The following is a 57,671-nucleotide window of genomic DNA, read 5'->3' on the forward strand; positions in this document are numbered from 1 at the left end:
GCACGGTTCTGCCCGATCTCGACACGCGCGGCACCTATCAGAAGCTGACGAACAATTCGCGCTTCCAGTGGTTGCGCCGTCAGTTGACACCGAAGCAGCAAAGCCAGATCCTGGCGCTTGGCATTCCCGGCATCGGTTTCCGTCCTGAAAAGCGCCGCTTCTATCCGGGTGGCCCTACGGCTGCCCACGTTGTCGGTCACGTGAACATCGACAACCGCGGCGTTGCCGGCATGGAGCGCTATCTCGACAGCCAGGGGCTGGCCGATCTGACAGCGCTTGGCATGACCTCCGACCAGCCGCTTGAGCCGGTGAAGCTTTCCATCGATCTGCGCGTCCAGGCAATTGTGCGCGAAGTGGTGGTCAACGCCATTCAAAAGTTCCAGGCGATTGGCGCAGGCGCCGTTGTCATCAACGTGCATACGGGCGAAATCCTCGCCATGGCGTCGCTGCCGGATTACGATCCGAACAACCCGGCGGAAGGCGCCAAGGAAGGCTGGCTGAACCGCATGTCGAACGGCACGTTCGAGATGGGCTCGACCTTCAAGTCCTTCACCATCGCCATGGGTCTGGACGAAGGCGGCATCTCGCTCGGCTCCACCTTCGATGCGCGCTTCCCGATCCGCATCGGTGGCTTCACCATCAAGGACTTCCACGGCAAGGGACGCATCTTGTCGGTACCGGAGATCTTCCAGTACTCGTCCAACATCGGTACGGCGAAAATTGCCGATACGGTTGGGACCGAGGGGCATAAGGAGTTTCTGACGCGTCTTGGCCTGCTGTCCCGGATGCAGACGGAATTGCCGGAAGTGGCGATGCCGACACAGCCGCGCCAGTGGAAGAAGATCAACTCCATTACGATCTCCTTCGGTCACGGTGTATCGACCACGCCACTGCAGACAGCGATTGCCGGTGCGGCCCTCGTCAATGGCGGCAAGCTGATCGAGCCGACCTTCCTGCCGCGCACCGTCGAACAGGCCGACCTTGTGGCCAAGCAAGTGATCAAGCCGACCACCAGCCGCGACATGCGCTTCCTGTTCGAATGGAACGGCGTCAATGGCTCCGGCCGCAACGCCCGCGTCGAAGGCTTCAACGTTGGCGGAAAGACCGGAACGGCCGACAAGGTGGTCAATGGCCGCTATGTCCACGACAAGAACTTCAACGCTTTCCTATCGGCCTTCCCGATGGATAAGCCCGAATATGTGGTTCTCTCCTTCATCGACGAACCGAAGACGGACAAGGGCAATGGTGCAGCACTTGCAGGCACGTCCGCTGCCCCGATGGTGCATGACATCATCACCCGCTCGGCTGCGATCCTCGGCGTCAAGCCGAAGTTCGGCAAGGATGGCTCGGCCTTGCTCGTGTCTTATTGATTGGTACAGCTTATGATGGACCGGCGATTCGCGTCGGGGGGACATGACGGACACATCAATGAATTTGCGAGATCTATCGGGACAGTCGTTTCCGGAACTGAATGAATTGCTTCGCGCGGATGCCGGAGCGCTGACCATCACCTCGATCACGGCGGACAGCCGCAAGGTCGAGCCGGGCGCGCTCTTTATCGCCGTTTCCGGCAACAAGGCGGATGGCGCGACCTTCGTGCAGGACGCGGTTGCCAAGGGTGCTGCCGCAATCGTTTCGGGCCAGCCCGTTTCCGCAGATGTGCCGGTTCTCGTCGTTTCCGATCCAAGATTGTATCTCGCGCTTGCCGCTGCCCGCTTCTATGGGAAGCAGCCTGAGACGATGGTTGCCGTCACCGGCACGGCCGGCAAGACGTCGGTTGCGTCCTTCACCCGACAGATCTGGGCTTTCGCCGGTCATCCAGCCGCGCAGATCGGCACGACCGGCGTGATTGCGCCCGGCCGCGAAGAATATGGTTCGCTGACGACGCCCGACCCGGTTTCGCTGCACGCGCTTCTGGCTGAGTTGGCATCGGAAGGTGTGACCCATGCGGCAATGGAAGCATCCAGCCACGGTCTTGATCAGCGTCGTCTGGATGGCGTGAAACTCTCTGCTGCCGGCTTTACCAATCTCGGTCGCGACCATATGGATTACCATCCGACGGTCGAGGACTATATGGCCGCCAAGATGCGGCTGTTCGATACGCTGCTGCCAAAGGGCTCACCCGTCGTGATCTTTGCCGACGATCCATGGTCGGCTCAGGCGATAGAGGTGGCGACGGAGGCCGGTCACGATGTGCGCACGGTTGGCCGCAAGGGCGATTATCTGGCGTTGAAGCGTGTCGAGCACTTCCGCCACAAGCAGATGATCGAGGTGCATCACGAAGGCGCAATCCACGAGGTGGATATCCCGCTTGCGGGCGATTTCCAGGTTGCCAATGCGCTGGTCGCGGCGGGTCTTGCCATGTCGACCGGCGTGTCCGCATCGGTGGCGATGAAGGCGCTGGAAAAGCTGATCGGTGCTGCCGGTCGTCTCGAACTCGTCGGACAGACGAAGAATGGCGCGCTGGCTTATGTGGATTATGCCCATAAGCCCGACGCGCTGGAAAATGTTCTGAGCTCGGTGCGTCCCTTCACCTCGGGCCGCATCATCACCGTGTTTGGCTGCGGCGGTGATCGCGACAAGGGCAAGCGTCCGATCATGGGCGAGGTGGCAACACGGCTTTCGGATGTGGTGATCGTCACGGACGACAATCCACGCTCCGAGGAGCCTGCCACCATTCGATCCGAAATCATGGCGGCGGCGCCCGGTGCAGTGGAAATCGCAGATCGCGCAGAGGCGATCCGCCATGCCGTGTCGATGCTGGGGAATGGAGACACATTGATCGTTGCGGGCAAGGGGCACGAGGAAGGTCAGATCATTGGCGGCGTGACGCTGCCGTTTTCGGACCATGAACAGGTGCGTTCGGCGCTGGAAGGATTGAAGATTTGAACTGGTTATGGACAGTTGCGGACATGATTGCCGTTACGTCGGGACGTCCGGTCGGCAATCTGCCGCAAGGTATCACGGGCATTTCCATCGACAGCCGGACGGTGCAGCAGGGCGAAGCCTTCTTCGCCATCAAGGGCGACCGTGTCGACGGCCATGATTATGCAAGTTTTGCCGTTGCCAATGGCGCGAGCCTGATGGTTGTCGCCGAGGCCAAGCTGCCGGCGCTTGGACGGCTGACGGTGCCGATGATCGTCGTCGATGACGTTCTGTCCGCCCTCGTCAAGCTTGGTATTGCTGCGCGTGAAAGGACCTCGGCACGCATCATTGCGGTTACCGGCTCGGTGGGCAAGACGACGACCAAGGAAATGCTGCGGCAGGTGCTGGCCCCATCGGGCAAGGTGCATGCGGCGGTCTCGTCCTTCAACAATCACTGGGGCGTACCGCTGACGCTGGCACGCATGCCCGCCGATACCGAATTCGGCATTTTCGAAGTGGGCATGAACCATCCGAACGAAATCCGTCCGCTGGTAAAGCAGGTGAAGCCGCATGTGGCCATCATCACCACCATCGCGGCGGCGCATCTCGGCAACTTCAACAGTCTCGAAGAAATTGCCGACGCAAAGGCCGAAATTTTCGAGGGCGTCTTGCCCGGCGGTGCGGTGATCCTCAACCGCGACAATGCGCAGTTCGAGCGGCTGGAAGCAGCAGCACTTCATGTCGGCATCGACCATATTCTGACATTCGGCCAACACGCCAAGGCCGACTTCCGTCTGGCGGATTTCGAAAGCACGCCGAACGGCTCGACCATCTGGGCGATCATCAATGGCGAGACCAGCGAGCTGAATATCGGCGCGCCGGGTCGCCATGTCGCAGAAAATGCCATGGCTGCTCTTGGCGTCGTCGCTGTGACCGGTGCCAACCTCGATCGCGCTTTCCATGCGCTCGGCGATCTTCGAGCCGTCAAGGGCAGGGGAGAGCGCCACCGCCTGTCGGTTGGCGATGGGTCGTTCCTTTTGATCGACGAGAGCTATAACGCCAATCCGGCCTCCATGCGCGCGGCGATTGCGCTTCTGGCGCAGGCGGAAGTGCGCGGCAACGGACGGCGCATTGCGGTTCTCGGCGACATGCTCGAGATGGGCGAGTTTGCCGCAGAGGTGCATGAAGAGCTATCCGGTCCGATCCTTTCTGCCGGCATCGAACATGTGTGGCTTGCCGGAGAATCGATGGCGCATCTTCGCGATGCGCTTCCCGAAAGCGTCAATGTGTCCTGGTTCCCGACGACCGCTGAGCTGGCTGACTTCGTGTTGAAATGGGTGCAGCCGGGCGATGTGGTGATGATAAAATCGTCACTTGGCATCGGTTTTGGCAAGATTGTCTCGGCTCTTCTTGACAAGTATCCGGCATTCCCCGAGACGGAGCGCCAGAATTAGGTAGCCAGAAAGCCCGAAATCTTCGGCTTTCTGCGCTCGATACGGAAACAAGGACCTTGAAGCGGCGCTGGCCTTACCTCCCGCCCGCCGCTTCGACCGCCTTTCGAAAGGGCAAACATGCTGATCTGGCTCGTTGAACTGTCGGACAAAATTCAAATCTTCAACCTGTTCAGGTACATCACGTTCCGGGCGGGTGCAGCGCTCTTCACCTCCGCTCTCATCGTCTTCCTGTTTGGACCGGCCATCATCAATTCGCTGCGCATTCGCCAGGGCAAGGGTCAGCCGATCCGTGCCGATGGCCCGCAGACCCACTTCAAGAAGGCCGGTACGCCGACCATGGGCGGCTTGATGATCCTTGCAGGCATCCTCGGGGGCTCGCTGCTCTGGGGCGATCTGTCGAATGTCTATGTGGTTGCGGTTCTTCTCGTAACGCTCGGCTTTGGCGCCATCGGCTTTTATGACGACTACCTGAAGGTGACCAAGCAGAGCGACAAGGGTTTTTCCGGCAAGGCGCGTCTCGGCATCGAATTCGTTATCGCAGCTATTGCCACCTTCTTCATGATGAAGATTGCGCTTGCGACGGCACCGCATGGCGGAACGCTTGGAAGCTCGGTCGCCTTTCCCTTCTTCAAGGAATTCGTGATCAATCTCGGCTACTTCTTCGTTCTCTTCGGCGCTTTCGTCATCGTTGCGGCCGGTAACGCGGTCAACCTGACCGATGGTCTCGATGGTCTTGCCATCGTGCCGGTGATGATTGCGGCGGCGACCTTCGGCGTGATTTCCTATCTCGTCGGTAACGCCATCTTTGCGAACTACCTTCAGATCAATTTCGTGCCCGGAACCGGTGAACTCGCGGTGATCGTCGGTGCCGTAATCGGTGCCGGTCTCGGCTTCCTCTGGTTCAATGCGCCGCCTGCGGCCATCTTCATGGGCGACACTGGTTCTTTGGCGCTTGGCGGCCTGATCGGCTCCATCGCCGTGGCGGTCAAGCATGAGATCGTGATGGTGATCGTCGGCGGTCTCTTCGTCATGGAGACGCTCTCCGTCATTATCCAGGTCTTCTGGTTCAAGCGCACCGGACGGCGCGTGTTTCTGATGGCGCCGATCCATCACCATTTTGAAAAGAAGGGCTGGACGGAAAGCCAGGTGGTCATCCGCTTCTGGATCATCTCCGTCGGTCTCGCCATGCTCGGCCTCGCCACGCTGAAGCTGAGGTAAGCGATGATCCCCGTTACCTCACTTGCGGATAAGAAGGTTGCTCTCTTTGGTCTTGGTGGCTCCGGCCTCGTGACCGCCAAGGCGCTGGTCGCCGGCGGCGCCGATGTCATTGCCTTTGATGACAATCCCGACAGCGTTGCGAAGGCGCAAAGCGAGGGTATCCCGACTGCTGACCTGCGCACGCTGGACTGGTCGAAGCTGGCCGTCTTCGTGCTGGCGCCGGGCGTTCCGTTGACGCATCCGAAGCCGCACTGGTCTGTCGATCTTGCCAAGGCGGCGGGCGTTGAGGTGATTGGCGATATCGAGCTTTTCGTTCGCGAGCGGCGGGCTCATGCGCCGAATTGCCCATTCATCGCCATCACCGGCACCAATGGCAAATCCACCACGACGGCATTGATTGCGCATATTCTGAAATCGGCAGGCCGCGATACACAGCTTGGCGGCAATATCGGCACGGCCGTTCTCAGCCTCGACCCGCCGAAGGCTGAACGCTTCTATGTCGTCGAGTGCTCGTCCTATCAGATCGATCTCGCTCCGACATTGAACCCGACCGCCGGTATCCTGCTCAACCTGACGCCGGATCATCTCGATCGCCACGGCACGATGCAGCATTATGCCGATGTGAAGGAGCGTCTGGTTGCAGGAAGCGATACCGCCATCGTCGGCGTCGATGATAGCTTCTGCACGCTGATTGCCGATCGCATAGAACGTGCTGGCGTGAACGTCACCCGAATCTCCAAGCGCAATGTCGTGGCGGACGGGCTTTATGCCGAAGGCAGCCGGATCATGAAGGCCGCAGGTGGCACGTCGTCGCTGCTCGTCGATCTTGACGGCATCCAGACGCTGCGCGGCAGCCACAATGCCCAGAACGCGGCCGCTGCGATTGCGGCGTGCCTTGCGGTCGGCATCTCCGAAGATGAGGTGAGGGCAGGGCTGACATCATTCCCGGGCCTGAAGCATCGCATGCAGCCCGTCGGGCGGCGTGGCAATGTCACCTTCATCAATGACAGCAAGGCAACCAATGCAGACGCTTCGGCACCGGCGCTTTCGAGCTACGACCGGATTTACTGGATTGCTGGCGGCTTGCCCAAGGCCGGCGGCATCACCAGCCTGTCACCGCTCTTTCCCCGCATCGCCAAGGCCTATCTGATCGGCGAGGCGGCGGCGGAATTTGCCGCAACGCTGGGTGAGGCGGTGCCTTACGAAATCTCCGGTACGCTGGACAAGGCGGTACAGCATGCCGCGGCCGATGCCCTTGCCGATGGTGCGAGCGGCAATGTCGTGATGCTCTCCCCGGCTTGCGCAAGTTTCGATCAATATAAGAATTTCGAAATACGTGGTGATTCGTTCGTTTCCCACGTCGCTGCACTCGACGGTGTGACGATGCTGGTGGAAGTGCAAAAGGAGCACTGAAGACATGGTAAGCCGTACTGACCGCGGTCCAGTCGCGGAGTGGTTCTGGACAATCGACCGCTTCTTCCTGGCGGCCTTCATTGCTCTCATCGGCATTGGCCTGATGTTGTCCTTTGCTGCGTCCCCCGCAGTTGCCGAGCGCATTGGTCTCAATAGCTTCTTCTTCGTCGAGCGCCAGGCGATGTTCATCGTCCCGTCGCTGGCGATCATGATCGGTCTGTCGTTTCTGTCGCCGCGCCAGGTGCGGCGCGTCGCCATCGTGCTGTTGATCGCCTCACTGCTGATGATGATCTTCGCGCTGTTCTTCGGCATCGAGGTCAAGGGTGCTCGCCGCTGGATTTCGATCGGCAGCTTTTCCATCCAGCCATCCGAATTCATGAAGCCGGCCTTCGTCATTGTCTGCGCCTGGCTTTTTGCCGAGCGCGCTCGTCATCCGGAAATTCCCGGCAATCTTTTCGCCATCATCACCTTCGGCATTGTTGCAGCTCTCCTGATTGCACAGCCGGACTTCGGGCAGACGATTCTGACATCCGTCGTTTGGGGCGGCATGTTCTTCATGGCCGGTGTGCCGTGGTTCTGGATCATCATGCTCGGCGGTCTTGGCGTCGGCGGCATCGTCACCGCCTATCTGATGCTGCCGCACGTTGCGGGTCGTATCGACCGTTTCTGGACGGGTGAGGGCGACACGTTCCAGGTGGACACGGCGCGTGAAGCGATCATTCGCGGCGACTGGTTCGGCCAGGGACCGGGTGAAGGCATCGTCAAGCGCATCATTCCCGATAGCCATACCGACTTCATCTTCTCCGTTGCTGCGGAAGAGTTCGGTATTGTCTTCTGCATGGCCCTGGTTGCGATCTTCGCCTTCATCGTGCTGCGCGGCTTAAGCCACGCCTTCAAGGAAAAGGACGATTTCGTCCGCTTTGCCGTGGCAGGTCTGGTTCTTCAGATCGGTATCCAGTCGATGATCAATATTGGCGTTAATCTCGAACTCATGCCGGCCAAGGGCATGACGCTGCCGCTGATTTCCTATGGCGGTTCTTCGATGATGGCGATATGCGTGACCGCTGGCTTCCTGCTGGCGCTGACACGACACAGGCCCGAGAAGCGCGCACAGGAGCGCAGCTTCTTCCGCGTCGGCGCGGGTCTTCCTGCGGAGTAAAAGAGTGATGAGCAAGGGTATCGTTTTGCTTGCCGCCGGTGGAACCGGCGGCCATGTTTTTCCGGCGGAGGCACTTGCCTATGAGTTGAAGGCGCGCGGTTACTCCGTGCATCTGGTGACCGATAGCCGTGCCGAGCGCTATGCGGGCAAATTTCCCGCAGACGAAATTCACGTCGTGCCGTCTGCAACGATCGGCTCGAAGAACCCGATCCGCGTCATCAAGGCGCTTGCCACGCTCTGGACCGGCCTTCGCTCTGCGCGCAAGCTGATGACGCGCTTGAAGCCGGTTGCCGTCATTGGCTTCGGCGGCTATCCGACAGTGCCGCCGCTTCTCGCCTCGACCGGCATGGGTGTTCCTTCGCTGCTGCATGAACAGAATGCTGTCATGGGTCGCGCCAACAAGGCGCTGGCGAAGCGGGTTAAGGCGATCGCCGGGGGCTTCCTGCCGGAGAACCAGGGCGAGTTCGGTGACAAGATCGTCATGACGGGCAACCCTGTTCGCCCTGCGGTGCTGTCTGCTGCCGAGATTGCCTATACGCCATCTCAGGCGGGTGAAGATTTCAACCTCGTGGTGTTTGGCGGAAGCCAGGGCGCGCAGTTTTTCTCGGCAGCCGTTCCGGCGGCGATCTGCCTTTTGCCCAACGATCTGCGCAACCGCATCAAACTGACCCAGCAGGCGCGCGTCGAGGACAAGGACAGCGTTGTCGAATCCTATAAGAAGCTTGGCGTGAAGGCGGATATCTCGCCCTTCTTTGGCGATATGGCCGAACGGATTGCGCAAGCCGATCTGGTGATCAGCCGATCCGGCGCTTCGACCGTCTCTGAGCTTTCCGTGATCGGACGGCCTTCGGTGCTCGTTCCCTATCCGCACGCTCTCGATCACGATCAGGCGGCCAATGCGGCGGCTCTTTCTGCCGCAGGCGGTGCCAGCGTCATCAAGCAGCCCGAGCTTTCGCCAAAAGCACTTTCTGCTCTGCTGGCGGATGCGATGAACGACCCGGCGCGACTGGAGAAGACTGCCGCTGCCGCCAAGGCAACCGGCAAGCCGGATGCCGCCAAGCGCCTTGCCGATCTTGTCGAGGCGATTGCCGCAGGGACAAGCGTTCAGCAATTCAAATCGAAGAATGAAGGAGTGCATCCATGAAGATGCCGAAAGCCATCGGTCTTGTCCATTTCATCGGAATTGGCGGCATCGGCATGAGCGGCATTGCCGAGGTGCTGCACAATCTCGGCCATCGCGTCCAAGGGTCCGATCAGGCGGACAGCGCCAATGTGCAGCGTCTGCGTGACAAGGGTATCGAGGTTTTCGTCGGTCACAAGGCCGAGAACCTGGGTGATGCGGAAGTGGTCGTCGTGTCGACCGCCATCAAGAAGAACAATCCGGAACTGGTTGCGGCGCGCGAAAAGCACCTGCCGATCGTTCGCCGGGCCGAAATGCTGGCCGAACTGATGCGCTTTCGCAATGCGATCGCCATTGGCGGGACGCATGGCAAGACCACGACGACCTCCATGGTGGCGACGCTCTTGGAAGCCGGCAATCTCGATCCGACCGTCATCAATGGCGGCATCATCAACGCCTATGGCACCAATGCCCGCATGGGCGAGGGTGAGTGGATGGTGGTGGAGGCCGATGAGTCCGATGGCACCTTCCTGAAGCTTCCCGCCGATGTGGCGGTCGTGACCAATATCGACCCGGAGCATCTCGACCATTACGGCAATTTCGAAGCCGTGCGCGAAGCCTTCCGCCAATTCGTGGAAAACGTGCCATTCTATGGCTTCGGCGTCATGTGCCTCGACCATCCAGAAGTACAGACTCTGGTCGGCAAGATCGAGGACCGCAAGGTCATCACCTATGGTGAGAACCCGCAGGCCGATGTGCGCTTCTCCAATGTCCGCATCGACGGGACAAAGTCCATCTTCGACGTGGAGATCCGCCGCCGCCGCACGGGCAAGGTGTTTTCCTTCAAGGATCTCGTCCTTCCGATGCCAGGCCGTCACAATATCTCGAACGCCACGGCGGCGATCGCCGTTGCCAACCGCCTTGGCATTTCAGAGGCCGACATCAAGAAGGGGCTAGGCTCTTTTGGTGGGGTCAAGCGTCGCTTCACGTTGACGGGGGAATCCAACGGCGTTCAGGTCTTCGACGATTACGGTCATCATCCGGTGGAAATCAAGGCGGTGTTGAAGGCCGCACGTGAGGCCTGCCAGGGCCGTATCATCGCCGTGCATCAGCCTCACCGCTTTACGCGCCTGTCGAGCCTTTTCGAGGATTTCGCCCATTGCTTCAACGATGCGGACACGATTCTTCTTGCTCCGGTTTATGCTGCGGGTGAAGATGCCATCGAGGGCGTGAACTCCGAGACGCTGGTTTCCGCAACCAGAGCTGCGGGACATCGCGATGCCCGATACCTCGCCTCGCGGGACGATCTGGCAAAGACGGTCGCAGCCATTGCGAATCCGGGTGATTTCGTGGTTCTCTTGGGGGCTGGTAATATTACACAGTGGGCGGCAGCGCTGCCCTCGGAATTGGATAGCATTTCAGGAAAGTCTGCATGAGACAGGTGGATGGGGTAAAGTTGCTGGGAAGGCTCGGCGACGGAGTGAAGGAACTCAGAGGACGTGTGACGCCGGACTCGCCGATGGACCGCGTGACGTGGTTCAGGGCCGGTGGTCTTGCGGAACTGATGTTCCAGCCCCACGATACGGATGATCTCATCACCTTCCTCAAGCTTCTGCCGGACGATGTTCCGCTGACAGTCGTTGGCGTTGGTTCCAACTTGCTCGTGCGTGATGGCGGCATTCCAGGCGTGGTTGTGCGTCTATCGGCCAAGGGTTTCGGTCAGGTCGAGCTTGCAGGCGAGAACCGCATCAAGGCCGGTGCCATCTGCCCGGACAAGCATATCGCTGCCATGGCAATGGACAACAGCATTGGCGGCTTCCATTTCTACTACGGCATTCCAGGCTCCATCGGCGGTGCGCTGCGCATGAATGCCGGCGCCAATGGTGGCGAGACCCGCGATCGCGTTGTCGAAGTCTATGCGTTGGATCGCAAGGGCAACAGCCATGTGCTCTCCAATGCCGATATGCAGTATAGCTACCGCCACTCTGGTGCGGACAAGGATCTGATCTTCACCGGTGCGCTGTTTGAGGGTTATCCGGAAGACCGTGCGAAGATCCGCGCCGACATGGACGCTGTGCGTCATCACCGCGAGACGGTTCAGCCGATCCGCGAACAGACGGGCGGTTCGACCTTCAAGAACCCGGAGGGCCACTCCGCCTGGGAACTGATCGACGAGGCGGGTGGTCGCGGCATGGTGATCGGCGGCGCACAAATGTCGTCGCTGCATTGCAACTTCATGATCAATACCGGCCACGCGACGGGCTACGATCTCGAATATCTCGGTGAGGCCGTGCGCAAGCGGGTCTTTGAAAATTCCGGCATTCGTCTGGAATGGGAAATCAAGCGCCTTGGGCTCTTCATGCCGGGCCGGGAAGTCGAGCCGTTTCTCGGCGCATAAGCGCCGTCATTAGCAGTCAAAGAAAAGCCCGCGAAGTCAGAAGCTTCGCGGGCTTTTTTGTGAGCTTGATTCAGGCTTCAAGCGGCGCACTATCGATGATGATGCGTCGCCCTTATCCGGATCGCTTATACTTCGTCCTTGCCGGAGGCGAGGATGCAGATCAGCGTGATGACGGCAGCAAGGCCGAGATAGTAGCCGACGGCTGCCATGCCGTAAGTCGTCTGCAGCCACGTCGCGATGTAGGGAGCGAGCGAGGCGCCGACGATGCCTGCGAAGTTGAAGGTCAGCGACGCGCCGGTGTAGCGCACACTGGTGGGGAAGGGTGCCGCGAGTGCTGCACCGATCAGGGCGTAGGTCATGCCCATCAGCGCCATCGCAGAAGCCGCGAAGATCGCAACGCCTGCTTCACCGCCGCCCAGCAGAACCGGAAGCAGGAAGGAGAAGGCGGCAATCAGGACCGTGATGACGATCAGCGACAGGCGACGACCGACCTTGTCACCGACGATGCCGGTCAGCGGAATGAAGATGCCGAAGACGACGGCGCTGAGGATCTGGATTTCCAGCGCGTCGAGGAAGGGGATCTTCAAGACCTTGACGTTGTAGGACAGCAGCCACGCGGTTGCGATATAGAACAGCACGAAGGTGACAAGCGCTACGAAGGTGCCGAGGAACAGGCTGCGCTTGTACTTGGTGAAGATTTCCTTGGCAGGAACCGCAACGCGCTCATGCTTGTCGATGGCCTTCTGGAAGGCAGGCGTTTCCGAGATGGAGAAACGGACCCACAGACCAACGGCGATCAGCAGCGTCGACGCGATGAAAGGAATACGCCAGCCCCAGGAAATTAGCGCTTCATTCGACATGACATGCAGAAGCAGCCAGAAGATGCCGGAGGACAGGAAGAGGCCGACCGGTGCGCCAAGCTGCGGGAACATGGCATACCAGTTGCGTTTTCCGGGAGGCGCGTTTTCCGTTGCCAGAAGAACGGCACCGCCCCATTCACCGCCAAGACCAAAGCCCTGACCGAAACGGCATAGTGCCAGCAGCAGCGGAGCGAGAACGCCGGCTGTCTCATAGGACGGCAGAAGACCGATCACGACGGTGGAAATGCCCATTGTCAGGAGAGCCGCAACGAGCGTCGTCTTGCGGCCAACGCGGTCACCGTAGTGGCCGAACACCAGCGCGCCGAGCGGACGGGCAAAGAAGGCGATCGAGAAGGTAGCGAAGGATGCAAGAAGCGCCGTCATCGGATCGCTGTTGGGGAAGAACAGCGTCGGAAACACGAGCACGGCTGCGGTCGCATAAACGTAGAAATCGAAGAATTCGATGGTCGTGCCGACCAGGCTGGCAGTGAGAACTCGTGCAGGCGAATTTGTCTTTACATCGTTCGGCTTGTCAGCTGTCGGCGATACAGGCGATATCGCGTCAGTCATTATATTCGTTCCATTGTTAAGTAGGACTTATGACCTTCAAGAGGCTGCGGTTGCGTTAACGCAATTTTCGATCCTTTGAAACGCTTAAAGCGCAATAAGCAGCAAAAAATACGAGGGAAGGCAGGGTGTTTCCGTTCGTGGCGACTTCAACCGGCTTGTCGTTTGCCCGTGATCGGCGTGACGAACGGTGTCGCGAGGCGGTGTCAAAAACCCTGGGGACAAGCTGGCGATCTTAACGAATCGATCTTGCTTTCGATGCCGATGCTCAAACTCCGCGCAACGGTTTTATTTGATCCGGTTGAAATTCTGAATCTTGCATCGACCGCAACACTCTGATTCCAAGGAAGGAATCCGTGCCTCATGTGATTCTTTAACAAAAATCGTATCGCGGGCCGTTTCGGTTAAGGAAAGTAAACGCTTCGTTAACCTTAATGACGTTTAAGTGTCTCGTACGGGTCGGGCGAGAGAATCGCGAACCATTCCGGTTCCGGTGCCTCGTCTGAAATTTCAGGTGTTAGAGGTTTTTATGAGCGGCAAGCACGTAGCTGTTCTTATGGGTGGGTTTTCTTCGGAGCGGCCGGTCAGCCTCTCGTCGGGAGAGGCTTGCGCGTCCGCGCTGGAAGGCGAGGGCTATAAGGTCACGCGTGTGGATGTCGATCGTAATATCGCTGCCGTTCTTGCGGATATGCGGCCCGATGTCGCTTTCAATGCGCTGCATGGCCCGTTCGGTGAAGACGGCACGATCCAGGGTATTCTTGAATATCTCGAAATTCCCTATACGCATTCCGGTGTTGCGGCGTCTTCTCTGGCGATGAACAAGTCGCAGTCCAAGAAGATTGCCGCTGCTGCTGGCATTCCTGTTGCTGCTGAAAAGCTGATGAACCGTTTCGATATCGGTTCAGAGCATCCGATGGCGACGCCTTACGTCGTCAAGCCGGTCCGTGAAGGCTCGAGCTTCGGTGTCGTCATCGTCAAGGAAGATCAATCCCATCCTCCGCAAGTGCTTGGCTCGACCGAATGGCGCTATGGTGATTCGGTCATGGTCGAGCGCTATGTTCATGGCCGTGAAATGACCTGCGGCGTGATGAATGGCGAGGCTCTCGGTGTTACGGAAGTGGTGCCGCTCGGCCATAATTTTTACGATTACGACGCGAAATACGCCAAGGGTGGCTCAAAGCATGTCATCCCGGCGGAAATTTCACCGAATATTTACCAAAAAATCCAATCATTGGCAGTCATGGCGCATCAGGTGATTGGCTGCCGTGGCGTGAGCCGTTCGGATTTTCGCTACGACGACCGTTTCTCAGAAGATGGCGAACTTATCTGGCTGGAAATCAATACCCAGCCGGGCATGACGCCAACCTCCCTCGTGCCCGAAATGGCGGCTCATCAGGGCCGTTCCTTTGGTGAGCTTGTCCGGTGGATGGTGGAGGACGCGTCGTGCTTGCGGTAAACGGCAAAAGATCGACAGCTAAAAAGCGTGCGAACAACGCATCGGTGGGTGCGGACGATCGCCTCGTCCTTCCGCGTCCGCTGCGTCGTGTGTTCCGTTTTTGCGCCAGCCTTGCGACGGGGCGCATTCACATTCCGGCTCATACCGGTACGGCTTCGACACTGGTATTCTTCTCCGCCGTTGGTCTCTATGGCATGTCGCTTGGTGGCCACACGGAGCTGGTCGCTCAGGCGACGACCTCTGCCGCCGGGTTTGCCGTCGAAGACGTGAAAGTCTCCGGCAATCTGCAGACCTCGGAAATCGAAGTCTTTCAGCTTCTCGGTCTCGATGGCGCGACGTCGCTGATCGCGCTTAACGTCAATGCAGCGCGCAAGAAGCTGACCGAGCTTCCCTGGGTCGAAGATGTCGAAGTGCGCAAGGTCTATCCGAAGACGATCGAAGTTCGTCTGAAGGAGCGCCAGGCTTTCGGCATCTGGCAGCACGGTTCGGAACTCTCGCTGATCGAAAAGAGCGGCAGCGTGATCGCGCCGTTGCGGGACAATAAATATGCCGGCTTGCCGCTGTTCGTCGGTCGTGACGCCGAAACGGGTGCCGCAGGTTTCGTCGACGAGTTGGCCGACTGGCCGGAAATCCGCAACCGCGTTCGCGCTTATGTGCGCGTCGCCGGTCGCCGGTGGGATTTGCATCTCGACAACGGGATCGTCGTCAAGTTGCCGGAAGAAAATGTGCCGAAGGCGCTGCAGCTTCTTGCTCGCCTCGACATGGAGCAAAAAATCCTCTCGCGCGATGTCGCAGCAGTTGACCTGCGCCTTTCCGACCGCACCACGGTGCAGTTGACGGAAGGTGCGGCAGAGCGTCGCCAGACTGCCGTTGACGCCCGCAGCAAAGCCCTCAAGAAAGCGGAGAAGAGCACATGAGCTTATTCGGTTCTTCTCAGTTCGGTCTTCCGCGCCTGAAGCCCTTGTCGTCGAAGCGCAACCATGTAGTTTCCGTTCTCGATATCGGCTCCACCAAGGTGGTCTGCATGATCGGCCGCCTGACGCCGCGCCAGGAGAGCGAAGTTCTTCCCGGTCGCACCCACAAGGTCGATGTGATCGGCATTGGTCATCAGCGCTCGCGTGGCGTGAAATCCGGTGTGATCGCCGATCTCGATGCGCTGGAAGGCGTCATTCGTCTGGCCGTCGATGCGGCCGAGCGCATGGCGGGTCTCACGGTTGACAGCCTGATCGTCAATGTTTCGGCTGGCCGTCTGGCAAGCGACATCTACACCGCCTCCATCGATCTCGGCGGCCAGGAAGTGGAAGCTGGCGATCTTCGCAAGGTCCTGATTGCCGCAAGCCAGCAGTCGCTGCGTCAGGACCGTGCAATTCTCCACTCGCTTCCGACTGGCTATTCGCTGGATGGCGAGCGCGGCATTCGCGATCCGCTTTCCATGTATGGCGACCTGCTGGGCGTGGACATGCATGTGGTCACCGCTGAGCGCACGGCGCTGAAGAACCTCGAGCTCTGCATCAACCGCGCGCATCTGTCGGTCGAAGGCATTGTTGCCACCCCCTATGCCAGCGGTCTTGCGGCACTTGTGGATGACGAAGTCGAACTCGGATGTGCTGCCATTGACATGGGCGGCGGCACGACGACGATCTCGGTTTTCGCCGAAGGTCGCCTGGTTCACACCGATGCTATCGGTCTTGGCGGTCATCATGTCACCACCGACCTCGCACGTGGTCTTTCCACGCGTATCGAGGACGCCGAGCGTCTGAAGGTCGTTCACGGTTCCTCGCTTGCCAATGGTGGCGTGGACGATCGCGAGATGATCGCCGTTCCGCCGATTGGCGAGGATGATCGCGACCAGCCATCGCAGGTTTCGAAGGCACTGGTCAGTCGCATCATTCGTGCTCGTATCGAAGAGACGCTCGAACTGATCCGCGACCGTATCCAGAAGTCCGGTTTCAGCCCGATCGTGGGCAAGCGCGTGGTGCTGACGGGTGGCGCAAGCCAGCTCACCGGTCTGCCGGAAACGGCGCGTCGCATTCTGGCTCGCAATGTGCGCATCGGTCGTCCGATGGGCGTGGCGGGCCTGCCGGTTGCGGCCAAGGGCCCGGCCTTTTCCACGGCTTGCGGATTGATGATCTATCCGCAAATCGCGGACATTGAAATTCACGCGGCGCAGAGCGGAATGTTCTCGCCGTTTGGAATGGGCAGCGGGCGGATAGCCCGTGTGGGGCAGTGGCTGAAAGAAAGTTTCTGATCCTTTTCCTGCGTATCACGGAAGAGGAATGAGTGAAGTTCAAAGAAATTGGCCAGCGGGGCGTTGCCGGCCATCAAAAGAAGGAATGGTAAAATGACGATACAGCTGCAAAAGCCGGATATCACCGAGCTGAAGCCACGCATCACCGTTTTCGGTGTTGGCGGCGGTGGCGGTAACGCTGTCAATAACATGATCACGGCAGGTCTGCAGGGCGTCGATTTCGTCGTCGCCAACACTGACGCGCAGGCCCTGACGATGACGAAGGCCGACCGGGTGATCCAGCTCGGCGTCAACGTCACCGAAGGTCTCGGTGCCGGTTCTCAGCCGGAAGTCGGTCGCGCTGCTGCCGAAGAGTGCATCGATGAAATCATCGACCACCTGAACGGCACTCACATGTGCTTCGTCACCGCCGGCATGGGCGGCGGCACGGGCACGGGTGCGGCTCCGGTCGTTGCACAGGCTGCCCGCAACAAGGGCATCCTGACGGTCGGCGTTGTTACCAAGCCGTTCCATTTCGAAGGTGGACGCCGCATGCGTCTGGCCGAACAGGGCATCGAAGAGCTGCAGAAGTCTGTCGATACGCTGATCGTCATTCCGAACCAGAACCTCTTCCGCATTGCTAACGACAAGACGACCTTTGCCGATGCCTTCGCAATGGCCGACCAGGTTCTCTATTCCGGCGTTGCCTGCATCACCGACCTGATGGTGAAGGAAGGTCTTATCAACCTCGACTTCGCTGACGTTCGCTCGGTCATGCGCGAAATGGGCCGCGCAATGATGGGTACGGGTGAAGCGTCCGGCGAAGGCCGCGCAATGCAGGCTGCGGAAGCGGCTATTGCCAACCCGCTGCTCGACGAAACCTCGATGAAGGGCGCACAGGGCCTCCTGATCTCCATCACCGGCGGTCGCGACCTGACCCTCTTCGAAGTTGACGAAGCTGCAACGCGTATTCGCGAAGAAGTCGATCCGGATGCCAACATCATCCTCGGCGCGACTTTCGACGAAGCGCTCGAAGGCCTCATCCGCGTTTCCGTCGTTGCCACCGGCATCGACCGTGTACCGGGCCAGATGGAAAAGAACATCGCCGAGATGCGTGCAGCCGCCGCTGCAGCAGCAAAGCCCGTTATCCGTCCCTCCGCGGCCGTTGCATCCGCTCCGGCCGCAGTTCAGCCTGCCCCAGTTATGCAGGCACCAAAGTCCGTAGATCCGATTGCTCAGACCATCCGCGCTGCGGAAGTCGATATGGAGCGCGAACTCGCTCTGGCCGCTGCTGAACAGCAGTTGCGCCAGGCACAGGCAGAAGCCGAGTTCCGCCCACAGAGCAAGCTGTTCGCATCTGCTCCGGCCGAATCGCCGGTCGTTGCTCGCCCCGCAGCACCGGTTCAGGCTGCTCCGGCACCTGTATACCACGCTCCGGAGCAGGTCGCAGCGCCGGCTCCGCGCATGGCACAGCCACAGGCTCAGGTTTATCATGAACCAGCTCCTGTCGCGCGCCAGCCGGAGCCGGTTCGCATGCCAAAGGTCGAGGACTTTCCGCCAGTGGTGAAGGCTGAAATGGATCACCGTGCACAGGTTGCTCACGCAGCACCTGAAGAGCGCGGTCCCATGGGACTGCTGAAGCGAATCACAAATTCGCTCGGCCGTCGCGATGAAGAAGAAACTGTTCCTTCCGACATGATGGATGCTCCGAGCCTCGCTCCGCAGCAGCGCCGTCCGATGTCTCCGGAAGCGAGCATGTATGCACCGCGTCGCGGCAACCTGGATGACCATGGTCGCCAGTCGCCGGCTTCTGCCAGCCATCACGAAGACGATCAGCTCGAAATTCCGGCCTTCCTGCGCCGTCAATCAAACTGATCGGATAGCCGGTCGGTGAACCGATCAGGCGATTCTGCGTTAAGCGAATACCCGGGTCTGAAAGGCCCGGGTATTCGTGTTTCACTGCCTCGGTGCGAGGGTGCTTCTCTCAATTCTTTCAAATGCTTGGGTCTGTAACAAAGCGAAATCAACAGTGATTTGTGATGGCGCTGCAGTGTGCGTATGTAAGAACATGGGAATGGGAAATAACGTCTCCGTGAGCACTTCATTTCCCCTCTTTTGACTTCGGACCAAGCCGGCATTTCTGGCGGGGTCACATGAAAAGGCTTGATACGCATGACCATCGGATTGCTCGGTTTTCAGACAACTATCGCCAACCCTGTTCAACTCAAGGGTATCGGCGTGCATTCGGGCAACCCGGCTTCCATGACGTTTCAGCCGGCGGAAGCCGGAACGGGTATCGTCTTCAGCCGCACGCTGGAGAATGGTACCGTGGTGGAAGTGAAGGCGGTTTCTGCCAATGTCGGCAACACCGATCTTTGCACCGTGATCGGCCGTTCGCCCGCACAGTCCGTTGCAACCGTCGAGCATGTCATGGCCGGCATCTACGCCATGGGCATCGACAACCTGATCGTTGAAGTCGACGGTCCAGAAGTGCCGATCATGGATGGCAGTTCCGCACCGTTCATCGAAGCGATCGAATCGGTTGGCATCGTCAATCTCGGCGTGAAGCGCCGCTACATCCGCGTCATCAAGCCGGTTCGTATCGATGCTGGCGCATCCTGGGCGGAGTTCCGCCCGTATGATGGTACGCGCTTCGAAGTCGAAATCGATTTCGATACGCCGCTGATCGGTCGCCAGACCTGGAAGGGCGACCTGACGGCTGAGACGTTCAAGAACGAGCTTTCGCGTGCTCGCACCTTCGGCTTCATGCGTGATGTGGAGCGCCTGTGGGCTGCCGGTTACGCGCTTGGCTCCTCGCTGGAAAATTCGGTTGTCATCTCCGACGACCATACGGTCATCAATATGGAAGGCCTGCGCTACGAGAAGGAAGAGTTCGTTCGTCACAAGACGCTCGACGCCGTTGGCGATCTGGCGCTCGCCGGCGCACAATTCATCGGCTGCTACCGCTCCTATCGCGGCGGTCACAAGGTCAATGCGAACGCGCTGAAGGCGCTTTTGAGCGACCCGACCGCCTATGAGATCGTCGAGGCGCCTGCAGCGCGTCAGCCGGTCGTTCGTGCGCGTGAATTCGTGGCGATCAACCAGCCGGAATTTGCGCCCTGGTCCGCATAAGATCATAATTCTATTCGACTTTTCATAAAGGCTGTCCCTCCAGGCAGCCTTTTTTCTTTTGTCCGTGCTCAGGCGTGATCGAGTGCTGCGAAGGGCGGTGGCGTTGCCAGCTGGAAGGCTGGCAAAAGCGATGATAATCGTCAGAGAGTTTCTTGGGGTGAGGGTGGTTTGACGTGGAATTGTTTGCCGTAGCAACGGTGATCGGCTTTTCTGTACCCGTGGGTACGCTCTTAGGTAGTCACCTTCGGCGCAATGGAAATCTGCTCCCGCAGAACGCTTCCATTTAAAAAGGAAACGCTCTAATAGGAGTTGCAAGGGTGGAGGCCGGGATTATCGCGTTTCATGCGTGAGCCTGCCATAAAAATGCGTTAATGCGTCATCATTGCGTTGCCCTGCTGGTGCTTTTGCGGCTAGAACCGCCTGCGAAAGCCTAAGCTCTGTAGTGACGCGGGAAGTGGGAACTGTCGAATGAAGCGTGTTGGGTCTGGTGCAATGAATGGAACGGTGCGGGTTGGGCTCGTATCGCTGATGCTGCTTGGCGCCGGAACGCTGGTCACTGCCTGCCAGTCCGATCCCGATATCGACATTACAAAGCTCGGCGTTGAAACCGATCCGCCGGATGTGCTTTACCGCCAGGCGCTTGCCAATATGAACAAGGGCAACATGACCGAAGCCGGTCGCAAGTTCACCGCGATCGACAAGCAGTACCCGTTCACCGAGTGGGGCCAGAAGGCTCTGGTGATGAATACCTTCATCGCCACGCGTCAGAACAAAAACGAAGCAGCGATCACATCCGGTCAGCGCTTCCTCAAGCAATATCCGCGCGCGAAAGACGCAGCTTACGTTCAGTACATGATCGGTCTTGCTTACTCCAAGCAGATCGCCGACGTGACGCAGGACCAGCGCGCCGCGCAGCGTACCATCGAAGCGATGAGCAAGGTGGTCAACGACTATCCGAATTCGGAATATGTCGCCGATGCGCAGGCGAAGATCCGCTTTGCACGCGATCAGCTTGCTGGTCGCGAAATGCAGGTCGGTCGCTATTACCTAGAGCGCAAGGAATATCTGGCTGCCGTGTCCCGCTTCCGCATCGTCGTGGAGCAGTACCAGAACACCAACCAGATCGAAGAGGCGCTCGCACGTCTCACAGAAGCCTATTACGCCATGGGACTGGTGGATGAAGCCCAGACGGCAGCTGCCGTTCTCGGCAACAACTACCCGGACAGCCAATGGTATGCCGATTCCTACAAGCTCTTGAAGGGCCAGGGTCTGGAGCCGCGTGAAAACCGCGAATCCTGGATTTCCCGCGCCGGCAAGAAGCTGATCGGAGCGTAAGGCAAAGGCGTTCCCATGCTGGTCCAGCTTTCGATCCGCGACATCGTTCTGATCGAACGGCTCGACCTTGGGTTCGAGGCCGGTCTCTCGGTGCTGACCGGCGAAACCGGCGCCGGCAAATCCATTCTTCTCGATAGCCTGTCGCTCGCCCTTGGTGGGCGTGGCGATGGCGGTCTCGTGCGCCATGGCGAAGATAAGGGGCAGGTGACGGCCACTTTCGAAGTTGGCATGGATCATCCTGCGCGCCTGCTGCTGCGCGAAAACGGTCTGGATGATGATGGCGATCTGATCTTTCGCCGCGTGCAGTCGGCCGATGGGCGCACCAAGGCCTATGTAAACGATCAGGCCGTATCGGTGCAGATGATGCGCCAGCTTGGTCAGCATCTGGTGGAAATTCACGGACAGCATGACGATCGGGCGCTGGTGGACACCAATGCGCACCGCGCGCTTCTCGATGCCTTTGCCGGCCTCAGCGATGAGGTTGTCTCCGTTCAGGGGCTCTACCGCACCTGGAAGGACGCCGAGCGCGGCTTGAAGGTGCACCGCGCCAAGGTGGAGGCGGCGGCCCGCGAGGCGGATTATCTGCGCTCGTCCGTGGAAGAGTTGGAAGCGCTTTCTCCTCGCGATGGCGAGGAGGAGGAACTGGCGGAACGCCGGGCAGTGATGCAGAAATCCGAACGCATTGCCGGTGATATTGCCGAGGCCAGCGAATTCCTGAACGGCAATGCCTCGCCTGTGCCGATCATCGCCTCGATGATGCGGCGGCTGGAACGCAAGAGCCATGAGGCTCCGGGTCTGCTTGAAGATACCGTGCAACTGCTCGACGCAGCACTCGACAATCTTTCCAATGCGCAGATGGAAGTGGAAGCGGCGCTTCGCCGGACGGAGTTCGACCCGCGCGAGTTGGAGCGCGTGGAAGAGCGTCTCTTTGCGCTTCGCGCTGCAGGCCGCAAATATTCCGTTCCCGTAAGCGATCTTCCAGCGCTGGCCGAGCGCATGGTGACGGATCTTGCCGATCTGGATGCGGGCGAAGAAAAGCTGGCGAAGCTCGAAGCGCAGCTCGGCGTGGTGAAGGCCGATTTCGATCGAGCGGCAATGTCGCTCTCCGAAAAGCGTCGCAATGCGGCCGCCGCACTGTCCGAGGCGGTGATGGCGGAGCTTCCGGCCCTGAAGCTGGAGCGGGCGCGTTTCACCGTGGAGGTCACAAGCGATGCGTCGTCGGCGACGGCAGACGGTATCGATGTGGTGGAATTCCACGTTCAGACCAACCCGGGCACCCGACCTGGCCCGATCATGAAGGTGGCGTCCGGCGGCGAGCTTTCACGCTTCCTGCTGGCGTTGAAAGTGGCTCTTGCCGATCGCGGCTCGGCCCCGACACTGGTCTTCGATGAAATCGATACGGGCGTAGGTGGTGCGGTGGCGGATGCCATTGGCCAGCGGCTGAAGCGGCTATCAAAGACAGTTCAGGTCTTGTCGGTCACCCATGCGCCGCAGGTGGCAGCACGTGCCTCAACCCATCTGCTGATTGCCAAGGGACCGGCGGGCGATGGGACAGAGCGGATCGCGACCCGCGTTGCGACCATGCAGCCGGAACATCGCACCGAAGAGATTGCGCGCATGCTGGCGGGTGCATCGGTGACGGATGAGGCGAGGGCGGCTGCTGCGCGACTGCTGGCCGCACAGGACTGAGTCCTCGATCGACGCTTTCTTTAAAATTATGCGGCAGGTGCCAGCACATCCGCGATCGTGCTGGGCACGGTTACGGATTCGAAGGCGGGCTTTGCCAGGAGATATCCCTGCATCAGGTTGACGCCAAGGTCGCGGAGTGCGGCAAGTTGGTCAGCTGTTTCGATGCCCTCGCAAAGTGGTGTGATGTTCAGATCGGCCAGCATGTTCAACGTGTTGCGCAGGATCACGCGTCTGACCGGATCGCGGTCGATGCCGCGGATCAAGTCCATGTCGAGCTTGACGATATCGGGCTGGAAATGGGTGAGAAGGTTGAGGCCGGAATAGCCTGCACCAAAATCGTCGATCGCTGTCATGAAACCGATGTCCCGGTAGGTGCGCAGGATGTTCAGCACATGCACCGAGTCCAGCTTTTCGGTCTCGGTGAACTCGAAAATGATGCGGTTCAGCGGGAAGCCGGTCTTCATGGCGGTTGCCAGTGTCAGGCGGATGCAGGCGCGCGGCTCATAGACGGCGTTCGGCATGAAGTTGATCGAAAGCTTGGTGGTGTCCGTCGGATCGAATAGCCGCGCGGCAAGCTCGATCGCCTTGACGCGGCATTGCTGATCGAACGTATATCGGTTGCTCTCGTCGACCTTTGACAGAACCGTTCCCGCACCCTCGCCATTTGGGCCACGCACCAGTGCTTCATTGGCAAACACCGCGCCGGTGTTGACGTCAAAGATAGGCTGAAATGCCATCGAGAATGGGAAGTCGAGGTCTTTGCCGTCGCGGCAACCTTCACATTTTATCGACATGTCCGCCTTTTCTCCATGATTTTTGCGGACAATCTAGCCGGGTAGTCTTAAGTATTCGTGTGAAGAAGATGCTATATCTGCGTACAAAAACGTACGGTTCGAGGGCGCGCTCACCCCTCTTCTTCGTGAGACAGGATATTGATCAGCCGGCCGAAGGGATCACGGAGGTAGAAGCGCTTCACGCCCCATGGCTCGTGGGCAGGGCCATATTCGAGCTTCAGGCCTGCCGCTTTCACACGCCGAAGCACCTCCTCAAGATCGTCAACCTCAATCGACAAATCCGGGACGGGGGTTCCTGATCCGCCTTGCGTCGCGATGCTCACTTGTGGTCGCGCCTCGATTATGGGCGCTGCAAAGGTGACGATCCAGCCATGGTCCATGGCAAGGTCGAGGCCGAGGATGTCGCCATAAAAGGCTTGGGCGGCTTTGACATCCGGAGCGGCGATATTGGCGATGATCCTTTTGACGACCATGATCGCTTCGCCCGTTTCAGCGGCTGGCTGCAACGGCCACACCGGAGCCGATCATCACTCCGCCCGCCACGCGGTTGACGCGGCGAACGATGCGTTCCGAGCGCAGCAGCTTTCGTGCTCTCACCGCAAGCAGCACGTGCCCGCCGATCACCACCACCTCGACGCAGAGAATGACGGCGGCGAGTGCTGCCAGATGATCCACGGTCAGCGATGTACCGACGACGTTAGGCAGGAGCGCGACATAGAAGAGCGGCATTTTCGGATTGCCGAGATTGAGAACGAAGCCGGTGACAAAGATGGAGAAAAGGCCACGTCTCTCGCTCACGGGCTGAAGCTGCGGCACGACAGCCGGCGCCGTCCACATCTTCACCCCCATCCAGATCAGATAGGCCGCACCGCCATAGCGTAGAACCGTCATGGCAACGCCCATCTCCTGCGCAATCAGCGACAGGCCAAAGGCGGCCAGCGTAAGGAAGATCAGAATACCGGCAACTGTACCAAGCCCATAGGCAATGCCGGATGGCGCGCCATGGGTGATGGTTCGCGCGACGATGGTCATATTGTCGGGGCCGGGACTGGCTGCGAAGACGAAGAATGCAGCGGCAAAGGCGATCAGGGTCGTCATGTCCATGGGCGGCTCCGGAACAGAGGGATTATCCGGATGTTCAGAGTAATCGATTCCGTCCTGATGAAAAGGGGCCGTTTCGCCAGCTCCAATAATTGGATAAAAGCTCAGGCAGATTCCCGAATGAGGCCGCCATGTCGAACGACCAGAAACCCGTCGAAAACCTGACCGAGCTTGAAGCGTCTTCCGAGCTTGCCTTTCTCGCGGCTGAAATTGCGCGGCACGATGCGCTCTATCACGGCAAGGATCAGCCGGAGGTTTCGGACGCAGAGTATGACGCGCTGAAACGGCGCAACGATGCGATCGAGGCGGCTTTTCCGGCACTGGTGCGCGCCGACAGCCCATCGAAAAATGTGGGCTTTGCGCCGCTGCCGACTTTTGCGCCCATCGTTCATGCGCGCCCGATGCTCTCACTCGACAACACCTTCTCGGATGAGGATGTCGCCGACTTCGTCGCCTCGGTCTACCGCTTCCTCGGGCGGCTGCCGGATGAGTCGATTGCCTTCACCGCCGAGCCGAAAATCGATGGGCTTTCCATGTCCATCCGCTATGAACGGGGCAAACTGACGACGGCAGCGACGCGCGGCGATGGCACGACGGGTGAGAATGTCACCGCGAATATCCGTACCATCAAGGAAATCCCAAACGAGCTTCCCGCCAGCGTTCCGGATGTGGTGGAAGTGCGTGGCGAAGTCTATATGGCTAAGAGCGACTTTCTGGCGCTGAATGCGCAGATGGAGGCGGAGGGCAAGCAGACCTACGTCAATCCGCGCAACACGGCGTCCGGATCGTTGCGCCAGCTCGATCCGAATGTCACTGCACGGCGCAAGCTGAAGTTCTTCGCCTATGCGCTGGGTGAGGTCTCCAGTGGCGGTCAGCCGACGCGCATTGCCGACACGCAGCATGGTATTGTCGAAAAATTCCGCGACTGGGGTTTTCCGGTAAACCCGTTGATGAAGAGATTCACTTCCGCCGCGCAACTGCTTGAACACTATCATGAAATCGGCATTGCCAGGCCGGACCTCGATTATGATATTGACGGCGTCGTCTACAAGGTCGATGAGCTTGATCTGCAGGAACGTCTCGGCTTTCGCTCGCGTAGCCCCCGCTGGGCAACGGCGCATAAATTTCCTGCCGAGCAGGCTTTCACCACCGTCGAGGCGATCGACATTCAGGTGGGTCGCACAGGCGCGCTGACGCCCGTTGCGCGGCTGACGCCGATTACCGTCGGCGGTGTGGTGGTGACGAATGCGACGCTGCACAATGCCGATTACATCGAGGGGATCGGCAATCACGGTGAGCGTATCCGACCGGAGGATCACGATATTCGGATCGGCGACACCGTCATCGTCCAGCGCGCTGGCGATGTTATTCCACAGGTTCTGGATGTCGTTCTGGAACGGCGACCCGACACTCTGAAGCCCTATGAGTTTCCGAAAAAGTGCCCTGTCTGCGGCAGCCATGCGGTGCGCGAGCGCAATGAAAAGACCGGCAAGCTCGACTCGGTAACACGCTGCACCGGCGGCTTTGTCTGCCGGGCGCAGGCGGTGGAGCACCTGAAGCACTTCGTCTCGCGCAATGCCTTCGACATTGAGGGGCTTGGCACCAAGCAGATCGAGTTCTTCTTCGAGAGCGAAGATCCCGCGCTGTCGATCAAGACCGCTCCCGATATCTTCACGCTGAAAGAACGGCAGGAGAAGAGCCACCTCACCAGGCTTGAGAATATCGATGGCTTCGGCAAGGTTAGCGTCAAGAAGCTGTTCGATGCCATCGATGCCAGGCGCGAGATCGATCTGCACCGGCTGATCTTTGCGCTCGGCATTCGCCATGTGGGAGAGACGACCGCGAAGCTTCTGGCCCGCAGCTATGGCACCTATGCGCATTTCGAGGAGTCGATGAAGGCTGCCGCTGATTCGTCCGGCGACGCCTGGAACGAACTCAACAGCATCGATGGCATCGGTGAAGTGGTGGCGCGCGCCATTGTGGAGTTCTACAAGGAACCCCGCAATCTCGATGTCATCGACCGGTTGATGAAGGAGCTTCGCCCGAAGGAGGCGGATAAGCCATCGACGGAAGGAAGTCCTGTTGCTGGAAAGACGGTGGTCTTCACCGGCTCGCTGGAAAAATTCACCCGTGACGAGGCAAAGGCGAGGGCGGAAAGCCTTGGTGCCAAGGTCGCAGGCTCGGTGTCGAAGAAAACCGATATCGTCGTGGCAGGTCCCGGTGCCGGATCGAAGCTCGACAAGGCGCGCGAGCTTGGAGTGCAGACCATGGATGAGGATGAGTGGCTGGCTTTGATCGGCGGGTGACGATGTCAAAATCGTTCTGTCGGTTTGAGACAGTCATAGAGAGGGCCTCATGAGCGATCGGCTGGAGACGGTAGCGCGGCTGATTGCCGAGCAGTTTCCGCGATGGGCCGATTTGCAGGTTAGGCCCATGCGCCACAGCGGTTGGAAGACAGTAATGGGGACGAAGCTGCGTGCTGTGGGAGACCATTATTGTGCTTGCCGCACAGCACAGGCGAGATGATAGGCTGAGCGTATGGTCCCCGGAGGACCATCCGCGACGGTGATGGCTTTAAGACACGCTTTGCGCAATAATGCCTCGACCTCTTTGATGGTATGGTCCACATAAGAACGACCGTAGATGTGAAACTGCGCCGGGAGCCCACGTGAAATTCAGCCACTATGATGACGGTGTAGAGCTATCGCTCGGAAACGCCCCGCCTGTGTGGATACACGGCAGCATAATTATCCTGGTTACAGCCCTGACGTTCCCTATCTGGTACAAGTTCTCATCTCGCGGGTTTGCCACTGCCAGCGTTGTTGCCATCGGAATCGTGTTGTCGATTTTCATTCATGAGGCTGCACATGCATGGGCAGCCATAAAACTTGGCCACCGTGTCGTGCTAATCCGTCTTCATGTGAGAGGAGGAGAAACGCTTTGGGAGACGAACCGATACAGCAGAAGAGATGACTACCTCGTTACTTTCGCCGGGCCGTTGGCCAATCTCTGCGCGGGCATAATTGGGCTTGTATTGTATTACGTATTCCTTCCCGATCCCGTTTCTGTTGGGACGGATCAACTATGGCATCGGCCTCCGCCGACATCGCGACCTTTCATTTTTGCCGCAATCTTTTGGCTTTCCAATTTCAATCTGGTTCTAACCGTGATCAATTTGCTTCCAGCTTATCCCCTTGACGGAGGTCATATCCTTCATAACGTCCTGGAAACCCGGTACGGTATACACCGTGCTTTGTTTTGGACGGGCCTTGCCGGAACGATCCTCGCGGTTATATCCAAGTTGATCTTCGTGGTATCGATCATGGGCGGCGTGGTGATATGGTCTCCGCCAAATTTCCAGGTGAACTACAATGCGATGCAAGCTGGTCGGCAAAAATGGCCGCGACGAGTGACGTAGCCCAAACTCAGCAGGCGAAATTCAAGGTAAGCAGAGAAATCGTTGTGCTGACAAAAATTCTTCGCTTCGCTTTTGTTAAAGGGTTGATCCCACGTACGCGGCCTTACGTCGAGCGCAAATTTTCAATTCGCGAAACGTATTTATAAGTGCAGTCGAAGCAGGGCTACCTCACCCTCGCCATCAGATAGCAGTCGGCATAGACGCCATTTCGAAGAGCGTATTGCCGCATCGTACCTTCCTTCTCGAAACCGAACTTCTCGTAAAGCCGGATGGCGGGCGCGTTGTCGGTGAAGACGTTGAGTTCGATCCGTTTCAAGTCATGCCAGTTATCGGCTGCATCCAACAGTGTTTTGATGAAGAGCGTTCCGAGGCCCTTGCCGGTAAAATCATCGTGGATGCCGAGCCCTAACGAAGCGGAATGGCGCCTGCGACCCCGCTCCGCGTGGAGGCCAGCATTGCCGATCAGTCGACCGCGCCATTCAGCAACGATCATGATATCGGCTGGTGTAAGGGATTCCATATATCGGCGAGTATGAGCAACGCTCTGAAACGGCTGGCGAAGGGTACCGTAGCGGACGCCCGGCATGTTCAGGACTTCTGTCAGGGCTTCCGCATCATCCGGACGGAAACCACGGATGATGACGTCATCGAGGGAAAAATCGGCGGGTGAGGGTGGTTCCTGGGATTGCGACATGCTGTTTCCTTTCAATCGGAAGAGCAGGTGCATTCTGTTGCCCTGCTGCTTCGGCAGGGCTTCGGTGGAATGATCGCGAGACCTATCGCGAAAAGGCTCCACACAAGGCTCCACCGTCCACCGGCGTGCCGGTGGTACCCACGGTAAGCATCATTGTGTTGGTGTTTGCGATCATGGCCGCAGGATGCGGTGGCCGGTCGGTGCTGTCAAGTCTTGAAGGACTTGCGCTGCAACAGCCGCCCGTCGATGGCGACGAGACCGGCGGCGATCATTGCCATGCCGATAAAGTGTTTCAGGGCAAGCTGTTCTCCGAGGACCAGCGAGCCGAGGACGATGGCGCTGACCGGAATGAGAAAGGTAACGAGCGCAAGGTTCGTCGCGCCCGCCGAAGAGAGAATGCGGAAGAAGATGAGATAGGCGAGTGCGGTGGACAGGAGCGCTATGCCGAAGAGGGCGGCCCATGTTTCGCCGCTCGGCATGGCAAGCGTCCAGGGCCTGTCGACAAGGAGTGCAACCGGAATGAGAACGAGGCTTGAAGCGGAAATCTGGCCTGTGGCCGTCACCAGGGGCGGCACGCCCATCGCCTTGAAACGCCGTCCGAAAATGCCCGCGAAGGCGTAGGAGATGGCAGCACCGAGGATGGCAAGCTGACCCCAGAGGCTCGAGCGCTCACCTGTGAGTGCCGCAGGGCCGATCATGGTCGCGACGCCGACAAAACCGATGATGACGCCAGCAAGCTTGTTGGCGCTGAGCTTCTCATCCGTTGTCATCATATGGGCGACAAGCACGGTGAAGAGCGGCGTCGTGGCGTTGAGGATAGAGGCCACACCGCTGGCAATATGGGTCTGCCCCCAGACGATCAAGGAGAAGGGGATAATGTTGTTGAGGAGGCCCATGATCAGGAAGGCGCGGAGAACCTCCGGCTTTCGTGGCAGGCTGTAGCCGAGGACACGGCAGACAGTGAGAAGCGCGAGTGCGGCGATGGTGACCCGCAGCGTGACGATGGTGATCGGTGGCAATTCCTTGACCGCGATGCCGACAAAGAAGAAGGAGCCGCCCCAGAGGATGGACAGCGCGACCAGCATTGCCCATTCCGTTGCATTCATTCGGCTGTGTACGCTCATCTCGATCATCCCCATCACGTCATTGATTTCTAAGCTGTGGAGGGTGTCGTTCCCACCCGTTTCTTGTGTGGTGGTTCATTTCCAAGCCATTTTGTTCTATGCCGTTTGCAACGCACCGGGAATCGCCTCTTGAAAACAATCGCCATCGATTTTGAAACCGCCAATGAAGAGCGTGGCAGCGCCTGTTCTGTCGGGCTGGCATGGATCGAGGATGGCGTGATCACGCGGGTGGAAGAGCGGCTGATTCGACCGAAGGACATGCGATTTTCCCACTTCAACATTGCGGTGCATGGCATTCGCCCGGCCGATGTGGAAGATGCGCCTGAATTTCCCGAAGTCATGGAAGAGTTTGTCGACGAGTTTCGTGAAGCGACGATGATTGCCCATAACGCGGCCTTCGATTTCAGCGTCATGCGCGCGAGCTTCGACAAGTACCGCCAGAGCTATCCGTCGCTCTCTTACTTCTGCAGCGTGAAGATGGCACAGCGCGTCTGGCCGTCGCTGCCGTCGCATAAGCTCAACATCATCGCCCATCATCTTCAGCTTCGTTTTGTCCACCACAATGCCGCGGAAGATGCCGTGGTCTGCGCCTCCGCGGCCATTGCCGCTGCGAAGTCGCTGGCCTTGCAGCATGTGCGCGACATACCGGCGAAGATCGGCATGGTGGCCGGCCGCCTGCACGCGATGGGTTATGAGCCCTGCACGATGAGAAAACGCTAACACGCCGATCTTGTTACGCTGACGCGCCATCCTATCTGTTGTCTCAGACACGGAGGTAAAGGCGATGACATCACAGAAACTTCGAGTGGCACTGGTTGCGGGACTGGCGCTTTTCCCATTTGGCGCATTGGCGCAGGTGGTGGGCAAGGTCGGTGTCGACTGGACCGGCAATGATATCGTCGTGGAAGCCATCGCCGATCCCAAAGTGAAGGGCGTCACCTGCCACATCACCTATTTCGAGCGCGGCGTGATCGATCGCCTCAAGAACGGCAACTGGTTCGAAGACCCATCAAACAACGCCATCTCCTGCAGCCAGACCGGGCCGGTTGAAGTGGGCGATATCGATCTCTCAAAGGGCGGCGAAGAGGTCTTCCGCCAGGGCATGTCGCTGGTCTGGAAGAAAATGGTGGTCAACCGGATTTACGATAAGACCAACGACACGCTGGTCTACTTGGTCCATACGCGCGAGCTGACGGATGGCTCGGCGAAGATGGCGATCTCGACCGTGCCGCTCTATGGCCAGACCGTGACGTGGAAAAACGGCAAGCCATAACAGTCTATCCAATAATCGCGTTTGGTCGCCTGCAAATGGTAATTTCTGCGCTTCCGGTGCTCACGTACCGAAGTACGCTGCGCTCCGGTTCTCGAAATCACCCGTTTCGGCAGACCCACCACAATTCTTGAACAGACTGTAGGTACGGGTGGGTATACAGGAAGTCGCGCAACGAAAAACGGCGGACCAAAGGCCCGCCGTTATCTGAAATCCAAGATGCCTGACGTTATGCGGCTTCGCGCGACAATTCGTCGGCAATGACCGTGTCGAGGTTGAGGAAGCAGACCATGCTCTTTTCCAGCGCCACGATGCCGCGGCAGAAATTGCGCTGCTCTTCCGGGATGATTTCCGGGGCGGGCTGGAGGTCTTCGGAGCGGATGGTCATCATGTCGGAGACCTGTTCGACCAAAAGGCCGACCAGCTTGCCGCCGATGTCTGTAACGATGATCGCGGAACGCTCGGAGGGTTCGGTCATCTTCATGCCGAGACGGCAGGCCATGTCAATAACCGGGATCACCGCACCGCGAAGGTTGATGAGGCCGAGAACGTAGGGCGGAGTATGGGGCATTGGCGTCACCGGCGCCCAACCGCGGATTTCGCGGATCGCCATGATGTCGATGCAGAATTCCTGATCGCCGAGATGGAAGGAAACGATTTCGAGGTATGCGCCGGATTGTTTGATGGCGTTCGACATGGTCGTTGCTTGTCCTGGCGGCTCTCTGGCGGGCCGTGTGCTGGGAAGGATGAATGCGGCGTCCAGGTGAAATCCGGTGACATCATGTCGTGCGCTTGCGCGGACCGCTGGCGACCATGATGGCAAGAATCGTTTAAACTTTCACTAACGGATGTGAAAGCTTACAATCCAGGCCGTTCCGTGCTTCTCCTTGGGGTCGCCGTGGAGTATAAGAGGACGATGAGCGCATTATTGTCCCACTCCGGCAAGCTTCTGCTTGCAGCTCTTGCCACGGGCGCTGTCCTTTTCGGCGTGATCGCTACCTTTGACGGCTGGCTTCGACACGGCACCGATATCTTTATTGCGTCTGTGCAGAATGGCATCGCCTGGTGCTTCTGACAGGCGGCTCTCGAGGCTGCGGCATAGCGCGGTATTGAGACAAAAGAGCGCGGTTGTGCTTTCCAGCCGTTCTTGATTTGCGCAACCTCAATGGCTTGGCTATCACTCGCATAGGGCGCCTGCCGCCAATTATCGCATGGTGAGGAACAGCATGAAATCGATCCGTCTCGCGCTCTGGGGTGCCGTCGTCGTTCTCTTGGGCGTCATGGGCTGGTTGACGATGGAATTGACCAACAGCCGTGAGCAGATGGTGGAGGAGGCCTATGGCACGCCCTTCCAGCTCGTTGCGCAGAATGGTCAGCCGATTACCGAGAAGGCGTTTCAGGGCAAGCCGACAGCGCTGTTCTTCGGCTTCACCCATTGCCCTGAAGTCTGCCCCACCACGCTGTTTGAGCTGAATGGCTGGATGGAGAAGGTCGACCCGGCGGGCGACAAGCTGCAGGCCTATTTCGTTTCGGTCGATCCCGAACGCGACACGCCCGAGGTGATGAACCAGTATATCTCCAACGTCTCCAAGCGGATTACCGGCATTACCGGTGCACCGGACAAGATCGCTGAAACGCTGAAGGGTTATCGCATCTATGCCAAGAAGGTGCCGGTCGACGAGAAGGACCCGAATGGCGATTACACCATGGACCATACGGCCTCGGTGATCCTGCTTCGCCCGGACGGTTCCTTCGGCGGCACGATTGCCTATGGCGAAAATCCTGATGTGGCCGTTCAGAAGCTGCAAAATCTCGTCAAGTCCTGACAGGTCGGCGTAAGAAACGCCTTCCGCTCCATTGGATTGCCGCGTGTTTTGTGGCAAAGGCTGACGCTTCAACCAGCTGAAGCGTGTGGCGATTGATCCTCACGCTTGAAGCCCTCGTTTCGTTGCATGTCATCAACGCAAGATCGCTTATCGGTATTGCGCAACATGCCTTAGGGAAAGCGTCCGTCGTGAGTGAAATCCGTCTCTATGTCACCACAACCGAAGTTCAGGCAGGCGACGTGCTTGATGTGATGTCGGAAGTCTTCGGCGAGGAAGATATCGCGATCGCGACCACCGAGGTCGATGAGAAGCGCGATATCTGGGAAGCATCGATCTACTTGCTTCTGGAGCAGGAAGACGAGATCACCGAGCGCTTTCAGACGCTGTTGCAGGCTTCCTTTCCGCATCTTGCGATCGAGCGCGAAGTCATTCCCGATGTCGACTGGATCGCCAAGTCGCTGGAAGGACTGAAGCCGGTGCGGGCAGGGCGCTTCCTGGTGCATGGTTCGCATGACCGCGACAAGGTTCGTCCAAACGATCTGGCCATCGAAATCGAGGCCGGTCAGGCTTTCGGCACCGGGCATCACGGCACCACGTCAGGCTGCCTGGAGATGATCGAGGACGTTCTGCGTTCGCGCACGATCCGCAACGCGCTGGATCTCGGCACGGGCAGCGGTGTTTTGGCAATTGCGACGGCAAAGATGCGCAAGGTGCCGGTACTGGCCACCGATATCGATCCGATCGCGACGCGTGTCGCCAAGGAGAATGCGAAGCTGAACGGCATCGCCTCCGGCATTGCCTTCGAGACAGCGCCCGGTTTCCACTCGGATTCCTTTCGCCGTCATGGGCCATTCGATCTGATCATCGCCAATATTTTGGCGCGTCCACTGATCAAGATGGCGCCGCAACTCGTGGCGCATCTGGCGCCCGGCGGCACGGTCATCCTATCGGGTATTCTCAGCACCCAGCGCTGGAAGGTTCTGTCCGCCTATAACGGCATGAAGCTCAGCCACATCCGCACTATCTGGCGCAATGGCTGGGTCACGATCCATCTTCGTCGCGACATGCTCTGACGACATGAAAAAGGCGACGCTTGCGCGCCGCCTTTTCAATCGGTCCTGCCGACCGAATCCGCGAGCCTTGGGAGGAGAGGCTCAAGCGGATAAACGTATTCCTTGTTCAGCGAGCCGGGAGGAAGCTCGCCTCACGATCAGAATACGTAAGTGGATTTCGCCTTGCGACGCAGTTCTTCGCGCGTAGTGCCGAAAGCGGCAATGGTGGTGTCGTCCAAGTTCAGCATTGCGCTGCTGACATAACGGTCTGCCTGCCGCTGACGGGCTTCGACGACGCGTTCAAATGCGGTGCGAAAGATCGACTTCGACATGTTGGACATCCTTGTTCTGCGGGGTTTTCGTTGCCCCTTCGATGCTTTGGAATTTAGGACAGTGCAGCTCCGGACGCCATAGCCGCTTCGACATTCGTGCTATGCGTTATATGCAATCCTGCGCGTGATCGCCCCTCAGATTTGCGCAATCTGCCTAACTATTGGGCGGATGGAGGTGCCGTGGGATGGCGCTCGCTTTGATCTGGACCTGCGAGAGGCTGCCGCGCTATGGTCTGTAAAAGATGCGTAGATTCCAAAAGACAGAGCGTCCTTTGTGCGTCCAATAAGACGCACGGCGCTCTGGACAATCCAGAAAGCATGCCATGTTCCAGTCCTTTGACAACAAGTCCACTCCGCAGTTCGGCAAGGCTCGCGTGGAGGCGTTGCGCTCGACCTTCGATGCGCTCGGCATAGACGGGTTTCTCATTCCCCGCGCTGATGAGTATCAAGGTGAATACGTACCGGAATGTGCCGAGCGGATGGCATGGTTGACGGGCTTTACCGGTTCTGCCGGCGTGGTGCTGGTGATGCGGTCGCAAGCCATCGTGTTTGTCGACGGGCGCTATACGACGCAGCTTGCGTCACAGGTTGACCCGGCGGTGTTTACCGGCGGCGATCTGGTGGGCGCCCCGCCGGCAAAGTGGCTGGGCGACCATGCGCCGAGCGGATTCCGTCTCGGTATCGACCCCTGGCTGCATACGAGCGCGGAACTGCTACGGCTGGAAAAGGCTCTTGCCGAAAAGGGTGGCTCCGTCGTGCTGCTGGCTGCCAACCCGCTCGATCCTCTGTGGGAAGGGCGCCCTGCGGAGCCTCTGGAGCCGGTCGCGATTCAGCCGGACGCCTTTAGCGGCACGCCCGCGCGGCAGAAGATCGACAACATTGCCGAGGATGTGAAAGGCCGCAAGGCGGATGCGGTTCTCGTGACCGATCCATCGTCGATTGCGTGGATCTTCAACATCCGCGGCAACGACGTGCCGCACACGCCGCATCCGCTGGCTCGCGCGATTATCCATGCCGCTGGCAAAGCCGATCTGTTTGTGGATGAGCGGAAATTGAACGGCGAGGTCAAAGCCTATCTCAATGACCTCGTGAAGCGTCACGCGCCGACAGAAATCGAGCCGACCCTTCGCGGGCTTGCTGAGAAGGGCGCGTCGATCCTGGTGGATGCCGACGTGGTGCCTGTGGCGCTGACGCGTGTCATCAAGGACAATGGCGGCACGGTTGTCGAGGCGATCGACCCCGTGAAGCTGCCGCGTGCCTGCAAGAACGAAGCGGAGCTGGCCGGTTCCGCCGCCGCCCATATTCAGGATGGCGCGGCGATGGTGGAATATCTGGCATGGCTCGACAGCCAGCAGCCCGGTACCGTCAGCGAAATCCAGGCGGTAACGAAGCTGGAGCAGGCACGGGCGCGCCTTGGCGAAACGATGCAGAACCCGCTCAAGGACGTTTCCTTCGATACGATTTCCGGCTCCGGCCCGAACGCCGCGATTATCCATTACCGCGTGACCACCGATAGCGACCGCCGCCTGCAGGATGGCGAGATGTTTCTGGTGGACTCCGGTGCGCAATATGTGAACGGCACCACCGATATCACGCGCACCGTCGCCATCGGCAATGTGCCAGACGAGCAGAAGCGCTTCTTCACGCTGGTGCTTAAGGGCGTCATCGCCATCAGCGACGCGAAGTTTCCGAAGGGAACGCGCGGTTGCGATCTCGATCCGCTGGCGCGCATTGCGCTGTGGAAAGCAGGCGCCGATTACGGCCACGGAACCGGTCACGGAGTCGGCTCCTATCTGTCAGTGCATGAAGGCCCGCAGCGCATTTCCCGCGTGTCTCAGCAGGAAATCCTGCCGGGGATGATCCTGTCCAACGAGCCTGGCTACTACCGTCCCGGCGCTTTCGGCATCCGCATCGAGAACCTGATCTATGTGCGAGAGGCCGAGGCAATCGAAGGCGGTGATCAGCCGATGCTCTCCTTCGAGACGCTGACCTGGTGCCCGATCGACCGCAGACTCATTATCGTTGCGCTGCTGACGGAAGACGAACGCGCCTGGCTGAACGACTATCACGCCAAGACGCGCGAGAAGCTGATGCCGTTGATCAGCGATGAGAGTGTAAAGCAGTGGCTCGTGGCTGCGACCGAAGCCCTTTGATGTGAGCCCGTGACGGCATTTTCAATTCATGAGAGCTGAAAATGTCGGAGCGCCACGACCAGCGCCCAGCCGGCGAAGAGCATGATCAGGCCGGGGAAGCGCAGACCGACGATCAGCGCCACGATCAAGCCGAGCTTCACATCATACCCGCCTTCGAAAAAGGCGGGTGCGACGAGCGTCGTCAGAACGGCGACGGGGACGGCATTCAATCCGGCTTCCACGCGCGGCGGGATGGATTTCATCCGCGTCATCAGCACGTAACCGCCGACGCGGGTGAGGTAGGTCGCAACAGCACCGGCAACGATGATGATGAGTGTCTGGAGGTGGAAGAACTCGCTCATGGGGTCTGCACCTCGCCCTCTTCGACGGGGTCACTTTTCGCGGGCGGGAGGATGACGGCGATGATGATACCTGTCATCGCGCCGATGCTGACATGCCAGGGCGAGCCGACGAAGTGGAAGGAAGCGATCGCGCCGACGGCGCTTGCCAGCATAACAGGGTAGAAGCTGTTGCGCTTGCGAAAGCCGAGCACCATGCCCATGAAATAGATCGGCAGCAGCACGTCAAAGCCAAGCGCTTTTGGATCGCCGACAAGATTGCCGAGCGAGGCGCCGACGACGGTGGAGATCATCCACAGCGCATAGACGACGAAGGCGTAGCCCATATAGAGCGAATAGCGCACCTCGCCGTGCATTTCCTTCTGCCGGACGGATTCGGCAAATTGCGGATCGACCAGGAAGAAGAAGCCGATGGCTTTGCGGGCAAAGGACCATTCCGGAACGATGCGGACCATTGCTGCGGAATAAAGCACATGCCGGAAGTTGACGGCAAAGATCGACAGCACCACGAGCCATGCCGGCAGGTTTTGATTGAAAAGCTCGATGCCGACCAGCTGGCTGGCCCCGGCATAGATGATGCCGCTCATCAGCGTCGCTTCATAGATGGTCATGCCGTTGTCGATGGCGACGGCGCCAAACAGCGCGCCGAAGGGCAAGACGGCAAGAGCGACGGGGAGGCCAAGGCGGATGCCTGACCTGAAGGGTGATTGTGTCATGGGGTAGCCGGTCCTGTACCGGAGAACATGGGATGTTTGTCTCCTACAGTCTCGGGCGTATGCGCACAAACAAAAATAAGGAATAGCTTGATTGATTTATTTGAAGCTTGGCCTGCCCTTCCACCTCTTGTTCTGCCGCATCTCGTTGTCGCACAGTCGCTTTATGCTTTGCACGACCGGCGAGAGGAGGGCCGCATCTTGGAACTGAAAATCGACAAGCAGCAGAAAGCAGGGCTGGCCAAGGCAGTCCAGGATTATCTGGTGAATGAGCTGGATGTCGATGTCAGCGGGCTGCAATGCGAGATGTTGCTGGACCACGTGGCGGAGGTGATCGGTCCGGCATTCTACAATCAGGGACTACGGGACGCGCAGGCGGTGATCTCACGGCGAATGGACGACGCAGCGGCTGATATCGACGTGCTGGAGCAGCCATTGAACGGCCGCTGAGGGGCCTAAAGCGCGTTGCGATCTTTCAGGGTCGCTCACCCGCGCTTTCATCCTTCCTATTGTCGCATGTCGTGATCACAACACCGTCGCACAGTTTTGCGCGATACGCGCTTTAGGCTTTCAGAATATCGCTGCTGTTGACCACCGCAATCCCCTTGGCGCGCATGGCGGCAATCGCGGCCTTGATGCCTTCCGGGTCGATTCCGCGGCTGGCATCTTCGATGAAGCGCACTTTCACATCCGGCAGCATGTCGCGCGCATCGAGTGCGGAGAAACTGACGCAGTAATCCGTTGCAAGCCCGCAAATATCCAGAACAGTTACGCCCTCGCGATTGAGGTAATCGGCAAGGCCCGTTGTTGCCGACTGATCGTTATCGCGGAAGGCCGAGTAGCTATCGACGGCTGGGTTCTCGCCCTTTTGCTGGACGTGATCGAAGGCTTGAGTATTGAGATCTGGATGGAAGTCCGCATCCGGCGTTTCCTGAACGCAGTGATCCGGCCACATGACCTGCGGTTTGCCCGACAGTTCGCCCATCTCGAAAGGCTGCTTACCGGGGTGTTGAGATGCGAAGCTGCCATGATTGGCCGGGTGCCAATCCTGCGAGGCGACGATCAGGTCGTAGCCGCCATTTTCGATCAGCGCATTGGCAATCGGCACGATCTTGTCGCCATCGGCCACGGGAAGATTTCCGCCGGGGCAGAAGCCGTTCTGGATGTCGATCAGCAGCAGCGCCTTCATGTGTCGTTCCTTCAAGTCGATTGCTTGTGGCGGAGCTTAGAAGGTTTTCGTCAAAATGAAAACGACGGGATGACCGGGGCCGCCGTCATCGCCGCATTTTAGGCAAAGTCGAAAGATACAGGCTTTGCCCAGAAGAGGGGACCCCGACTCAGCCATATGTGTGCTGCACGGACAGCCTTGCTCTTCGGTTTCGACGCCCGAAAAACAATGGGGCGCGAACATCGGATCTTACCTGCATGAACATGGCTTGCGCTTTTAGGGACAGCGTTTTCAGGGGACTCGTAAAGACTTTGGTTACCATAATTCGGCATGCTTCGAACCTGTTCGCTTCGAGGATGGTGCGATTCGCATCTGACGATCGAGGCCAACGCCAAGTCGCCGGCGATAAGCCGGTTTTGCGTAAACGGTTCGAGTAACGAGTATCATGGCGTCATCAGTCGTGACCTATCAGGGCGTGCCCATGCGCGGTGCAGCCCATGCAAAAAAACGTGCTGGCCTGTCATCAGGCGGCCTCTCCGCTCTTCTGGGCGGCGGGATCCTTGCCAGTGTCTGCGCTGTGGCGGCTTTCGCTTCGCTTCATGGTATGGCGCAGGCGTCGCATGGCACTCAACGTTTTGACAAGATGCTGCTGGCTCAGCTGGATCGGCCCGCGAGCGAGGCGCCCGATGACGTGCAGCCCACCATTCACGTCCATAAGTTCTCGCGCCTTTCGGCCAATCCCGAAGGCCACCAGAAAATGACGCGCCTGGCAGCAGAGCACCATCTCAATGCCAAGCTCTTTGCAGCGCGCTTCGGCACGGCAGCGGCCATCGACGCTCAAGGCCAGGCGACCGTCAAGGAGCTGGCAGCGCTTCGCCCATCGGCAATCGTCGATTCAGCGCTTGGTCGCGGGCCTGAGACCGCGATGCTGGAAACACAGGAAGCAAAAGAGCATCCTGCGTTTGAGGCCGCACTCGGTCGCCCGCAGGCGAAGGCCGATGAAGAGATCGATCTTCTGCCGGAGACCGTCCCGCTCCCGAATTTCCGCCCGGAGATCGCAAAAGCCTTCGAGGTCGAGCCGACACCGCGTCCTGCCAGCCCATCTGTCGTCGAGAAGGAGATCGCTGCGCAAGCGACCGTTCCGACGCCCGCCAAACCACCGGTGCAGCAGCCCGCGACATCCACGATGGTTGCCTTCGCGCGGCCCGACAATCCGATGCGCGAAACGAAAATGGACGCCGTCGTTCCGTGGCCGGATCGCGGTAATGGCACCGCCATCTACGATATTTCTGCAGGTGTCGTGCATCTTCCAAGTGGCGAGAAGCTTGAGGCCCATTCGGGTATCGGCAAGATGCGTGACAATCCCGATTTCGTGCACGTTAAGATGCGCGGTGCGACGCCACCGTCAAGCTACCGCCTGACCATGCGCGAATCACTCTTTCACGGCGTGGAGGCCATTCGTCTGACGCCAGAAAGCGGCGTCAATCCCCATGGCCGTAACGGGCTTCTGGCGCATACCTATATGCTGGCGAAGCGCGGTGAATCGAATGGCTGCGTCGTCTTCAAGGAATATCCAAAGTTCCTGGCAGCCTTCAAGCGCGGTGAGGTCAAGCGCCTGATTGTGGTGCCGAAGCTGAACGGACGTCCTTCCGCTGTCGCAGCCAGCAGCAGTGGAAAGAGCGGCGGCAAGACATTGTTCGGCAGCCTGTTCGGCAAGAGCTGAGGTCGCGGACCAGATTTAACGGCGGCGTTGGGTCAGTACCATGCCGCCGAGAATGAAGATCACGCCGAGCGCAGTCGCCCAGATTTTCGGCGGCTGGTCGCTGAAGAAATCCAGGACGACACCTGAGACCATCTGGCCGCTGATGACGAGGAGTGCGGTGTTGACGGCACCGATGCGCGCGATCAGCCAACTGCCGGAGGCGATGAAGACAACGCCGATCGGCCCGCCGATGAAGGCGTACCATGGCGCATCGCCCGCACCTGGCGGGAAAAGACCACCAATCACCAGTCCCACCAGCGTCAGCACGACCAATCCGACAAAGTGATTCCAGAAGGATGCGGTCAGCGGTGACGTGGACAGGCTGAGGCGGCCATTGATCTGGCGGCTGAGCGAAACGAAGACGCCGCCGACAAAGGCCATTGCGATCCAGACGATCATGCCGCTCTCCCCACCAGAATGATGAGAGCGCTGCCGCCGAGGATGAGGGCGATTGCGAGAATGTCCTGTCCCTGTGGCCGGCGCTTGGGAAAGCCGAACAGGCCCCAGAAATCCGCCGCTAGGCTGAAAATCACCTGCCCAGCCAGTCCAAGGGCGATCGTGCCGGAAAGTGCCAGAGGCGAATTCACCGCCGTGGAGGTCAGCATGACGAGAACAGCGCCGATCATACCGCCCATATAGGCCCAAAGTGGGGCCTTGGGTTTTGCTGGCTGTCCCGCCTCCGGTTTGCGGTAGAGCAGCCCCATGATGATGATTGCCGCAACCGTTCCTGTGGCGTGAGCCGTCCAGGAGGAAAAAAGCGCATTGCCATAATGGGCGAGCATTCCGTTGAAATGCACCATCAAGGTCAAAAGACCGCCGCTGGCGAAAGCGGCCGCCAGGTGAAGCGGATTGGAACGTGTCGGCGTCATGGGAAACTTTGTCTCTTTGAGAATGGCCCTGAAGAAGTCATCTGGCTTTAGAACCTTACGGCGCAAAAACAAAACGAAATGCGTTGATGGGTCCGGCCATTTGCAGTGATGGGTGAGGCATCACCACAGCGCCACGCGTCCATTTCCACACACAAGGGACGCTTCATCTCTTTTGAGACGACGCGTCGTGCTTCCGATGTTTTAGGGAACAAAATCAGCGCAAAGCTGTTGTTTGCGCATGAAAAAAACGACACGCAAACCACTGAGCCGGATGACGATCTTCGTCATCTCGATCTTTATTATCGCCGCTATCGTTGCCGCGGTTTACCTGATCGGGTTTACGCCGGGCGAAACGACCGCGTGAACCGGTGCCGGGTCGTAGGAGGCCGGGTGGGTGGGCAATGATACGCTCGAAGAATCACTTTTCCTCTTTGCAGTTGGCAGTGCACGCGGCTTGCGCATATTTCCTGCATAGCCCAAAACAAGCCTCGCCCCTCTGAACAGGAAACGAGTCACCTCCAGATAGGCGCGGAAGGGCAGGACGGTGAAGTACCGCCAGCGGGGCAGCTTGTAAGCGCGAGCGACGCTTTGAATGGAGCTGGTGTTGTCTGCATCCTGCGAAGCGCACAGAGGATAGATGAAGGCCGACTTGAGGCCTGCCAGATATTCGAGATCATAGGCGATATCGTAGGCCAGGCGCATCGGGACCAGCTTTTCTGCAATCCACTTGGCCGCTTTGCGATTGACGATATAGGCACCCGAGCCTTTTTCGCGCGTCAGTGCGATGCTCAACGAGCGTTCAGCCGTCAGCTTGCGGAAGGCATGTTTTTTCCCGTGGCTGACTGTCGATAGCCGCAGAATATCCCAATCGTTTCGATGATCGATTGCAGCCTCGACCGATTCCATAAACCCCTGCTTGAAGACCACGTCGTCCTCGAGGATCAGCGCAAACTCGGCCTCGCTTTGCAGCAGTCGGCGTGCGCATTCCACGTGGCTCAGATAACAGCCGATTTCCGGCGGACAGGTCCGGCGGCCGTGCATAAGCTTGTAGGAAAGCTCGCTGAATTCCGGGATCGGAAATTTCAGGGCTCTTCCATCGACCGCTTCGACACGCTCTGCCGTGAGCCCGATGCCTAAGAGCTTGTCGACCATGGCCTGGTTGCGTTGCTGTGCATTGGCCATGTTGATGAGGTAAACTGCAAGTATTGAATTAGAATTCTCGAATATATGCAATTTAACCTCAGGAGGACGACTCTGCGAAAACCATGTGGTTATTGCCGAGAATCGCCCCGAGGGAAATAGTCGAAGCCGTCAGTTACTCAAAAATACGAGGTGAAAACTTAGGGGCCAGCGCGCCTTTTTTGGGCGCACGAGGCATGCTTATCTTCTTCAAGCTGGCGCGGCTTCTTTATGTTTGGGAATCAGGCCTTTTCGACGAAGCCGTCGAGCACCCGTTTCTGGCCCGCTCGGTCGAAATCGATCGTCAGCTTGTTGCCTTCGACGGTCGCGACATTGCCGTTCCCGAACTTGATATGGAAGACGCGATCTCCGACCGCAAATTTCGAGGGCGCGTCGGCCACCGACTTCGCAACCAGCTCTCCATCGATGGTCCGGGCACGCGGACCGCTCTCACCATAGCCGATCCGCTCTACCGCATGTCCCGAGCGGCTGCCCCAGTTGTCGCGCGTCGCATCCGACTTGTTGGCTTGAGCGCGTTTCCAGCCGGGCGTGGCGTAATTATTGGCAAAGGGTTCGGCCTTGTCGAAGCGGGACTGGCCGTAGCCGCCGCGACCGCCATAGCCACCATAACTGCTTTCTGATGCCGTGACTTCGACATGGGATGCCGGCAGCTCATCCAGGAAGCGTGAGGGCAGGGTGGATTGCCACAGGCCGTGAATACGACGGTTTGAGACGAACCAGATGTGGCAGCGGCGCTTGGCGCGGGTGATGCCGACATAGGCAAGACGCCGCTCTTCTTCGAGCCCGGAGCGTCCGCCTTCGTCCAAAGAGCGCTGATGTGGAAAGAGCCCTTCCTCCCATCCGGGCAGGAAGACGGTTTCGAATTCCAGGCCCTTGGCGGAGTGCAGCGTCATGATCGAGACGGCATCGAGCTCTTCATTCTGCTCGGCATCCATGACGAGCGCCACATGCTCCAGGAAGCCGCGCAAGCTCTCGAAGGAGTCCATCGAGCGGATAAGTTCCTTCAGGTTTTCAAGGCGTCCAGGCGCTTCCGCGGTCTTGTCGGCCTGCCACATGGCGGTGTAGCCGCTCTCATCCAGAATCTGTTCTGCAAGCACCGTGTGTTCAGTGTTTTCAAGCAGCCCTTGCCAGCGGCGAAAATCCTGCACCACATCGAAGAGCGCCTTGCGCGCCCTGGGCTTCAACTCATCGGTCTCGATGATATCGGCGGCGGCTGCCAGCATGGGGATATCGCGGGCGCGGGCATAGTCGTGCAGCGTGCGAATGGTCGTGTCGCCAAGCCCGCGCTTCGGCGTGTTGACGATGCGCTCGAAAGCCAGATCGTCGGCCGGTTGGCAGACAAGGCGGAAATAGGCCATGGCATCGCGGATTTCCATGCGCTCATAGAAGCGTGGGCCGCCGATGACGCGGTAGTTGAGACCAAGCGTGACGAAGCGATCTTCGAATTCGCGCATCTGAAACGAGGCGCGAACGAGGATCGCCATGTCGTTGAGATTGTGCTTGGTGTTGCGCTGAAGCGCCTCGATCTCTTCGCCGACGGCACGGGCTTCTTCTTCAGAGTCCCACGCAGCATGCACCACGACCTTTTCGTCGTTCGGATCGACGCGATCGGTGAAGAGTGTTTTGCCCAAGCGACCTTCATTATGGGCAATCAGGTGACCGGCGGCGCCGAGAATATGCTCGGTGGAGCGATAGTTGCGCTCGAGCTTGATGACCTTGGCACCGGGAAAATCCTTGTCGAAGCGCAGGATATTGTCCACTTCGGCACCGCGCCAGCCATAGATGGATTGGTCGTCGTCGCCAACGCAGCAGACGTTTTGCGGCTCGCCCTTTGCGCGCTGCGCCAGGAGCCGCAGCCACATATATTGGCAGGTGTTGGTGTCCTGATACTCGTCGACCAGAATGTAGCGGAAGCGCTGGTGATAATCCTTGAGGATATCGCCGTGGCGGCGAAAGATGGTGATTGGATGCAGAAGAAGATCGCCGAAGTCGCAAGCATTCAGCGTCTTCAGTCTTGCCTGATAGGCTGCATAAAGCTCGCGGCCCTTGCCATTGGCAAAGGCGCGGCTGTCGCCTTCTGGAATATCGGGCGGTGTCAGGCCCTTGTTCTTCCAGTTGTCGATCATCCCGGCGAACTGCTTGGCCGGCCAGCGCTTGTCATCCAGACCTTCGGCCTGGATCAACTGCTTGATGAGCCGCACCACGTCATCGGTATCGAGAATCGTGAAGTCCGATTTCAGCCCGACGAGTTCGGCGTGCCGACGCAGAAGCTTCACGCCGATGGAGTGGAAGGTGCCAAGCCATGGCATGCCTTCGACCGCACCGCCGACAAGAACGCCGATACGTTCCTTCATTTCGCGCGCGGCCTTGTTGGTGAAGGTCACGGCGAGGATCTGGCTTGGATAGGCCTTGTTGGTTGCGAGAATGTGGGCAATGCGTGTCGTCAGCACGCGGGTCTTGCCGGTGCCGGCGCCCGCAAGAACCAGCACTGGACCATCCACCGTTTCGACCGCCTCCCGCTGCTCCGGATTGAGGCCGGAGAGATAGTCGGGCGTGCCACGCGCCTGATCGCGCGCCGCCATGGCGCGCGCGGCAATGCCCAGGCCACCGGCGGCGGGAGCTGCGGTTGGGGCCGGACGGCGCGGCTCGTTTGGTTCTTCGTCGAAGAACGGCATATCGTCGAAACTATTGCTCATGCGGCTCAATGTAGTGATTCGGGATATAAACGCTAGAACGTCGTTCTGCTTTTATTCCCGTATTCACGGTGATCGCGACCAATAGAAGGCAAAATTCCGGTTTTATGCATGCCCGAGGCCTCACGAGACGAGCGCATCCGATGCTGAGTCGAGGACGGCTTCGAAGCGGAATTACAACTGCCGATAAAGTATATCGGTGATTTTTCGATGTTTTGCCGCAAAATTTTCGCAAATTACAATTCGGTAAGAAACGAAATGTTGCGTTGCGTTGTTAAGCAGCAGCAAAGATACTGCCCCAAATCATTCGCCTGCCTGTCCGCGCTGCGGCACGGCTGCGGTTGTGGATGGATCACACGGAGAATTGCATGCGGGTTTGGAAGCAGGTTGGTGTCAGTCTGGCGGTCGTCGGGGCTGGTTTCTTTTTGTGGGCGTTCAATTCGTCCACAGGGCAGAACCTGCTGGCGAAGGCTGGCATCGTCACGACGGGAGAGCCTGCAAACAATGCCGCCAGTGCTTCGTCCAGACCTGCAGGCCAAGGTGGCGGGGGCGGTCGCAGCAATGCCACGCTGGTGATTACTGCTCCTGCCAAGACCGGCACAGTTAACGACCGCCTCAATGCCATCGGCAATGGTGAGGCGATTCAGACCGTCGTCGTCACACCCCAGGCGTCCGGATTGATTTCCGAGATCCTCGTGTCGTCCGGTCAGAAGGTGAAGAAGGGCGATGTGCTGGCGAGGCTCGATGATGACGAGCAACTGATCGAGCGCGACAAGGCGCAGGTCTCTCTCAAAAGTGCGGTTGAAAAATCTTCCTCCTATAAAAATCTTCAGTCGGTGGCCCGTCTCGATGTTCTCGACGCGCAGATTGCCGAGGAGTCTGCCAAGCTTGCGGTCAGCACGGCCGAGCTCAATCTGAAACGGCGCAATATCGTCGCGCCGATCGACGGCATTGCCGGCATCGTCGCCATTAATGTCGGCGATAATGCAACGACACAGACCAGCATTGTCAGCATCGACGATCGCTCAAAGATCCTCGTCAACTTCTGGGCACCGGAACGATTTGCCACGGCAATCAAGGTCGGCATGCCGGTGGAGGCGACCTCGATTGCCCGCCCGGGTGAAACCTTTACGGGCCAGGTGGAGGCGGTCGACAATCGCGTGGACGAAGCAAGCCGCACCGTTCGTGTGCGCGCGGTTTTCGATAACGCCAAGGATGAGCTGCGTGCGGGCATGTCCTTCAGCGTCACCATGAAGTTCGAAGGCGAAACCTACCCATCGGTCGATCCGCTGGCCGTGCAATGGGACGCCGACGGTTCCTATGTGTGGCGCGTGAAGGACAACAAGTCGAACAAGGTCCGCGTTCAGGTGGTGCAGCGCAACCCTGACGCTGTTCTGGTGAAGGCTGAGCTTTCACCCAATGACCCCCTCGTGACGGAAGGTCTGCAGCGCGTGCGTGAAGGCGGCGCTGTGCGCATCGGCAACGAACCGAAAGCACCGGAGGTCGCCAGCCAATGAGCGGTTCATCAACTGGACAGACGCCGCCCGCAGGGCAGGACTCGAAGCTTGCATTTACCGCGCTCTTTGTAAGACGGCCGATCCTTGCTGCGGTGATCAACACGTTGCTGGTGGTCGCCGGTCTGGCGGCGCTCGTGGGTGTAGAAGTGCGCGAATTGCCGGATGTGGACCGTCCGGTCATCTCCGTGCGCACGACCTATGACGGCGCGTCGCCGCAGACAATCGACCAGGAGGTGACGCAGACGATCGAAGGCGCTGTCGCCCGTGTCAGCGGGGTCAAGTCCATCTCGTCGGCCTCGCAGTTCGGTACCAGCCGGGTGACGCTGGAATTTGGCGACAATATCGATCTGGCCGTCGCAGCCAATGATGTGCGCGACGCGATCGGACGTGTCACCAACCAGATGCCGGAAGATGCCGATGAGCCGCAGATCATCAAGGCCGATTCCGACAGCCAGCCGATCATGCGTCTTGCTGTCACGTCCTCCACGCTCAGCATGGAGGACCTGACCAAGCTTGTCGAGGATGAGGTCGTCGACCGCCTGGCTGCCGTCGATGGCGTTGCCGATGTGGAGCTCTACGGTGACCAGGAGAAGGTGTTCCGGATCGATCTCGATCAGGCAGCACTTGCAAGCCGCGGCCTCACCGTAACAGATGTCTCGAATGCGCTGGCAACCGCAGCGCTGGATGTTCCGGCCGGCTCGCTGAAAAGCTCCACGCAGGACATCGTGGTGCGCGCGACAGCCAACCTCACAACGCCTGCCGAATTTGAAAATCTGCTGATCAAGGACAAGGTGCGTCTTCGCGATGTGGCGAGTGTGCAGCTTGGTGCCGACGATGAAAGCACGTCCCTGCGTTCCAACGGCGTGCAGGGCGTCGGCCTTGGCGTGATCCGTCAGGCGCAGTCCAACACGTTGAACATTTCCACGGGCGTCAAGGCAGCGGTCGATGCGATGACGCCGAACCTGCCAGAGGGCACACGGATCGTCGTCACCAGCGACGACGCTGTCTTCATCGAAGGCGCGCTTCATGAGGTGGAGCTGGCGCTTGGTCTTTCCGCACTGATCGTCGTGGTGGTTCTCTATCTCTTCCTGCGCGACTGGCGCGCCACGCTTATTCCAGCCATCACCATGCCGGTCGCGCTGATCGGCACACTGGTTGCCATCTATATGGTCGGCTTTTCCATCAACATCCTGACGCTGCTTGCCATCGTGTTGGCGACGGGTCTTGTGGTGGACGATGCGATCGTGGTTCTGGAAAACATCGTGCGCCGCAGAGCCGAAGGGATGGGGCCGCGTGCCGCGGCCGTGCTTGGTACGCAAGAGGTATTTTTCGCGGTTCTCGCGACAACCGCGACGCTCGCCGCTGTCTTCATTCCGCTGTCCTTCCTGCCCGGCCAGTTGGGTGGCCTGTTCCGCGAGTTTGGCTTCGTGCTGGCCTTTGCCGTTGGCTTGTCCTCGATTGTGGCGCTGACGCTCTGCCCGATGCTCGCATCACGCATGTTGAAGAAGACTGTCGAGCATAAAACCGGCCCGCTTGCCTGGTTCGGCAATCTCTTTGCCAGCACCTACAAGAACACGTTGTCGAGCTGTCTCAACAATCCGCTGATCGTCATCGTCGTGTCGCTTGCCTTTGCAGGCGTCTCCTGGGTGGCGTTTGGCATGGTGCAGAACGAATTGACGCCGCGCGAGGACCGCTCGTCGATCTTTCTGCGGGTGACTGCGCCGCAGGGCGTCAGCCTGGAATATACACGCGACCAGTTGCAGCGCATCGAAGAGAACCTGATGCCGCTGCGCGAAAGCGGGGAAATCCGTAACGTCTATTCGATCACCGGGATGAATGGCTCGTCCAATACCGGCTTCATGGTGTTGACGCTGGCGCCATGGGCGGATCGTGACCGCACGCAGAACCAGATCGCTCAGGATATCAATGCCGCCGCACAAAAGGTGCCTGCGCTTCGCGGCACGGCGCAGCAGCCGAACAGCCTGCGCATTCGCGGCGCGGGCAATGGTCTCAGCATGGCGATGGTCGGCTCCAACTATCAGGCGCTGACCGAGTCCACGCAAAAGCTGCTGCTGGCGATGGAAGAAACCGGCATGTTCGACACGCCGCGCTTCGATAACGAGCCGAACCAGGCGCAGCTTTCCGTCTCCATCGACCGCGAACGGGCATCCGATCTCGGCATCGACATTACCGGCCTGTCGCGCGCCATGCAGTCGCTTCTCGAAGGCCGCTCCATTGTCGACGTCTTCGTGAATGGTGACGCGATCCCTGTTCGTCTTCTCGCGTCCACCCGGCCGATCAACGATCCGACCGATCTTGAGAACATTTTCTTGAAGACAGACGATGGCAAGATAGTGCCGATGTCGGTGATCGCGTCGCTGAAGGAAAATGCGGTCGCGCCGCAGCTGAACCGCGAGCAGCAGCTGCCATCGGTCGGCTTCTCCGCCAACCTGCGCGAAGGTGTTTCGCTGGGTGATGCGGTTGCCAAGGTCAATGAACTCGCGGGCCAGATCATGCCATCCGGTGCGCGGCTGATCCCGCTCGGTGAAGCTGCGACGCTTCAGGAAAATTCCAGCGGCATGTTGCTGACCTTCGGCTTTGCCATTGCGATCATCTTCCTGGTGCTGGCAGCGCAGTTCGAAAGTGTCCTGAGTTCGTTGATCATCATGACGACGGTGCCGCTCGGTCTTGCCTGCGCGGTAATCGCGCTGCTCGTGACCGGATCAAGCCTCAATGTCTACAGTCAGATCGGCCTCGTGCTTCTGGTTGGTGTGATGGCGAAGAACGGCATTCTGATCGTGGAATTCGCCAACCATCTGCGCGATCAGGGCGCGAGCGTGCGTGAAGCCATCGAGAAAGCTTGCAGCATCCGCCTTCGTCCCGTGATGATGACGATGATCGCCACCATTCTCGGCGGCGTGCCGCTGGTGCTGGCACAGGGTGCGGGTGCTGAAGCCCGTATCGCGCTGGGTTGGGTGATCGTCGGTGGCCTCGGCTTTGCGACGCTGGTGACGCTCTACATCACCCCGGTTTCGTACCTGCTCCTGGCGCGCTTTGCCAAGCCGCAGGCGGATGAAGAAATTCGTCTGCATCGCGAACTGGAGACCGCCATTCGCCGCCGCGCCCTGGAGGAGGAAAAGCCACTTCTTGCTGCGGAATGATTTGGCGTCAAACACCGGACAGTCGCAAAGCCCGCGCTGGACAAAGTGAGAGCCTTGTCACATACCACGCCGTGGCCCGCGCGCGACGCGGGCTAAAAACTTGCAGCGTGGTGGAGCATGTCATGGCTTTGAAGGATGTCGTATCGGGAACACGAAACGAGGCTGGCATTGCCGCTGTTTTGACGATGCTGAAACGCGATCTCGGCGAAAAATTCCAGACGGGCCAGTCTTTCCGCGAGCAGCACGCCCACACCACCACCTACCTGACGACCCAGCTTCCCGATGGCGTTGCCTTTGTTGAAACCGCCGATGACGTGAAGACGGTGGTAAAGGCCTGCGCGGAGCACAAGGTGCCGGTCATTCCCTTCGGAACGGGCTCTTCGCTGGAGGGCCAGGTCAATGCGCCATCTGGCGGTATTTCCATCGATTTCAGCCGGATGAACCGCATCATCGAGGTCAATGCCGAGGATTTGGACGTGACGGTGGAGCCCGGCGTCAACCGCGAGCAGCTGAACACCTATCTGCGCGATACCGGGCTGTTCTTTCCGATCGATCCCGGCGCCAATGCGTCGATTGGCGGCATGGCATCCACGCGCGCATCCGGCACGAACGCGGTGCGCTATGGCACGATGAAGGACAATGTTCTGGCCGTAACCGCTGTCACTGCCAATGGTGAGGAAATCCGAACCGGCAGGCGCGCGCGCAAATCCTCTGCCGGCTACGATCTGACGCGGCTTTTCGTCGGTGCGGAGGGCACACTCGGTGTGCTCACATCCGTTACGCTTCGTCTTCAGGGCATTCCGGAGAAGATCGCCGGCGGTGTCTGCACCTTCGAAACGATCAAGGCCGCCTGCGATGCGGTGATCATGACGATCCAGATCGGTATTCCGGTGGCTCGTATCGAGCTGCTGGACGAGGTCCAGATCCGCGCCTGCAACGCCTATTCCGGTCTGGGATACGAAGAGAAACCGACGCTCTTCGTCGAATTTCACGGGACGGAAGAAACGACTGTGCTGCAATCGCAGCAATTCGCCGAAATCGTCGCCGAGTTTGGCAGCACGGATTTCAAATGGACCGGTGACGCGCAGGAGCGCAACAAGCTGTGGAAAGCCCGCCATGATGCCTATTGGGCATCGCGTGCGCTGGCGCCGCATCTCGACGGCCTTTCGACCGATGTCTGCGTTCCGATCTCCCGCCTTGCCGATTGCGTCGTGGAAACGCAGCGCGACATCATGGAAAACAACATGCTGGCTCCGATCGTTGGGCATGCGGGCGATGGCAACTTCCATGTTCTCGTGCTTTTCGACGGCAAGGATGCCGACAGCGTGGCGAAAACCGAAGCCTTTGTGGCGCGGCTCAATCGTCGTGCGCTGTCCATGGATGGCACCTGTACCGGAGAGCACGGCGTGGGACAGGGGAAGATGAGTTTTTTGGAGGAAGAGGCCGGTCCCGCACTCGATACGATGCGCGCCATCAAGCGGTCTCTTGATCCGGATAATATTTTCAATCCGGGCAAGCTCTTTCGTCTTTGATCTGGTTAGAGAGCAAAGGGCTTTCGACCAAATGATGCTTGCCCTAGGGCGAAAAACCGCTAGTTTTCAGCGGTGATTATGGGAGACGACGGGTCGTGCTCGGACGCATATTGGTTTTTCTGGGCGGACTGCTGGTTGTGGCGCTCTTTGCGGCGCTTCTGATTCCCTATTTCATCGACTGGACCGACTTCCGTCGCGACTTCGAAGATCAGGCGAGCCGCATTCTGGGCAAGAAGGTCGTGGTCCACGGACCGGTCGAAGCCCGGCTTCTGCCTTTTCCATCGGTGACGCTGCATGATGTGAGAGCAGGCACCGACGCCGATGGCTCGCCACTCATTCAGGTGGCACGTTTTTCCATGGATGCCGAACTCGCACCGTTTCTTTCAGGAGAAGCGCGCATCTTCGATATGCGTATCGAAGAGCCAAAAGCGAAGATCCGGCTGCTGAAGGATGGCACGCTGGACTGGATGCGTGGCGGTCGCGTCGAGATTCCGGCCCGCACCGTGGTGCTTGAAAGCGTCAACATCGAAGACGGGCAGATCGAGTTCATCGACGAGCAATCCGGTCGCAACCGCACCATCACCGGGCTGAATGCTGCGATGTCGGCAAAATCACTGGCAGGACCGTGGCGGGCGGAAGGCCGGGCCGCGATTGATGGCCACGCCGGATCGTTTTCGCTTTCAAGCGGCGAGCCGGACCCGACGGTCGGCCGCATGGGACTTCGCCTGCGGCTGCAGCCGGATGAGTATCCCGTCGAGATCGATCTCGATGGCGGCATTGGCGCAACGGCTGGTCGTCCTGTCTATAGCGGCTCCTTCGCCTTCAATTTCCGCCGTGACGACAATCAACAGCAGAAGGGTCAGCAGAAGCAGGATCAGTCGATCTTCTCGGCGCCGCGCACACGCGGCAGCTTTGAACTGACCAACGGGCGCCTGCGCATTCCCAGCTACCGCATGGAACTGGGCGCCATCGACAATCCCTATATCGTCACCGGCGAAGCCACGCTCGATACGGGTGCGGCGCCCGAATTCCTGCTGACCGCCGACGGGCAGCAGATCGATTTCAACCGCTTGACGCCGGTTCCGGTCCCGTCCAGCGGCAAGACATCCCGCGTACCGACAGTGTCAGTGCGGCAGCGTATCGAGGCTTTTGCCGATCTGATTGCGCGCATTCCGGTGCCGCAGGTGCCGGGCAAGGCCAGCATCAGTCTGCCCGCACTCATCTCCGACGACACCACCATTCGCGATATTCGGCTTGATGTGCGACCGGACGGGTCAGGGTGGCAGGTGGTGAACGCCGTTGCCGTGCTGCCAGGCCGCACACAGTTCGAGGCCAAGGGCTCGCTGACGCTGACGGACGGCCCTGCCTTTAATGGCGATCTTCTGGTGGCCTCCAACCAGCCGTCCGGACTTGCCAATTGGCTGACGGGCAGCGTCGATCCGGCCATTCGCCAGCTCAACGCTGCCGGCTTCTCATCCAAGGTCTCGCTGACGACAAAGGCTCAGCGCTTCAACGATCTCGAACTTGCCATCGGCCGGGCATCTTTGCGCGGCAGCCTGCTGCGTCAGACGACGGATAAGGGGTCGAGCATCGATGTCGACCTTGCCGGCGACGAAATCGATCTCGACGCGCTGAAAGCGCTCGGGAGCCTTGTGCTTGGTGATCCGAATGGCGCATCCGTCTTCGATGAGCGCATCGCCGCGAAATTCAAGGCCGACCGTTTCAATATGGCGGGTGTAACTGCGAACAAGGTCGAGACCGCCTTTACGGTGTCGGACGGCGTTCTCTCGCTCGATACGATGACGGCTGGCGATATTGCCGGTGCCGAGGTGCATGCAAAGGGACAGCTGCAAGGAACACTGCTGAAATATGGCGGCAAGGGCAACATCAATCTGCGCGCCGCAGACATGCAGCCGGTGCTTGAACTGATCCGCCAGAAACTGCCACACCATCCGCTGCTGGATCGTCTGGTGAGAAGCGCTCCCTGGTACGCCAATTCGGATGTCACCGTCGATCTTTCCGTCGATAGCAACAGTGGCGGTGCCAATGCTGCCGTTTCCGGCACGATCAATGGCAGCCGTCTCTCGGCGGTTGCCAAGCTGCCGGACTTCTTCTCGATCACGGACGATACCGCGCTGACGCTGGAAGCGGTTCTCAAGAACCAGTCGACTGCGATCCTCTTCGGCCAGGCGGGGCTTGATCCGCTGCCCTTCGATGCGGATGGCGAAGGTCTGCTTTCGGTCAAGCTCAATGGCAGCCTCGGCTCCGCGATGCAGACGGATTTCCGCTTCTCCACGGAACGTACCCATTTCACTGCCGGCGGCAGCTTTTCGCTTGCGCCCGAGACCTTCGGCGAGGGCAGCGCCGATCTCGCGCTCGAAAGCGCGGATATCGAGCCCTATCTTATCATGAACGCCGTCGGCTTACCGCAGCTTGGTGGTGGGATGTCGACCAAGGCAAATGCCAAGCTTTCTGTCGACAAAGAGAAGGCCACTTTTGCCAATTTGACTGGCCAGGCTGGCGGCAACGCCTTTTCCGGCAATGTCGCACTATCGCGAGCCGCACCCTACAAGGTGACGGGCGACGTCTCGCTTGCGAGCGTCGATATGGCGTGGCTGGGTGACGCCATGTATGGACCGGTCATCGATCCGGAAAGTGGCGGGCTGAACGCCAAGCCGGTCGCGCTTCCGTCCTTCCCGAAGATCGAGGCGGCACTGTTCGTCAAGGCGGCGAAATTCGAGGTCGGCCCCTTCGGCACCGTTACCGGATCGTCCTTCTCGATGACCCATGGAAACGGCACGCTGTCGCTCGATAATATCGCGGGCGACTGGATGGGCGGCAAACTGTCCGGAAGAATGGCGATGGCGACGGGCGAGGGGGCTGGAATCTTCCGCACCAAGCTCGCCATCTCCGGGGCCAATCCGGAAGGCATCATCTGGAAGAGCGGCAACAGCCCGGTGGCGACGGGCCGCTATGCGGCTGATCTGACGGCCGAAGCAACCGGCAAGAGTGTCCGCGAATTGCTGACATCCGCCAGCGGCTCAGGTGAAATCCGCACCAATGATCTGGTTCTTCGCGGCATCAACCCGAATGCCTTCCAGCCCTGGCTTCAGGCGGCCGCTGGCCTGCAGGGCAATATCGACGCGGCAAAAGTTCGGCCATTGGTGGATCAGCAACTCTGGCAGGGCGACGTTACGCTGGGTCAGATCTCCATGCCGTTCACCATCAGCGATGGCAGCCTGAAGATGCAGAATGTCACGGCATCCACAGATCAGTTGTCCCTCAAAGGCGATCTGTCCCTGAACATTGCCGATGAAACACTGACCGGCGGTCTCGAGCTCGACTATAAAACGGGCATCGAGGAGCTTGCCGGTGCCACGCCTTCCATCCGGCTGAACTATGTCGGTCCTCTGGCGCAGCCAGCTTTGACGACAGATGTTTCCGGTCTCACCGGCTATCTCTCTCTTCGCGCCTTCGAAAAGGAGCGCCGCCGTGTGGAAGCGCTACAGGCGAGCGTGCTGGAAAAACAGCGGCTACGACGCGAGGTTGCGCTTTATCGCTTCCAGGCGGCGGAGCGGCAGGCGGCAAAGGAACGGGCAGAGGCGGAGGAAAGAGCAAGGAAGGCGGAAGAGGAACGGCTGAGGGCTTTGGCGCAGGAGCGTCTGCAGGCAGAGAAGGAGCAGCAGGAGCGGTTGCAGCGCCAGCAGCAGACACCTGAGGCAACACCTACGCTGAGAATTCCGCCGACGCAGGATGTGATCAGGCAGTTTTCCGATCCGTCGAACGCATCCCCACCTCAATAAGGAGGTGACGCCTGCTGACACGCGTCAGTGTTGGGCGAAGTGGGGTGGCTCGTCTACTTCTGGCTCTTGAGCCAGATCAGAACATAGACCCTAAGCGCAGATGACAGGTTGCTGCTTTCCGATCTGTTGTCGTCTATCTCCGCCAACAGGGACGCGAAGCTCATCTTTCGCTTTTCCGCAATCGCGCGGAGTTCGTCCCAAAACGCATCCTCCAATGAGATGCTTGTGCGGTGACCATGAAGAGTCGTGGAGTGCTTGCGTATCAAGGTCGCTGCTTTCCAAGCCGATTCAAGAGGGTGCCAATCTGATTCATTTTCTGCCTGCAAGTCCATGAAATGTATAGGAGCTTGCGTTCGATAACGTTGTTATGTGTCCTCGGTTCCACCACTTCTCATGCAGGATGAGCGATATCGAAAGAGAGGCCGAAAAAAGCACGATGCGGTCGACGCTATCTGGAATGTCGGGTGGGATGCGCGCTTTGGTGTGTGGTGAGAAGCTCGGCCTCGTGCGCGCTCTAGCAGAAAGCATCAGAGCTTCGCGATCAAGAGGGCAGGCAGCATACTGCCTTCGATGGAGGCGCTTACCTTTTTTGAATCGACGCGTCGTGCCTTCCGAAAATCGAGTCCGATTTTCGGGCCGATGCTGTAGACCCGAGTTCAAGAATTGAAGGCGGCAAAGCGTTTGGGGGAACGTTGCTGTGAGGTGGTAGGCGAAGATCTTGGCGGCTGGCCCTATTCGGATTCGCCATCCTGACGATCAAGCTTGCCCTGATCGAGCTGGCGCTCAGCCTTGTCATTCAAGGCTGTCGTCAGAGACTTTTCGGATTTCGTTCTGCCGAATGACAGGCGGTTTTGCTCCGCCTGTTTTTCCTTCTCGGAGCGCGCCTTCTGCTTGCGAAACTGGCGCAGGTTGACGATATCACCCGTCATGGGCCCTCTCATTGGTCCGCACCGCGTTGAGGACGGGGCCAGACGCCTTACTTGTTCTTGCGGAAAGCATCCAGGGATACGACCGAGCCGGCCTTCTTTTCTTCGTCCGTCTTCTTCTCTTCAGAAGGCTGAACCTTAGCTTCAGCCGGTGCAGGGTAGGCGGTGATTTCCGCTTCCTGAACTTCTTCCTCTTCGGCCAAAGGCACGTCGAATTCGAGTTCGAAGTTGACCGACGGGTCGTAGAAGCCACGGATGGCGTTGAAGGGGATGACGAGCTTTTCAGGCGTGTCGGAGAAGGACAGACCGATCTCGAAAAGGGTCTCGGTCACCTTCAGGTCCCAGAACTGATGCTGAATGACGATCGTCATCTGCTCGGCATACTTCGCCTTGAGATGCTGCGAAATCCGCACACCCGGCGCGCCGGTCAGGAACGTGATGAAGAAGTGGTGATCGCCCGGCAGCCGGCCAGTGGCCGCAACCTCGCTCAGAACCTTGCGGATAACGCCGCGAAGGGCATCCTGTGCGAGAATGTCGTAACGGATATGATCCTGCCCCATACGGTCCTGTCTTTCCTTATTCGAACGTCTTTTACCTGAGTATACGCAATGTCTTAGTGCGCAGCAACGAAAAAGCCTTCACCGCCTGCAGCATGTTTTAGTCTTCAACCGCGGCAAATATATGCGCGATCTCAAGCGTACCAGAAGCGAGTCAGGCGCACCATATAGCGAATTTCAAGGGAGGGGAGAAGGTGGAGGTTTCTGTTGCCAGGTACCTCCGAACCCCGCCTTACGGGGCTAACCGTAAGGACTTAGAGCGGAATTCCCGCACCGCCATTAGGCAGCGAGAGCGTATTCCTTAGCGTTGTTGTCATTTGCAACTACACTTGTGACCCGATAACGGCGGTATCATGCCGAGCAAAAGTTCGATCTTTACGCCCTTGTCGATCCTATTTCGCCCCCATCAAAAGCCGGCCTTTTCTCAAGAAGCCGCCGGTTTTTGGTGGAGGCGCCGGGTACCGCCCCCGGGTCCAATAGGTTTATTCCATCGACCGTTTATCGCCATAGCCGGATTTGCATCCGGCAAAGGTCATATAGGCATTTCCGCGCGCTGAGGAAAGAGGCCTTGTGACATTTCGGTAAAGGACTGGCTATCGGCTGCCTTAACCTCTCGATCCAGGTGCGCTTCGAGCCAGTTGTTGCCGAAAGGATGCTCACGATTTGCTGGGTTTTATTATAAGTCTCCATGTTAATGAGACAGGCAGTAAACATCATTCGCTTATCACTCTGGCCAGAATGACCCCCACTATGAACGTAGGATAGGACGGAGAAT

General features: G+C 59.0%; 49 protein-coding genes and 1 other RNA gene (1 of these 50 running past the window's edge). 31 read left to right on the forward strand and 19 right to left on the reverse strand.

The window, feature by feature from the left end; all coding sequences use genetic code 11:
- The 9 genes from EYC79_RS20850 to murB all read left to right on the forward strand — a co-directional run.
- A partial coding sequence (locus tag EYC79_RS20850) for a peptidoglycan D,D-transpeptidase FtsI family protein (protein ID WP_130979395.1) occupies positions 1-1,370 on the forward strand: 1,370 nt, incomplete at its 5' end.
- 58 nt (positions 1,371-1,428) lie between these two features.
- Entirely contained in the window at positions 1,429-2,889 is a 1,461-nt protein-coding gene (locus tag EYC79_RS20855; RefSeq protein WP_130979396.1) for a UDP-N-acetylmuramoyl-L-alanyl-D-glutamate--2,6-diaminopimelate ligase, read from the forward strand.
- A complete protein-coding gene (locus tag EYC79_RS20860) occupies positions 2,886-4,319 on the forward strand; it encodes a UDP-N-acetylmuramoylalanyl-D-glutamyl-2,6-diaminopimelate--D-alanyl-D-alanine ligase (RefSeq protein ID WP_130979397.1) in 1,434 nt (477 codons plus the stop codon). The genes EYC79_RS20855 and EYC79_RS20860 overlap by 4 nt, the downstream gene beginning before the upstream one ends.
- 117 nt (positions 4,320-4,436) lie before the next feature.
- Positions 4,437-5,537, forward strand: coding sequence for a phospho-N-acetylmuramoyl-pentapeptide-transferase (gene mraY / locus EYC79_RS20865; protein WP_062426519.1), 1,101 nt, complete (start codon positions 4,437-4,439; stop codon positions 5,535-5,537).
- A 3-nt stretch (positions 5,538-5,540) separates the two neighbouring features.
- On the forward strand, positions 5,541-6,950 hold the full coding sequence (murD, locus tag EYC79_RS20870) for a UDP-N-acetylmuramoyl-L-alanine--D-glutamate ligase (protein ID WP_130979398.1): 1,410 nt from the start codon (positions 5,541-5,543) through the stop codon (positions 6,948-6,950).
- Between the two features lie 4 nt (positions 6,951-6,954).
- Positions 6,955-8,109, forward strand: a complete 1,155-nt coding sequence (gene ftsW, locus EYC79_RS20875) for a putative lipid II flippase FtsW (RefSeq protein WP_062426521.1) — start codon at positions 6,955-6,957, stop codon at positions 8,107-8,109.
- Positions 8,110-8,116: 7 nt separating this feature from the next.
- Entirely contained in the window at positions 8,117-9,253 is a 1,137-nt protein-coding gene (gene murG / locus EYC79_RS20880) for an undecaprenyldiphospho-muramoylpentapeptide beta-N-acetylglucosaminyltransferase (protein WP_130979399.1), read from the forward strand.
- Positions 9,250-10,665, forward strand: coding sequence for a UDP-N-acetylmuramate--L-alanine ligase (gene murC, locus EYC79_RS20885; protein ID WP_130979400.1), 1,416 nt, complete (start codon positions 9,250-9,252; stop codon positions 10,663-10,665). The genes murG and murC overlap by 4 nt, the downstream gene beginning before the upstream one ends.
- A complete protein-coding gene (murB, locus tag EYC79_RS20890; protein ID WP_062426524.1) occupies positions 10,662-11,627 on the forward strand; it encodes a UDP-N-acetylmuramate dehydrogenase in 966 nt (321 codons plus the stop codon). The genes murC and murB overlap by 4 nt, the downstream gene beginning before the upstream one ends.
- 125 nt (positions 11,628-11,752) lie before the next feature.
- On the opposite strand, the gene EYC79_RS20895 is transcribed toward murB, so the two are convergent.
- A complete protein-coding gene (locus EYC79_RS20895) occupies positions 11,753-13,057 on the reverse strand; it encodes an MFS transporter (RefSeq protein ID WP_062426525.1) in 1,305 nt (434 codons plus the stop codon).
- 526 nt (positions 13,058-13,583) lie between these two features.
- Here EYC79_RS20895 and EYC79_RS20900 point away from each other — a divergent pair.
- From EYC79_RS20900 to recN, 7 genes are all read left to right on the forward strand, one after another.
- Entirely contained in the window at positions 13,584-14,510 is a 927-nt protein-coding gene (locus tag EYC79_RS20900; protein ID WP_130979401.1) for a D-alanine--D-alanine ligase, read from the forward strand.
- Positions 14,498-15,427, forward strand: a complete 930-nt coding sequence (locus EYC79_RS20905) for a cell division protein FtsQ/DivIB (protein ID WP_165457092.1) — start codon at positions 14,498-14,500, stop codon at positions 15,425-15,427. Before EYC79_RS20900 ends, EYC79_RS20905 begins: the two co-directional genes overlap by 13 nt.
- On the forward strand, positions 15,424-16,758 hold the full coding sequence (gene ftsA / locus EYC79_RS20910) for a cell division protein FtsA (RefSeq protein ID WP_062426528.1): 1,335 nt from the start codon (positions 15,424-15,426) through the stop codon (positions 16,756-16,758). The genes EYC79_RS20905 and ftsA overlap by 4 nt, the downstream gene beginning before the upstream one ends.
- 93 nt (positions 16,759-16,851) lie before the next feature.
- Positions 16,852-18,612, forward strand: coding sequence for a cell division protein FtsZ (gene ftsZ, locus EYC79_RS20915; RefSeq protein ID WP_130979403.1), 1,761 nt, complete (start codon positions 16,852-16,854; stop codon positions 18,610-18,612).
- A gap of 297 nt (positions 18,613-18,909) precedes the next feature.
- Positions 18,910-19,869, forward strand: coding sequence for a UDP-3-O-acyl-N-acetylglucosamine deacetylase (gene lpxC / locus EYC79_RS20920; RefSeq protein WP_062440558.1), 960 nt, complete (start codon positions 18,910-18,912; stop codon positions 19,867-19,869).
- A gap of 468 nt (positions 19,870-20,337) precedes the next feature.
- Complete coding sequence (locus tag EYC79_RS20925; RefSeq protein WP_062426531.1) at positions 20,338-21,204, forward strand: outer membrane protein assembly factor BamD; 867 nt, start codon at positions 20,338-20,340, stop codon at positions 21,202-21,204.
- 15 nt (positions 21,205-21,219) lie between these two features.
- Positions 21,220-22,893 carry a DNA repair protein RecN gene (gene recN / locus EYC79_RS20930; RefSeq protein WP_130979404.1) on the forward strand — a complete coding sequence of 558 codons (1,674 nt, stop codon included), beginning with the start codon at positions 21,220-21,222 and terminating at the stop codon, positions 22,891-22,893.
- A gap of 26 nt (positions 22,894-22,919) precedes the next feature.
- Here recN and EYC79_RS20935 read toward each other — a convergent pair whose 3' ends face one another.
- From EYC79_RS20935 to EYC79_RS20945, 3 genes are all read right to left on the reverse strand, one after another.
- Positions 22,920-23,687, reverse strand: a complete 768-nt coding sequence (locus EYC79_RS20935) for an EAL domain-containing protein (protein WP_130979405.1) — start codon at positions 23,685-23,687, stop codon at positions 22,920-22,922.
- A 110-nt stretch (positions 23,688-23,797) separates the two neighbouring features.
- The gene (locus tag EYC79_RS20940; protein ID WP_130979665.1) at positions 23,798-24,160 is read right to left on the reverse strand and encodes a VOC family protein; all 363 of its coding nucleotides are present in this window, start codon (positions 24,158-24,160) and stop codon (positions 23,798-23,800) included.
- Positions 24,161-24,176: 16 nt separating this feature from the next.
- On the reverse strand, positions 24,177-24,791 hold the full coding sequence (locus EYC79_RS20945) for a LysE family translocator (protein ID WP_130979406.1): 615 nt from the start codon (positions 24,789-24,791) through the stop codon (positions 24,177-24,179).
- A 128-nt stretch (positions 24,792-24,919) separates the two neighbouring features.
- Here EYC79_RS20945 and ligA point away from each other — a divergent pair, with 128 nt between their 5' ends.
- Positions 24,920-27,094 carry an NAD-dependent DNA ligase LigA gene (gene ligA, locus EYC79_RS20950; protein WP_130979407.1) on the forward strand — a complete coding sequence of 725 codons (2,175 nt, stop codon included), beginning with the start codon at positions 24,920-24,922 and terminating at the stop codon, positions 27,092-27,094.
- Between the two features lie 362 nt (positions 27,095-27,456).
- Positions 27,457-28,206 (forward strand): metalloprotease, encoded by a 750-nt coding sequence (locus EYC79_RS20960; protein WP_130979408.1) that lies wholly within the window; start codon positions 27,457-27,459, stop codon positions 28,204-28,206.
- Positions 28,207-28,369: 163 nt separating this feature from the next.
- Here EYC79_RS20960 and EYC79_RS20965 read toward each other — a convergent pair whose 3' ends face one another.
- Positions 28,370-28,900: a GNAT family N-acetyltransferase gene (locus EYC79_RS20965; protein WP_130979409.1), complete on the reverse strand. Its 531-nt coding sequence runs from the start codon at positions 28,898-28,900 to the stop codon at positions 28,370-28,372.
- 206 nt (positions 28,901-29,106) lie between these two features.
- Positions 29,107-30,006, reverse strand: a complete 900-nt coding sequence (locus tag EYC79_RS20970) for a DMT family transporter (protein ID WP_130979666.1) — start codon at positions 30,004-30,006, stop codon at positions 29,107-29,109.
- 147 nt (positions 30,007-30,153) lie between these two features.
- On the opposite strand from EYC79_RS20970, the gene EYC79_RS20975 reads away from it, so the two are divergent.
- Complete coding sequence (locus EYC79_RS20975) at positions 30,154-30,744, forward strand: 3'-5' exonuclease (RefSeq protein WP_130979410.1); 591 nt, start codon at positions 30,154-30,156, stop codon at positions 30,742-30,744.
- 64 nt (positions 30,745-30,808) lie between these two features.
- Entirely contained in the window at positions 30,809-31,297 is a 489-nt protein-coding gene (locus EYC79_RS20980) for a CreA family protein (RefSeq protein ID WP_130979411.1), read from the forward strand.
- Positions 31,298-31,523: 226 nt separating this feature from the next.
- Here the strand turns inward: EYC79_RS20980 and EYC79_RS20985 are convergent, their stop codons facing one another.
- Entirely contained in the window at positions 31,524-31,991 is a 468-nt protein-coding gene (locus tag EYC79_RS20985; RefSeq protein WP_062426540.1) for a chemotaxis protein CheW, read from the reverse strand.
- A 219-nt stretch (positions 31,992-32,210) separates the two neighbouring features.
- Between EYC79_RS20985 and EYC79_RS23550 the strand changes: the two genes are divergently transcribed.
- From EYC79_RS23550 to EYC79_RS20995, 3 genes are all read left to right on the forward strand, one after another.
- A complete protein-coding gene (locus EYC79_RS23550; RefSeq protein WP_162686510.1) occupies positions 32,211-32,369 on the forward strand; it encodes a hypothetical protein in 159 nt (52 codons plus the stop codon).
- A 151-nt stretch (positions 32,370-32,520) separates the two neighbouring features.
- Positions 32,521-33,120 (forward strand): SCO family protein, encoded by a 600-nt coding sequence (locus EYC79_RS20990; protein WP_062426541.1) that lies wholly within the window; start codon positions 32,521-32,523, stop codon positions 33,118-33,120.
- A 188-nt stretch (positions 33,121-33,308) separates the two neighbouring features.
- Complete coding sequence (locus EYC79_RS20995; RefSeq protein ID WP_130979412.1) at positions 33,309-34,193, forward strand: 50S ribosomal protein L11 methyltransferase; 885 nt, start codon at positions 33,309-33,311, stop codon at positions 34,191-34,193.
- Between the two features lie 137 nt (positions 34,194-34,330).
- Here the strand turns inward: EYC79_RS20995 and EYC79_RS23555 are convergent, their stop codons facing one another.
- Complete coding sequence (locus EYC79_RS23555; protein ID WP_062426638.1) at positions 34,331-34,504, reverse strand: hypothetical protein; 174 nt, start codon at positions 34,502-34,504, stop codon at positions 34,331-34,333.
- A gap of 323 nt (positions 34,505-34,827) precedes the next feature.
- Between EYC79_RS23555 and EYC79_RS21000 the strand changes: the two genes are divergently transcribed.
- Positions 34,828-36,657, forward strand: coding sequence for an aminopeptidase P family protein (locus EYC79_RS21000; RefSeq protein ID WP_130979413.1), 1,830 nt, complete (start codon positions 34,828-34,830; stop codon positions 36,655-36,657).
- A gap of 26 nt (positions 36,658-36,683) precedes the next feature.
- Here EYC79_RS21000 and EYC79_RS21005 read toward each other — a convergent pair whose 3' ends face one another.
- Complete coding sequence (locus EYC79_RS21005) at positions 36,684-36,998, reverse strand: AzlD family protein (protein ID WP_062426543.1); 315 nt, start codon at positions 36,996-36,998, stop codon at positions 36,684-36,686.
- Positions 36,995-37,711 (reverse strand): AzlC family ABC transporter permease, encoded by a 717-nt coding sequence (locus EYC79_RS21010; RefSeq protein WP_112521479.1) that lies wholly within the window; start codon positions 37,709-37,711, stop codon positions 36,995-36,997. Before EYC79_RS21010 ends, EYC79_RS21005 begins: the two co-directional genes overlap by 4 nt.
- 198 nt (positions 37,712-37,909) lie before the next feature.
- Between EYC79_RS21010 and EYC79_RS23865 the strand changes: the two genes are divergently transcribed.
- Positions 37,910-38,158, forward strand: a complete 249-nt coding sequence (locus EYC79_RS23865) for a DUF2164 domain-containing protein (RefSeq protein WP_207773712.1) — start codon at positions 37,910-37,912, stop codon at positions 38,156-38,158.
- A 112-nt stretch (positions 38,159-38,270) separates the two neighbouring features.
- Here EYC79_RS23865 and pncA read toward each other — a convergent pair whose 3' ends face one another.
- A complete protein-coding gene (pncA, locus tag EYC79_RS21020; protein WP_130979415.1) occupies positions 38,271-38,897 on the reverse strand; it encodes a bifunctional nicotinamidase/pyrazinamidase in 627 nt (208 codons plus the stop codon).
- 424 nt (positions 38,898-39,321) lie between these two features.
- On the opposite strand from pncA, the gene EYC79_RS21025 reads away from it, so the two are divergent.
- Positions 39,322-40,599, forward strand: a complete 1,278-nt coding sequence (locus EYC79_RS21025; RefSeq protein WP_130979416.1) for a DUF2778 domain-containing protein — start codon at positions 39,322-39,324, stop codon at positions 40,597-40,599.
- 15 nt (positions 40,600-40,614) lie between these two features.
- Here EYC79_RS21025 and EYC79_RS21030 read toward each other — a convergent pair whose 3' ends face one another.
- The 4 genes from EYC79_RS21030 to EYC79_RS21045 all read right to left on the reverse strand — a co-directional run bounded on the left by EYC79_RS21030 (position 40,615) and on the right by EYC79_RS21045 (position 45,403).
- The gene (locus EYC79_RS21030; RefSeq protein ID WP_062598572.1) at positions 40,615-41,037 is read right to left on the reverse strand and encodes a DMT family transporter; all 423 of its coding nucleotides are present in this window, start codon (positions 41,035-41,037) and stop codon (positions 40,615-40,617) included.
- Positions 41,034-41,507 (reverse strand): DMT family transporter, encoded by a 474-nt coding sequence (locus tag EYC79_RS21035; protein WP_130979417.1) that lies wholly within the window; start codon positions 41,505-41,507, stop codon positions 41,034-41,036. The genes EYC79_RS21030 and EYC79_RS21035 overlap by 4 nt, the downstream gene beginning before the upstream one ends.
- A 324-nt stretch (positions 41,508-41,831) precedes the next feature.
- Positions 41,832-42,740 carry a glycosyltransferase family 25 protein gene (locus EYC79_RS21040; RefSeq protein ID WP_280956503.1) on the reverse strand — a complete coding sequence of 303 codons (909 nt, stop codon included), beginning with the start codon at positions 42,738-42,740 and terminating at the stop codon, positions 41,832-41,834.
- A gap of 188 nt (positions 42,741-42,928) precedes the next feature.
- On the reverse strand, positions 42,929-45,403 hold the full coding sequence (locus EYC79_RS21045) for an ATP-dependent helicase (protein WP_130979418.1): 2,475 nt from the start codon (positions 45,401-45,403) through the stop codon (positions 42,929-42,931).
- A gap of 365 nt (positions 45,404-45,768) precedes the next feature.
- Between EYC79_RS21045 and EYC79_RS21050 the strand changes: the two genes are divergently transcribed.
- From EYC79_RS21050 to EYC79_RS21065, 4 genes are all read left to right on the forward strand, one after another.
- Positions 45,769-46,917: an efflux RND transporter periplasmic adaptor subunit gene (locus EYC79_RS21050; protein ID WP_130979419.1), complete on the forward strand. Its 1,149-nt coding sequence runs from the start codon at positions 45,769-45,771 to the stop codon at positions 46,915-46,917.
- Positions 46,914-50,078, forward strand: coding sequence for an efflux RND transporter permease subunit (locus EYC79_RS21055; protein ID WP_130979420.1), 3,165 nt, complete (start codon positions 46,914-46,916; stop codon positions 50,076-50,078). The genes EYC79_RS21050 and EYC79_RS21055 overlap by 4 nt, the downstream gene beginning before the upstream one ends.
- Positions 50,079-50,200: 122 nt before the next feature.
- The gene (locus EYC79_RS21060) at positions 50,201-51,610 is read left to right on the forward strand and encodes an FAD-binding oxidoreductase (protein ID WP_130979421.1); all 1,410 of its coding nucleotides are present in this window, start codon (positions 50,201-50,203) and stop codon (positions 51,608-51,610) included.
- Between the two features lie 95 nt (positions 51,611-51,705).
- The gene (locus EYC79_RS21065) at positions 51,706-55,413 is read left to right on the forward strand and encodes an AsmA family protein (protein ID WP_130979422.1); all 3,708 of its coding nucleotides are present in this window, start codon (positions 51,706-51,708) and stop codon (positions 55,411-55,413) included.
- Between the two features lie 53 nt (positions 55,414-55,466).
- On the opposite strand, the gene EYC79_RS21070 is transcribed toward EYC79_RS21065, so the two are convergent.
- The 4 genes from EYC79_RS21070 to ssrA all read right to left on the reverse strand — a co-directional run bounded on the left by EYC79_RS21070 (position 55,467) and on the right by ssrA (position 57,462).
- On the reverse strand, positions 55,467-55,679 hold the full coding sequence (locus EYC79_RS21070) for a ribbon-helix-helix domain-containing protein (RefSeq protein WP_062426641.1): 213 nt from the start codon (positions 55,677-55,679) through the stop codon (positions 55,467-55,469).
- 465 nt (positions 55,680-56,144) lie between these two features.
- Positions 56,145-56,342, reverse strand: a complete 198-nt coding sequence (locus EYC79_RS21075; protein WP_130979423.1) for a DUF4169 family protein — start codon at positions 56,340-56,342, stop codon at positions 56,145-56,147.
- Between the two features lie 47 nt (positions 56,343-56,389).
- A complete protein-coding gene (locus tag EYC79_RS21080; protein ID WP_062426554.1) occupies positions 56,390-56,899 on the reverse strand; it encodes an SspB family protein in 510 nt (169 codons plus the stop codon).
- A 190-nt stretch (positions 56,900-57,089) separates the two neighbouring features.
- Positions 57,090-57,462, reverse strand: a transfer-messenger RNA (tmRNA) gene (gene ssrA, locus EYC79_RS21085).
- Between the two features lie 207 nt (positions 57,463-57,669).
- Here ssrA and EYC79_RS21090 point away from each other — a divergent pair.
- Positions 57,670-57,671, forward strand: partial view of a hypothetical protein gene (locus EYC79_RS21090; RefSeq protein WP_130979424.1) — a 2-nt sliver only. 400 nt of this gene lie beyond the right edge of the window; a 2-nt sliver of its 402-nt coding sequence is all that appears in the window; the start codon is cut by the window's right edge — 2 of its three bases fall inside, at positions 57,670-57,671; its stop codon lies off the right edge, out of view.

This window comes from Agrobacterium cavarae (assembly GCF_004310285.1).
GTDB lineage: Bacteria > Pseudomonadota > Alphaproteobacteria > Rhizobiales > Rhizobiaceae > Agrobacterium > Agrobacterium cavarae.

Coding starts and splice junctions, on each gene's coding strand:
- EYC79_RS21075 (WP_130979423.1), bottom strand. CDS start 56,342: ATGACGGGTGATATCGTCAACCTGCGCCAGTTTCGCAAGCAGAAGGCG.
- murD (WP_130979398.1), top strand. CDS start 5,541: ATGATCCCCGTTACCTCACTTGCGGATAAGAAGGTTGCTCTCTTTGGT.
- EYC79_RS23550 (WP_162686510.1), top strand. CDS start 32,211: ATGAGCGCATTATTGTCCCACTCCGGCAAGCTTCTGCTTGCAGCTCTT.
- EYC79_RS21050 (WP_130979419.1), top strand. CDS start 45,769: ATGCGGGTTTGGAAGCAGGTTGGTGTCAGTCTGGCGGTCGTCGGGGCT.
- EYC79_RS21030 (WP_062598572.1), bottom strand. CDS start 41,037: ATGATCGTCTGGATCGCAATGGCCTTTGTCGGCGGCGTCTTCGTTTCG.
- EYC79_RS21045 (WP_130979418.1), bottom strand. CDS start 45,403: ATGAGCAATAGTTTCGACGATATGCCGTTCTTCGACGAAGAACCAAAC.
- EYC79_RS20900 (WP_130979401.1), top strand. CDS start 13,584: ATGAGCGGCAAGCACGTAGCTGTTCTTATGGGTGGGTTTTCTTCGGAG.
- pncA (WP_130979415.1), bottom strand. CDS start 38,897: ATGAAGGCGCTGCTGCTGATCGACATCCAGAACGGCTTCTGCCCCGGC.
- EYC79_RS20935 (WP_130979405.1), bottom strand. CDS start 23,687: ATGTCGATAAAATGTGAAGGTTGCCGCGACGGCAAAGACCTCGACTTC.
- murG (WP_130979399.1), top strand. CDS start 8,117: ATGAGCAAGGGTATCGTTTTGCTTGCCGCCGGTGGAACCGGCGGCCAT.
- EYC79_RS21000 (WP_130979413.1), top strand. CDS start 34,828: ATGTTCCAGTCCTTTGACAACAAGTCCACTCCGCAGTTCGGCAAGGCT.
- murC (WP_130979400.1), top strand. CDS start 9,250: ATGAAGATGCCGAAAGCCATCGGTCTTGTCCATTTCATCGGAATTGGC.
- EYC79_RS21010 (WP_112521479.1), bottom strand. CDS start 37,711: ATGACACAATCACCCTTCAGGTCAGGCATCCGCCTTGGCCTCCCCGTC.
- EYC79_RS20895 (WP_062426525.1), bottom strand. CDS start 13,057: ATGACTGACGCGATATCGCCTGTATCGCCGACAGCTGACAAGCCGAAC.
- recN (WP_130979404.1), top strand. CDS start 21,220: ATGCTGGTCCAGCTTTCGATCCGCGACATCGTTCTGATCGAACGGCTC.
- lpxC (WP_062440558.1), top strand. CDS start 18,910: ATGACCATCGGATTGCTCGGTTTTCAGACAACTATCGCCAACCCTGTT.
- EYC79_RS20985 (WP_062426540.1), bottom strand. CDS start 31,991: ATGTCGAACGCCATCAAACAATCCGGCGCATACCTCGAAATCGTTTCC.
- ftsW (WP_062426521.1), top strand. CDS start 6,955: ATGGTAAGCCGTACTGACCGCGGTCCAGTCGCGGAGTGGTTCTGGACA.
- ftsA (WP_062426528.1), top strand. CDS start 15,424: ATGAGCTTATTCGGTTCTTCTCAGTTCGGTCTTCCGCGCCTGAAGCCC.
- EYC79_RS20970 (WP_130979666.1), bottom strand. CDS start 30,006: ATGAATGCAACGGAATGGGCAATGCTGGTCGCGCTGTCCATCCTCTGG.
- EYC79_RS20990 (WP_062426541.1), top strand. CDS start 32,521: ATGAAATCGATCCGTCTCGCGCTCTGGGGTGCCGTCGTCGTTCTCTTG.
- murB (WP_062426524.1), top strand. CDS start 10,662: ATGAGACAGGTGGATGGGGTAAAGTTGCTGGGAAGGCTCGGCGACGGA.
- EYC79_RS20925 (WP_062426531.1), top strand. CDS start 20,338: ATGAAGCGTGTTGGGTCTGGTGCAATGAATGGAACGGTGCGGGTTGGG.
- EYC79_RS20965 (WP_130979409.1), bottom strand. CDS start 28,900: ATGTCGCAATCCCAGGAACCACCCTCACCCGCCGATTTTTCCCTCGAT.
- EYC79_RS23555 (WP_062426638.1), bottom strand. CDS start 34,504: ATGTCGAAGTCGATCTTTCGCACCGCATTTGAACGCGTCGTCGAAGCC.
- ftsZ (WP_130979403.1), top strand. CDS start 16,852: ATGACGATACAGCTGCAAAAGCCGGATATCACCGAGCTGAAGCCACGC.
- ligA (WP_130979407.1), top strand. CDS start 24,920: ATGTCGAACGACCAGAAACCCGTCGAAAACCTGACCGAGCTTGAAGCG.
- EYC79_RS20855 (WP_130979396.1), top strand. CDS start 1,429: ATGAATTTGCGAGATCTATCGGGACAGTCGTTTCCGGAACTGAATGAA.
- EYC79_RS20945 (WP_130979406.1), bottom strand. CDS start 24,791: ATGGACATGACGACCCTGATCGCCTTTGCCGCTGCATTCTTCGTCTTC.
- EYC79_RS20980 (WP_130979411.1), top strand. CDS start 30,809: ATGACATCACAGAAACTTCGAGTGGCACTGGTTGCGGGACTGGCGCTT.
- EYC79_RS21025 (WP_130979416.1), top strand. CDS start 39,322: ATGGCGTCATCAGTCGTGACCTATCAGGGCGTGCCCATGCGCGGTGCA.
- mraY (WP_062426519.1), top strand. CDS start 4,437: ATGCTGATCTGGCTCGTTGAACTGTCGGACAAAATTCAAATCTTCAAC.
- EYC79_RS21055 (WP_130979420.1), top strand. CDS start 46,914: ATGAGCGGTTCATCAACTGGACAGACGCCGCCCGCAGGGCAGGACTCG.
- EYC79_RS20940 (WP_130979665.1), bottom strand. CDS start 24,160: ATGGTCGTCAAAAGGATCATCGCCAATATCGCCGCTCCGGATGTCAAA.
- EYC79_RS21080 (WP_062426554.1), bottom strand. CDS start 56,899: ATGGGGCAGGATCATATCCGTTACGACATTCTCGCACAGGATGCCCTT.
- EYC79_RS21060 (WP_130979421.1), top strand. CDS start 50,201: ATGGCTTTGAAGGATGTCGTATCGGGAACACGAAACGAGGCTGGCATT.
- EYC79_RS21035 (WP_130979417.1), bottom strand. CDS start 41,507: ATGACGCCGACACGTTCCAATCCGCTTCACCTGGCGGCCGCTTTCGCC.
- EYC79_RS21005 (WP_062426543.1), bottom strand. CDS start 36,998: ATGAGCGAGTTCTTCCACCTCCAGACACTCATCATCATCGTTGCCGGT.